Source organism: Clostridium magnum DSM 2767 (assembly GCF_001623875.1).
GTDB classification, from domain to species: domain Bacteria; phylum Bacillota; class Clostridia; order Clostridiales; family Clostridiaceae; genus Clostridium_AM; species Clostridium_AM magnum.
The window spans coordinates 287,010-344,680 of the sequence record NZ_LWAE01000002.1; the positions used below are offsets into that span (position 1 = coordinate 287,010).

Below are 57,671 nucleotides of genomic sequence, written 5' to 3' on the forward strand. Positions count from 1 at the left end.
TTGCAAGAAATTTACCTCTAAGCAAAATATGCAGACCGGAATGGGATACAAAAGAACTGCTTAGTATTGGTTTTAAAAAGATAATGATAGAAATGGAAATAGGAAATAGGGTATGGGATGAAGTTGAAAGAGTTAACTATGGTTCTACACCTATGTTTATGATTGCGGGAGAAAAATAATTCTATATGCAAATGAGAAATTTTAATTTTAACAAATTAATGGAGAGGATGATAAAGACAAGTTGCGAGAATACATAATAGAAAGATTAATACATTTAATTCCTGTTTTATTTGGAATTACTTTTTTAACTTTTGCACTGACATATTTTTCGCCAGGGGATCCAGCGGTGATAATGCTTAGTGCCACTGGTATAACCCCTTCTCCGGAACTTGTACAACAAGTTAGGGAAGATTTAGGGTTAAATAAGCCCTTTTTGATTCAGTATTTACATTGGCTAACAGGTGTCTTTAGAGGTGATTTCGGTATTTCCTATAAATACAGCAAACCTGTATTGGAGTTAATAGTATCAAGTCTGCCAGCCACTTTTAAGCTGGCAGGAGCATCACTGTTTATGATGATGGTTATAGCACTACCTTTGAGTATTATATCTGCACTACATAGAAATAAGGCATTAGATTATATAATCAGAGTTATTTCATTTTTTGGAATATCTATGCCGGGATTTTGGGTTGGATTATTATTAATTTATATATTCTCAATCAAATTAAAAATCTTACCGGTTATGGGGGATACAGGGTGGACAAGTATTATAATGCCTGCAGCTACTTTAACTATTGCAATGGCATCTAAATATACAAGACAGCTAAGGGCGTCCATACTAGAGGAAATATCTCAGGACTATGTAATTGGTGCTAAGGCTAGAGGAGTTAAAGAGAGAGTAATACTGTTAAAACATGTTCTGCAGAGTTCGCTTTTATCCATTGTAACCTTATTAGGACTATCTTTGGGATCATTACTTGGAGGAACAGCTATAGTTGAAACTATTTTTTCTTGGCCAGGAGTTGGAAAGTTGGCTATAGAAGCTATATTTAGCAGGGATTACCCATTAATACAAGGGTATGTGGTATGGATGACAGTGATTTATGTGCTCATTAACATGGTGGTAGATATTTCATATTATTTTCTAGATCCAAGGATCCGTTTAGAAAAGAGGGCTTGATATGGAGAGTATTATATTAGTAGCGAAAAAGAATAGACTATTTATATTTCTATGTATATTAGTATTAATTTTAGTTTCAATAACTTTATGTGCACCCTATATAGCTCCTCATGATCCACTTAAAACAAGTATGGCTAATTCACTTCAAGGCAGAAGCAGTGAGTTTCTATTAGGTACAGATAATCTTGGAAGATGTCTGCTGTCAAGACTATTATATGGTGCATTGACTTCTTTAAAAATGACCTTTTGTCTAGTTGTAATAGTATTTATAGTTGGAACAACAGTAGGTACATTAGCAGCATACTTTGGAGGAATAGCTGACACAATTATAATGAGATTTTCTGATATTTTTCTGGCTTTTCCAGGAATTATTTTTGCTATTGCTATTGCGGGCGTTCTTGGGCCTAGTTCCATGAATACTGTTATAGCTTTAGCGGTAGTGGATTGGGTTAAATATGCAAGGGTAAGTAGAAGTTTAGTACTGTCTATAAGAAAAAAAGAGTATATAAAAGCAGCTAAGATGGGAGGTGCTAAAGAACATGAAATAATTTTTAAATACATATTGCCCAACATAATACCGTCCCTTATTGTAATGGCTACTATGGATATAGGTACTATGATGCTTGAAATATCATCTCTTTCATTTTTAGGCCTTGGTGCTCAGCCGCCTACTCCTGAGTGGGGGTATATGCTTAATGAAGGAAGAAACTATATGCAGACTGTACCAGCACTAATGATATATCCAGGTATTGCAATATTTGTAACTGTGATGATATTTAATTTACTAGGGGATAGTATAAGGGATATATTAGATCCGAATAAAGAATATTAAAACGAAGAATATTAAGGGGATATTAAAGGAATGAAAGTTAAATTAAAAAGAAAATTAGCATTATTATTTACAACAGTTTTATTGTGTACAAGCCTTGCTGCTTGTAAAGGAAGCAGCTCTTCTGAGAAGAGCAGTAGCGAAAAGCCAAAAAGTATTACCTTTGGTTTTAACCAATTTCCAACTAATATGGATCCAGCTCTTGAATTTAATGGTTGGTATACCTCAAGATTTGGTGTAGGTGAAACTTTAGTTAAATTAAACGCAGAAATGAAGATAGAACCAATTCTTGCTGATTCATGGAAAAGAGTAGATGCTTTAACATGGCAATTTCACATTAGAGAAGGAGTTAAGTTCCATAGTGGTAAAGCAGTTACTGCTGAAGCAGCAAAAGCATCTCTTGAAAGAGCATTAAAACTAAATAAGAGAGCAGGTGAAGTATTGCTTGTTGATACTATAAGTGCAAATGGACAGGAACTTACAATAAAAACTAAAAAGCCACATGAAGCACTTTTAGGGAATATTGCAGACCCTCTTACTACAATAGTAGATACTACTGCAGCAGAAGATACCTTTGCTAAAGCTCCAATTTGTACTGGACCTTTTAAAGTTAAATCTTATACTGCAAATTCAACAGTAGTAGTAGAAAAGAATAAAGATTATTGGGAAGATAAGGCTAAGCTAGATGAAGCAACCTTTAAATATATTAAAGATGATAATACCCGTGCAATGGCCTTGCAGTCTGGGGAAATTGATGCTGCAACTAGTATTCCAAGTAACAATATGTCATTATTTGAGGATAAGTCTAAATACAATACAGACAAAATTTCAAGTTTAAGAATAATTTTGTCCTATGAAAATTTAAATAATGAGTTCTTAAAAGATCCAGCAGTACGTAAAGCTATTTCTGTAGGAATTGATAGAGAAACTTATGGTAAAACACTTCTTAAGGGTAGTGCAGTAGCTGCAGTTGGACCATTCCCAGGATCACTACCTTTTGGAAATAAGAATCTTACAGGTTATAAATACGATAAGGCAGAAGCAGCTAAGCTTTTAAGTGATGCAGGCTATAAAGACACAGATGGTGATGGTATATTAGATAAGAATGGTAAAAAATTAGAATTAAATTTAGCCTTCTATACAACCCGTTCAGAGTTACCTATACTTTCAGAAGCAATGCAGGCTCAGCTTAAAGAGATAGGTATAAGTACTAAGCTTCAATCATATGAATCCGTTGCTAAAGTTTTAAAGAGTAAGGAATTTGATCTTTGCTTATTAAGTGTAAATACAGCAGTAACAGGTGATCCTCAGTCATTTTTACAGACATACTTTAAAACTGGAGGAAGTGAGAATTGTGGAGGTTATAGTAATCCAGAAGTTGATGATCTAATCGATAAATTAGCAACAGAACAAAATACTGAAGCAAGATATGATATCGCTACAAAGATACAGCAGAAATTAATAGATGACAATGCAGATTTATTCCTTGTTTCACCAATGCTTAATATAATTAGTAAAAACACCGTTAGTGGATTAAAAATGTATCCTCTTGACTATTATATTTTAGATAATAAGGTAAGTGTAAAATAGTAGAAACAGATCAATGTGAATTCTGGTATCCATAAGATACAAACAACTAATCACTGCTTATGATACAACAAATTCATAAGTAGTGATTTTTAACTTCATTATATATTATTGCATAATAAGGTGGTGAAAATGATTAGTATGAAAATATTAGATATTAATAACTTATCCGTAAGATATGGGAAACAAGAACCTACTGTAAAGAATATAAATATGTCAGTTAACAGTAAAGAAATAATTGGAATAGTAGGTGAAAGTGGAAGTGGAAAATCAACACTTATACGTGCTGTACTAGGTCTTTTACCTAAAGGGACTTCTATTTGTTCCGGAGATATAGTTTTTAAAGATAAAAATCTGCTTAAATACTCTAAGAAAGAATGGCAAGAACTGCGTGGAAACAGAATGGCAATGATATTTCAAAATGCAGGAGGGGCATTAACTCCTATTAGAAAGATTGGTGACCAATTTATTGAAAGCATAAGAAGTCATTTTAATATGTCAAAAGGAGATGCATATACTGAAGCTGTCCAGATGCTTGAAAAGCTGAGATTACCTGATGCAAAGCGCATAATGAATTCCTATCCTTTTGAATTGAGCGGAGGCATGAAGCAAAGAGTTGGTATAGCCATGGCAATGACTATGGAACCAGAAATATTATTAGCTGATGAGCCAACTAGTGCCCTTGATGCAACAGTACAAGCACAGGTAGTTAGACAGATGATGGAGCTTAGAAATAATTTCAATACAAGCATAATAATAGTCACTCACAATATAGGAGTAGCAGCCTATATGTGTGACAAAATAGGAGTTATGCAGCAAGGGGAATTAGTTGAGTGGGGAAGTAAAGAACAGGTGATAAATAACCCTAAGTGTGAATACACCAAAAAGCTGTTAGCAGCAATACCTGAATTGGAGGGACGTAATCTTGCTTCAAGAGAAAGTGCCGATATTGAAGATAAAGAATGTAACAAAGCAGTTTAATATACAAGATGGTAAAAAGTTAACTGCACTTGATAATGTAAGTTTAGAACTATACTCTGGAGAATGTTTGGGAATAGTTGGAGAAAGCGGCTGTGGTAAAAGTACTTTAGCAAATATAATTGCCAATTTGGAAACTTTGACCTCAGGAAGTATTATTTACAAAAATGAAGATATTTCTAATTTAAGTGGGGAAAAGCTTAGACAAAACCGAAGAAAATTACAGATGATATTTCAAGATCCATCTGAATACTTTAATCCACGTATGAAGATTGGAGAACTTGTTAGGGAACCTCTTTTAAACTTTAGGCTCATGAATAGATCAGAAGCTAGCTTAGAGACAAAAAAACTCTTACAAATGGTTGGGGTAAACGAAGAGTTTATCAGTAGATATCCTCATCAATTAAGTGGAGGGCAGAAGCAAAGAGTTGCAATAGCAAGAGCTCTATCTTTATCACCTGAAATTGTAATATGTGATGAAGCTACTTCTGCTCTGGATGTTTCTATACAGGAACAGATACTTAAACTTCTTATTGATTTACAAAAAGAAAAGGGATTATCCTATATTTTTATTGGTCATGACTTAGCAGTAGCTAGAAATATCAGTCACAGAATTGTAGTAATGTATCTTGGACGAATTGTTGAAGTGATAGAGAGTGATAAGCTTATGGAAGCAGCAGTTCATCCATATACAAAGGCATTGCTAGCATCGATATTCTCTGTTAAAGGGAGTAGCAATACTGAAATAGAAATAATAGACGGTGATCCACCAAGCTCTTCTGATATACAGCCAGGCTGCGGTTTTAATTCTAGATGTAAAAAATGTATAGATAAATGTTTTAAGGAAAAACCTGAGTTAAAAGAAATAGGAAAAAATCATCTAGTGGCTTGTTATTTATCCGATGACTACCCGCTCTAATACTCCCATCTTCTTCAAAGTGTGAGTAAAGAGCGGCTACGTCACTGAATTCGTTCAACTAAAAATCAGGTGGGGTTTGAAACGCCATCTGATTCAAGTTTTCACTTCATACTAGCTAAGTATATACGTGCTAAAGGAGAATGGAGGTATTAATAGATGCAAACAGTAAAAGTAGGAAATATGTCCGCTAAAACTGGAGATAAAGTATCAGGATATGTACAAGTTAAGGGGACGGAGATAGAGATTCCAGTTACCATTATTTGTGGAGAGAAGGAAGGGGAAACAGTATTTATTTCTGGAGGAGTACATAATGCAGAATATGTAGGAATTCAGACAGGTATTGAAATAGCTAATGAGATTTCACCATCTCAATTGACGGGAAATCTTATTATATTACCCTTAATGAATCGGACAGGCTTTGAACATCGAACTATGAGTATGGTAAAAATCTAAACAGGGAGTTTCCTGGAAACCCACAAGGAACAGAAGCAGATAAAATCTGTCATACCGTTGTAACAGAATTCCAAAATAATGCAGACTATTATATTGATCTTCACTGTGGAGATAGATATGAAGAGCTAACACCTTATGTATATTGTGTAGGAGCAGCAGCGACAGAGGTTGTTGAAAAATCAAGAGCTATGGCTGAAGTGGCTTACGGAGAATATCCAAATCATTAATAGAGTGTCAATCTAAATATTTTTCTTTAACTTACGGAGAAATCATTTGTGTGATTTCTCCATTTATAGCATGTTTAAATAAAACGTATAAGTTGAATAGAGAAATGATTAAAGAAACCATAAAAGAATGGAAGTAGTTAGAATGAGTAATTTAAAAAAGAATATGAATTTAACGGAAGGCATTATATGGAAGAAGTTGTTGTTTTTTGCACTGCCGCTGCTGGCATCTAGTCTGATTCAACAATTATATAATACAGTTGATTTGATTTTTGTTGGGAATTATCTTGGCAAAGAAGCGGCGGCAGCAGTTGGAGCTAGTTCCTTGATCATTACTTGTTTGGTAGGATTTTTTACGGGGATGTCAGTAGGAGCAAGTGTTATCATTGCTAATATTTTTGGTTCAGGGAAAAAAGAAAAACTAAAAAATGCAATACATACAGCAATTGGATTGAGTTTTCTCGGAGGAATAGTACTTTTTATTATTGGGTATGTAGGTGCATCATATTTTTTAAAGTGGATGAATGTTCCACAAGAAATACTGAAACCGGCTGTTTCTTATATAAGAATTTATTTTTTAAGCCTCATTTCCGTTATTACCTATAACATGGGTTCTGGTATTATGCGTGCCATGGGTGATTCGAAAACACCAATGTATATACAACTTGCTGGTGGGATTATTCATGTATTAATGGATGCACTGTTTATAGTTATGTTTGAAAATGGTGTTAATGGGGTTGCATGGGCAACGCTTCTATCTCAGACTATCAGTGCTGTATTGATATTATATTATTTGACAAATTCAGAGAGAGAATATAGATTACAATTTAAAAAAATGCGAATACATAAAGAGATACTGTTGACTATTCTTAAGATTGGAATACCGTCTGGACTTCAAAGTATTGTAATAACATTGTCTAATGTTTTTGCACAATACCATATTAATAGCTTAGGAGTAGAAGCAATTGTTGCATTTACAGTATATTTTAAAGTGGAATTGCCTCTATATCTTCCAATTGTGGCTTTTGGACAAGCAATCACAACATTTTGCGGGCAGAATATGGGTGCAGGAAATGTTGAACGAGTAAAAAAAGGAGCTAAGGTATGTATACTTATGGGAATAGGTCTGACTATGGTGTCAAGTATGCTTTTACTTATTTATGGCCATCAAGTTTTTGGGATATTTAATCAGGATAGTGTGGTAATTGATTACGGTATGAGAATAATCTTCACGTCATTCCCGTTCTATTGGATTTATGTTATTTTGGAAGTATTGGGCGATACCATCAGAGGTGCAGGAAAAGCCATTCCTCCAATGGTAATTATATTATCTAATATATGTATACTTAGAGTTGTATTGCTCTTTATTATAATGTCTTCCTATCATAACGTTCGAGGAGTAGCAATTACATATCCCATAACCTGGGCTACAACAGCGTTATGTATGTTTGTTTATTATTTAAAGGGTAATTGGGCAAAGAAGATTAACTGTTAAGTTATTATAAACAATTGATAAGTGGTAATAATATATATATAATGAAATTATATATTGTATAATGTTAGGAGATGAGAAAATGGAACCTTTTAGAAATGTATTTATTACACCAAAACAATTTGAGGAAATTCAAAGCAAATATGATGGGGTTTGTGAATATCTAAATGGAGAGATATTATTCAGTTCCAGGACATCTCAAAGGCATAATAGAGTAGTAAGAAGAATCTTATCGAAGTTAGATGAATATTTTGATGGAAGTAAATGTGAACCTTTTTCAGAACAAATAGAGGTTATATTTAAAAATGAAAATGAACAGTATAATTTATTACCTGATATTTTTGTTATGTGTGAAGATGCCAAAACTTTAGGTGAAAGTTTTATTTCATCACCAGAGATAATATTTGAAGTGGTGTCTGAAAAATATTCAGATAATGATTATTTTATTAAAGCTCGTATATATCAAAAATTTAGTGTTTTAGAATATAATATAGTTGAACCCAGTGGTTCTATAACGCAATATAAGCTAGTTAATGGAAGCTATGGAACTCCAACAGTATTTTCCTCTAAAGATATCTATGTAAGTACAGTTTATGAGGATTTAAGAATTGAACTTGAAAAGATATTTAGATAACCTATGAGTCTATGATATTAGTGCTATAATATTTCTAAAATGAGAAAAAGTTTCAAATTGATACTAAAATTGTATCGATTTGAAACTTTTTTTCTAGTCTAGACTCTCTACATAATATGCAGGGCATTTGAAAAAGTTTTAGTAATAAGGCAGAAAAAGAGCTTATTTTGTTTAATTTTAGATATTCAAAATTTAATATATATGTTTGATATCAAAATTACTACTTTATATAAAGTAAATAACACTATATGTGATACTTTTTATTATTATGTTATGAAAGGAGATATATAATGGATTTACAAAATATGGTGAAAGATAACTGGAGTAAAGCCGCAGAAAAATATATCAATAATATACAAAAGGAGATTAATAGTTTCAAAAGAAATGCGCAGGAATCAGGAGTTAATCCGAATTTTCATGTTATGGATAGTCATAGTCTAGATTTTGAAGATGAAAGCTTTGATTTGATTATTAGTAGAAATGTAGATTGGAATCTAAAAGAACTTAAGAAAGTTTATAAAAATTGGTTTAATCTTTTGAAAAAAGATGGAAGAGTGGTTATTTTTGGTGAGGATTGCTTTTTAAAAGTATTAATAGAATGTGGATTTCAAAAAATAATTGTGAAAAAGGATATTTTAAACAGTATATATACAGATAAAAAAAGTAGTTTATAGGAGGAAGAATATGTTTAGCATTTGTGCTTATAAATCATACAATATTATCAAAATGAAATTAATTTAGAATGGTTTATCAATATGAAACTAATAATATTATTAAAATGATAAAATTTACAAATTTTAATACAAATATCAGAGGTTATAGCATTGGCATATAAATTGCTTGATAAGATAAATATAGTTTGAAATAAACTTTAGATCCTCAACCTTTAATCCTAAAATAAAAAGTACTTAAAAACAGCTATCCTATACTTAAGTACTTTTTATTTATATTTTTAGTTTCAAAATGATACGTAACTTATCATTTTGAAACTAAAAGTATATCATTTTGAGAAAGTATTAAGTGAAATTTGAATTGGATGGTGTTTCATAGGAGTTTTATCACGCTTGTAATATTGGCATATAAATTGCTATAAATAAAATTAGAATATTTATATTATTATAAAAAAACAACAAATCATAAAAAGTTTGCAATAGGAGGGAATTTAAATGGAGTTAAGGATTGAAAATTATTGGAACAATAGAGCCAATACCTATAGTGAAATGATAAATGAAGATATGAATAGTTTCAAAAAAGAAGTTTGGTCTAAAATTATAAATGATAAGGTGAAAGATAAAAATAGAGTAAAGGTATTAGATGTAGGCACTGGTCCTGGTTTTTTTGCAATTATTATGGCGCAAATGGGATACGAGGTAACTGCTATTGATTCCTCCTGTACTATGCTTGAAGAAGCTAGAGGAAATGCAGAATTAGCAGGAGTAAAGGTCAACTTTATAAAAACTGATGGAGAGGAACTGCAATTCCAAAAGAAAAGCTTTGATTTAATTATTAGCAGAAATGTGACCTGGACACTAAAAGAGCCTGAAAAAGCTTATAAGAATTGGTTTGAGCTTCTGAAAGAAGATGGAAGACTAGTTATCTTTGATGCTAATTGGTATTTAAGATTGGCAAACAGAGAATTTCAAGAAGAGTATGAAAAGAATATGGAATTAGCTCAAAGCATGGGATATGATTGTAAAATTAATAAAAGACAAAGTGAGGAATCTGAAATAATAGCAAAAAATCTTCCTATGACCTATAAATTACGCCCAGAATGGGACAAGGATCTGTTAAAAGAAAGTGGGTTTAAAAAAATAATAGTTGAAAAAGATATTTCAGGTTATATATACACAGAGGAAGAAAAAATAGCTTATAAAACAACACCTATGTTTAGCATATGTGCCTATAAATAGGATATAAGGAATCTTTAATTTGGTGTTTTCTTTAACATGACTAACAACAAAAGGGAAAACTTACATCATTACTGGATATATCCTTTGTGGACTATTTGGTTTTGTGGTTAAAAGAAAAAATATAAAGAGATGAGGGATATTTATGATTTACAATGAAAAAAATGAATACAAATATCATCATGGACATGATCATGTGAATGAAGTATTAATAGAATGTGATTGCAAATTAAATCTATGTAAAGATGAGGAAACTTTAAAAATTTTATTGGATCATTGGGTTGAACATAATGAGTCCCATGAAGAAGGATTTAAAGAGTGGGTTCAAAAAGCAAAATCAATGGGGAAATTAGAAACTGCAGAATTTATACTAAAAGCTATAGAATTTATGCAAGAGGCAGATGAAATGCTTAGAGATGCAAAGAAAAATATGTAGCATGATAAATAATGACCCACAAAATACCTATTTGTGGGTCATTTATATTAATGGAGGGATTATTTATGGGGAATAAATCAGTGAGGGAGATTGTATTATCAGGTCTATTTATCGGTTTGGGTCTTGTTTTGCCAATGGTTTTTCATGTATTTGGGGCAGGTTCAACATTTTTACCTATGCACATACCTGTTTTAATTGCAGGATTTGTAGTTAGTATGCCCTTTGCAATTGCAGTAGGTGCGATTACTCCAATTTTGAGTTCTATACTTACAGGTATGCCGCCGATGTTTCCAGTTTTACCATATATGATGTTTGAATTAGCTGTATATGGAGGTGTAACAAGTTTTCTTTATAGGAGATTAAATCTTAATGTGTATGTATCTCTTATTTGCAGTATGATTGCAGGCAGGATTATGGCTTCTATTGTTGTTTGGGTACTTGCTACTTTCTTTGTAACAAAGCTCCCTGGACCTATTGTCTTTATAACAGGGGCTATTGCGCAAGGTATTCCAGGTATAATCATACAAATTATATTTATTCCAGCTATTATTTTTTCATTAAACAAAAGTAGATTAATTCTGAGAGAAGGTAATTATTAATGGAACAAAAAGAATTTTTTAACTCTATGGCATATGAGTGGGATACATATTGTAAGCATGATACTGAAAAGATTAAGTTGATTTTAAAGTTGTTAGGTATTAAGGAAGGGTCAAAAGTACTTGATGTTGGTACTGGTACAGGAGTTTTAGTGCCCTATCTTTTCACTTATGTAGGTGTGAATGGTAAAGTTACAGCAATTGATGCTGCTGAAAAAATGATTGAAGTAGCACAAAGTAAATATAATTTTGACAATGTTTCATTTATATGTGGGGATGTTTTAAAGGAGGATTTACCAAAAGAGACTTTTGATTATACTATATGTTATTCTGTTTTTCCACATTTTCAAGACAAGCTAGAGATAATTGATACTATAAGTAAACTTTTAAAAAGTGGAGGTAAGTTGATCATATGCCATTCTCAAAGCAGGGATGCAATAAATAACATGCATAAGAAAGCTTCTGAAGTAGTAGCAGAAGACAATTTACCAGATATGGAAACTATAAAGAGTTACTTTCAACAGGTTGGGATAAGGACAACCCATCAAATTGATAATGATGAGATGTTTGTTATTATTGGAGAAAAATAAGTAAATAAAAATTTAAGGAGGAAATATTGTGAATAAAGAATTATGGGAAAAATGTGTGGAGTTTCACGGACATGAATGTCCAGGGTTAGCAATAGGTTTTAAGGCTAGCGAAGCAGCTAGAGAAAAGATGGGATTATCCTTTTCAAAGGATGAAGAAATTGTTTGTGTAACTGAAAACGATGCCTGTGGTGTTGATGCAGTACAGGTTATAACAGGCTGTTCTATGGGTAAAGGTAATTTAATATACAAAGATGCTGGCAAGATCGCTTTTTCGTTTTTTTATAGAAAAAATGGTGAAGCTTTAAGAATAGTTTTAAAATCATGGAATAGAACAGGTGATAAACAAAAGGATATGGAATATATGCTTGATACATCTTATGAGGAATTATTTGATTTTAAAAAACCAAACTTTACTGTGCCTGAGAATGCTAGATTGTTTAATGATATAACATGCGAAGCTTGTGGAGAAAGTACAGCAGAATGTAAGATTAGAATAATGGATGGCAAAAAGGTCTGTGGAGATTGTTTTAAGGAATATTCAAGGGGATTCTAATTATAGATATGGAGTATTTTTCAAAACAATGGAGCAATTCAAAAAAATATTACACTATGGAAGAAAAATTTTGGAATGAAAGAGCTGAAGAATTTAATAGAAAGGATATAGAGCAAAGAGAAAGTGAAAATTTTTTCTCTATATTAGATTTTATTGAAGTAGGACAAGATAGGAAGTTTGGAAATGTATTAGATATAGGATGCGGAACTGGATTTTATTCTATACAATTTTCTGAAATATCTGAGTATGTTATGGCTACAGATATTTCAGAAAATATGCTGCTTTATGCTGAAAATAATGCAAAAGTAAGAAATAAAAGTAACATAGTTTTTGTAAAAAACCTTGGTCAGAATTGAATTTAGATGAATTTAATTGCAAAGAAAAGTTTGATTTAGTGTTTGCTTCGATGACTCCAGCTATAGATAGTTACGAGGATCTTATCAAAATGATAGGTTGTGGGAAAAACTTGTATTTTTTAAGTGGCTTTGTAGAAAGAAGAGATACTTTAAAAGATCAGCTTTCGGAAATAATTTTAGATTCACATAGTAACAATCCTCATGGAAATAAAATATATAATGCTTTTAATATATTATGGAATATGGGTTACTATCCAAAGATAAGCTATAAACATTCAAATTGGGAGAGATGCAAGTCTGTAGATAAATTTTATGAAGAATTTTTGATTTACTTTGGAAGAATGAAAATTCTAGCTGAAGATGATAAAGTTGCTATTAAAAATTATTTGGAAAATAAGGCTGTAAATGGTATGGTAAAGGAAAAAATAACTTCTAAAGTTGCATGGCTTTGCTGGAAAAAATAGCGTGATATGAAGCAATACTTAAATCTAATGGGGTTGTTATAGCTAGATTTAAGTATTAGCTCAGTAGTTACTACATAAAACAAGTAAAGGAATTGATGAAAATTGAACTTAGAGATAAATCAAAGTTAAAAATGGAGAATTATATTCACAAATGCCATATAATTTTTATACTACCAATATTGAAACTGCCATAGCAGATGCTTATTATCTTGGAAAAGTTCTTTATCCTGAAAAATTCAAAGATGTTGAGCCAGAGAAAAAAGCTGATGAAATTTATAAAGCTTTTCTTGGAAAAGAGCGGTACTCAGAAATGGCAAAAAACTTTGGGGGATTTAAAAAGATAACACTGAAATAATTGTTAAATGAAAAAACAGCTATAGGATAATAAATGCTATCCTACAGCTGATTTTTAATTCCAATATATTTTTCTTACACAAAGCTCTTACGTAACAATTGTTTTGTTGTTTTCTTACATTCATAATTTGTTGAATTTAGTGTATAGACCATACTTTCGATTAATTCTGCAGGTATAGGCTTATTAAATAATACATGTAGATAAAAAGTAAAAAACATTATATGTAATATTTTTGAATGTTTTGACTGTTTGTGAAGTAAATGGTAAAATAATCTAGTAATTGGCATTATAAAAAATATATTTTTAACTTTAGAAAGGAATAATAATATGAAAAAGATAAGTACAAAAATCATAATGACCATTATAATTTGTTGTATCACATTATCTTCAATCTTGGGAGCTATTTCAATAATTGTAGGAAAAACACTTATTAATAAAGAAGCTATGGATAAACTATCATATATGTCTCAAAGTACAGGAGGAGATCTAAATAAAAAACTTGAGATTCCTCAAAATAAAGTGGAATATTTATCTTATGATGTAATAAACACTTTTGATATTCAACAGTTAAAATCAGATCCTCAATATATAGAAAGATATAAAGACTCATTAGCCTCAGATATAAAGAATTATTCAGAAGGCTCTAAATCTTATTCATCTATGTATTTCTTTTTTAATTCAGATTTAACTGGTGGAGTGGGTGATGTGTATCTTGCTGATACTAAAGGTACTGGTGATTTTGAAAGACAGTCAGAGCTAACAAAGGAAAAATATGATTCTAATAATAAAAGTATGCAGTGGTATTATGAAGCTATAAAACAAGAAAACGGCAAGTGGTCTATTCCCTATACTTCCTCCGTTATTAATTCGGATGTAATTACATATTCAAAACCTGTATTCAAGGATAATACGCTTATAGGGGTAGCTGCTGTAGATTTAAAGTTTAGTGATATTAAAAATTTGATAAATGGTATTAAAGTATACAGTACTGGATATGCTACACTATACAATGATAAATATGATTATTTAGTGCATCCTGACTTTACATATAAGGACAACTTAGCTACAGTTAAAGATGGGGTCTATAAAGATATTTATGAACAAATGAAAGCAAATCAAGCTGGTGTTATTAAGTATAAAAGCAAGAATGGACAAAACAAACTACTGGCTTACTCAAAACTTTCAAATGGTTGGGTTTTAACTGTTGCACCGCCTATAGATGAGGTGCTTAGTGCTATAAATAGGTTAACAATAGTAATTTCTACTATTATTATAATAGGAATAGTTTTATCCGTAATTGCAGCACTATATCTGGGTAAGAAAATTTCGGAACCAATTAAAGTAGCTACTGAGCTTATAAATACTATATCCAAAGGTGATCTCTCTTCAAGTCTAGATAAAAAGTCAGAAAAGTTTTCTAATCATAATGATGAACTCGGTATTATGATTAAGGCTTTGTTTGATTTAAAGATAAATCTAATTGATGTAGTTGATAATTTACGAGATAGTTCTAATAATATTTTTCAGTATTCCAAAAGTTTATCTACAAATACTAACGAAACACTAATATGCATTAATAATGTTTCTAATACTATATCAGAATTAGCAAGTGATGCAACAGAACATGCTGTATTTTCTCAGAATGGTTTGGAGAATATTAGGGATTTATCTAGGGATATCGAGATTGCACTACAAAGCTCTGATATGGTAAAAGAAACTTCTAATATTGCCAAGGAAATGAGCAGTAAAGGTTCTGAATCTCTGGATATTCTTACAGAAAAGTTTAAGATAAATAGCGATGTAATAAGTAAAATTTCTATCATTGTTGATAACCTAGATAATAAATCGGGCTCTATAGATAATATAGTACACACTATTAATAGTGTTGCGGAGCAGACAAACCTATTGGCACTTAACGCAGCCATTGAAGCAGCTCGAGCAGGTGAATATGGTAAAGGTTTTTCTGTAGTAGCTGAAGAAATACGTCATTTAGCAGAACAAAGTACAGATTATACAAAGGAAATAGCTATTATTATAAGTGAAATACAACAGGAAATAAGTCTTGCAAAGAATACTATGGATACTGGTATAGATGCTGTAAATCAAGCCAATACCGCGATAGTAGAAACAGAAAAATCTTTTAATCTAATTGAGAATTCTATTGAAAATAGCCTAAATCATATAGACAGTTTATCACGAAATCTTACAAATGTGGCTGCAAATAAAGAAAAGGCTATAGTATCTATTGAAAGAATATCTACTATATCAGAGGAATCAGCAGGTGCTGCTGAAGAGGTAGCTGCAGCAGTCAAAGAACAGACCGATGCAATGAATTCCATTTCAGGCACAGCCGAAAAACTTAATGAAGTAGCTGGTAGAATGGGTGAAACAGTTGGAATGTTTAAATTAGATTCTCTATCATAGCTTTACAAACATTAAATAAGTTATTAACCAAAATGAATCATGTGGCTTATGAAGTAAATAAATTTATAGGACTTGCCTTCAGGTAAGTCCTATTTTTCTAATGTAAAATCATTCTTCCTCAATTATATAAGGTATGGTGACTATAGCTATATTTCTTTCTTTTAACAACATTCCCTTTACAAATAGTGCAGTGTGATTGTGGAGAATGTTACACCACCACTTCTCAACTACAAATTGAGGTATTACAACAGTTACTATATCTTTATGATCTGCGGCATATTCTTCTGATTTTATGAAACTAACCAAAGGACCTACTAAATTTCTATAAGGTGATTTTTTAATTACTATAGGTATACCCACATTATATGCATTCCACTTTTTTAGCAGCTTTTCTGTAGCTTCGTCATCAACAGATACGTGGAAAACTATAATGTTGTCTGATATAGTTCTTGCATAGTTCAGCGCTTTTAAAAAAGACTTATTAAGGGTATCTATAGGTACAATAGCATACCTTTTTTGATTAGCAAAATCAATTTCCTTTGGTTTTATATTAATCTTTAGTTTTAGCTGGGTGGCAACTGAGATATAATGTTTTTTTATTCTAAGCATAATAATAACTAGAGAAGGTATTATTATGCCCACAATCCATGCACCGTGAAAGAATTTGGTTGCACCTATAATTATTACAGTTATAATAGTTACAATAGCACCTAAGCCATTTATAAAAGCCTTACGTTTCCAGGAAGGACCTTTTTCTCTTATCCATTTTATAAACATTCCACATTGTGATAAGGTAAAGGAAATAAATACACCAACGGCGTATAGAGGAAGCAAAAGGTGAGTTTCACTTTTAAATATTAAAACAAGTAAACAGGCAGCTGCTGATAATAATAATATTCCATTAGAAAAGCCTAATCTCTTTCCACGTTTAGTAAACTGTCTTGGGGCGAAGCCGTCTTTAGATATAAGTGCTAGCAATAGAGGATAACCTGCAAAAGCTGTATTAGCAGCCATTATTAAAATAATAGCTGTAGTTATTTGAATTATAAAGTACATAATATTTTGCCCAAAAATTTGTGAGGCAATTTGAGATATAACTGTTTCACTAGAATTTGGCACTGCATGATACAAAGTTGATACATAAGATAATCCGCCAAATATTAATAGGACAACAGTTGCAAGTAGTCCCAGTACTATTTTTGCATTTTTTTGAGAAGGTTCCCTAAAGTTAGGAATACCATTACTCACAGCTTCGATTCCTGTAAGAGCTGTACAACCAGATGCAAAAGCTTTCAAAAATAAAAATATTCCAATATCACCTGTGGCTTCTGGTATTTTATATATAGGATGAGGATTGTATCCAAGGACATAAATTTTTACTATTCCTGTAACTATCATAATTCCTACAGAAATTATAAATAAATAAGTTGGAATTCCAAATATTCTTGAAGATTCTCTAATACCTCTTAAATTGCCCAGGGTCATAAGGATTATAAGTGAAGCTGTAATCAATACTTTATATTTTAATAAAGAGGGTACTGCAGAGGTTATAGCTGCGGTACCTGCAGAAGTACTTACTGCAACAGTTAAAATATAATCAATAGATAGAGCTGCCCCAGCGGTGAGTCCAGGTATTACTCCGAGATTGTCCTTTGCAACTATATATGATCCACCGCCATTAGGATAACTATCTATGGTTTGTCTATAAGAAAAGAAAAGTAAAAACATCAAAAATACTATGCAAATAGCAGCATAAAACATATATTTATATGACATTAAACCTAGAATAGGAACAAGAACCCATAAAATTTCCTCACCAGCATAGGCAACAGATGATATTGCATCACTAGATAAGATAGGTAGACCCCAAAAAATGTTGAATTTCTCATTTTTTAAATCTTCGGTTTTTAGAGACTTACCAAAAAGTAACTTGCCTAATTTCAGAACCCTAAGTTTTAATTCCATAGAAATACACCTCGAAATAATAATTTCTTTTATCCGATGACTACCCTCTCTAATACTCCCTACGCACGGTGTGAAAGCGATTTGCACCAAATCAGAGATTTGGGTTCTCTGCTTTTCCCAAAGAGTACGTTGCGAGCGGGTACGTCCCTGGATTCGTTCAACTAAGAATCATATGGGGTTTCAAACTCCATATGATTCAAGTTTTCACTTCATGGTATAGAATGATTATATAACAACCAAATTTTAATGCATAATCCCTATTAAGGATTAATAATGCTATTTAAGCTTAAATTGTCTGATTCTACATAAATAATTTGGCATTATTGTTTATTATTTCAAATTTAGTCTTGTTATCTCGTTTGTTAAATTCTAACTGCCAGCTAAAAACTATATAATAAATTAAAAAAGTATTGTATTATATATCTATCAATTTAACCTGGCTTACTTGGCGTTGAACTCCCACTTCTTCAAGTGGGAGTTCAACGCCAAGTAAGCCATGCATTCGCAGCTCTAAAATTCAGATGGGGTAAAAGAATCCTCATCTGAATTAAGATCTTGCTTCAAAGAACTAGGGGGGATGAGTATATGTTAGAGTTAGCACAAAAAATCGATGTTAATATATTAAAATTAATTCAGAATAACTTACAAAATTATATATTTGATAAGATAATGCCTTTTATAACGTCTCTAGGAGATTTAGGATTAGTGTGGATTATTATATCAATAATTTTAATTTTCAGTAAAAGGTATAGAACTATAGGATTGTTGTGTATTTCAGCAATGATATTTAATACTATAATTGGAGAAGGAATATTAAAAAACTTGATTCAAAGACCAAGACCTTTTGTTAATATGGCAACAGTTGATTTATTAATAGACAAGCCTACGTCCTTTTCTTTTCCATCTGGACATACATCTGCATCCTTTGCTGCAGTAGGGATTATCTGTAGTCAGTTAAAGAAATACAGAATATATATAGTTTTATTGGCTTCCTTAATTGCTTTTTCAAGGTTGTATTTATTTGTTCATTATCCATTTGATATATTAGCAGGTATTATTCAAGGTTTAGTTTGTGCAAAGATAGTATTAAAGGTGTATCCTATAGTCATGAAAAAAAGCTCAGCAAATGTTCAAGCGTAAAATATTTTCTAAATGACATATTAAATAGAAGATTTAGTATTGAAGCTAATTTTATTTTCAATACTAAGTCCTCTATTTTTATTTAGTAGAAATCCAAAGTTTTATAATTATTTTGGTATAATGACAAGAATATTCATAATGAGGATTAATAATAATATTTTTGGAAAACAGTGTAACTTTTCAGTTTTATATGACAATTAAAGAAAAAATATGTTATAATATTCGATGGAACATTAAATACTAAAGATTTATGTTATTATAAACTAATGAAAGATTAGATAGATATATATAATATAGGAGTGATTAATATTGGATAAAAAAATAAAAAGTATGTTAGTAGCATTAACATGTGTTTTAACGATAAATAGTACGGTTTTTGCAACGCCTTCATCAAGTACAGCTAATAAAATTCATGAAATGGAAGCGAAGATAGAGAGTTTGGATCATCAAATAGAAACTGTAATGAGTAAGATAAATAGTAATAAAAAAGAAATAGCAAAGACACAAAATGACATAAAAGGTGCAGAAAGCGATTTGAAAAATGCTCAAGATGACATAAAAAAAGGTAAGGTCTTACTTGGTCAAAGAATGAGAGCTATGTACATAAGTGGTTCTAATGGATATTTAAGCGTATTATTAGATTCAAATGGTTTGGAAGACTTTATATCAAGAATTGATATGGTTAAAGCAGTTATAAGCTATGATAATAAGGTTATAGCAGATTATAAGTCAAAAGCAGATGATATTAGTAAGAAAAGGGACAAGCTAACTGCAGAAAATAAGAGATTGTTAACTTTAAAATCAGATAATGAAAAAAAATTAAATCAACTTAATTCTGATAAAGATAACCAAAAAAAGTTAATAGCGCAAGCTAAGGAACAACAAAGGTTATATGCTGCAGCTGAAGCAGCATCGGTAAGTGGTGCTGCTAAGCAGGTAGCTAATATAAGAAAATCAGCACCTAGTATAAGTCAGTCTAGAGGAGTAGCAGCTGCTAGTGCAAACAATGTCATAGCATTTGCCTCTAATTATATGGGTACTCCTTATGTATGGGGAGGTTCTTCTCCAAATCCAGGATTTGATTGTTCTGGATTTACTCAATACGTTTATGGTCATTTTGGTGTATCTATAGGAAGAACTACATATGATCAAATAAATGATGGAGTTCCAGTTTCAAGAGGTCAATTACAGCCAGGTGACTTAGTTTTATTTGGTTCATCAAGTAATCCTCATCATGTAGGAATTTATGTTGGTGATGGAGCTTATATTCATGCACCTCGTACAGGGGATTCTGTTAAGATTTCATCTCTTGATAGTAGAGGAGATTTTGTAACAGGTAGAAGAGTTAATTAGACCTTGATAATTATTAATTGGATTGAAAAATATAAGACACCTTTAAAGAAATAACCAGTCAGTGGCTAATATATTTATTTGACTTGTTATTTCTTTGGAGATGTCTAAAGTGAGCTCTAGTTTTAACTAGAGCTCTTGTAGTGTTTAGTAATAAACCAGGCACCATATTTCGCTTAAGATGTAGAGGTTAAGATACTAACAATACAGTTGAAGTTTAACCTTAATCTGTAGTTTTATTCATTAATTTGAATTTGATTTATATACAAGTGGTAAAATGCTGAGCTATAGAATGGACATATGGAACCAGATAAGTTATTTGTTATTTGGTTCTTTTTTATACATTTTGTAACACATTTAACTTAATTGACATATATTATTTATACGAGTATACTATAAGTGAACATATGAACAAATATTCATGTGTATTAAGGAGAGATTAAGATATGTATAAAGAAGGAAAGATTGAAATTTGTAATTGTAGTGTAATACATGAAGATGTGTTGCTTGATGTGAAGAAGAATATGCCAGAAGAAGAAAAGTTATATGATTTGGCAGAATTGTTTAAAGCTTTAGGTGATAATACCAGAGTTAAAATACTATATGCTTTGTTAAATTCAGAAATGTGTGTTTGTGATATAGCTGCGCTCCTAGGAATGACGCAGTCTGCAATATCGCATCAGCTTAGAGTTTTAAAGCAATCAAGGCTTGTAAAGTATAGGAGAGAGGGTAAAATAGTGTATTATTCTTTAGATGATGAGCATGTTAAGCATATATTTGACCAGGGATTGATTCATATAAGTGAATAATAATTATGAATTTTAACGAAATATAAGATGAAGTTAATCTTATTTCACTGTAAAGATTATTTAAGGGGGAGATAAAATGGATACTAAGGCAAAAGAAAAGAGTATATCTAGTATTAAGGTTAAAGGAAAGATTATATCTAATGCTAAGGTAAAAGAAAAGAACTCATCCGTTGTTAAAAGTAGACAAATAGATCCGAAAAAACAAGGGGATATCACGAAAGAGATTATATTGGAAGGACTATGCTGCGCAAATTGTGCTGCTAAAATTGAAAGAGAATCTGCAAATATAGCAGGTGTACAAGCTGCTAGTATTAATTTTATATTGAAAAAGCTTATTTTAGAGATAGAGGACAAAAATAGGCTTAAGGAGATTATAGAAGAAGTTAAAAAAATAGTAAAAAGAATAGAGCCAGATGTAAAGGTAATTATAGAAGGACATCATAAAAAAGATGGTTCGGAAAATCATGCTCATGTTCTTGTCAATGAAGATCATCATGAGCATCACCATGCTCATGAACATGGTGAGTTAGATAAAGACGATTTTGTAAAACTTGCTTTGGGAATAGTTGCATTTGGAATTGTCACTGTTTTGAAATTTACTCCAGGGGTAGAGTTTGTTTTGTATTTAGTTAGTTATCTATTAATAGGTGGAGATGTGCTATTAAAGGCAATTAAAAATATAGGAAAAGGTCAAATCTTTGATGAGAATTTCTTAATGTGTATTGCTACTGTTGGGGCATTTTCTATTAAACAGTTTCCAGAAGCTGTAGCAGTTATGTTATTTTATCAGATAGGAGAGTTTTTTCAAGACTTAGCGGTGGATCGTTCAAGGAAATCTATAGCAGATCTTATGAATATTAGACCAGATTTTGCCAATATTAAAGCTGGGCAAAGTATAAAAAAAGTGTCGCCAGAAGAAGTGAAGGTAGGGGATTTTATTATAGTTAAGCCTGGGGAAAAGATTCCTTTAGATGGTAAGGTTACTGATGGTAAATCTGTTTTGGATACATCGGCCTTAACTGGTGAAGCTGCTCCTAGAGAAGTGAGTGCAGGACATCCTGTATTAAGTGGATTTATAAATAAAAATGGACTTTTAACTATAAAAGTAACCAAAGAATTTGGAGAGTCTACAGTAGCTAAAATTTTAGATCTAGTGGAAAATGCAAGTAGTAAAAAGGCGCCTACAGAGAATTTTATAACAAGATTTGCTAGATATTATACTCCTGTAGTTGTTATTTTATCAGCAGCTCTAGCATTTTTGCCACCAATATTTATAAGTGGAGCTACTTTTTCTGAATGGTTATATAGGGCATTGGTTTTTCTAGTTGTTTCATGTCCTTGTGCTTTAGTAGTTTCGATACCACTAGGCTTCTTTGGTGGAATAGGTGGAGCATCTAAAAATGGTGTTTTAGTAAAGGGTGGAAATTATTTAGAGGCTTTAAATAATGTAGAGGTAGTTGTATTTGACAAAACAGGTACTCTGACAAAGGCAGTTTTTAAGGTTACAGAAATAAACCCTAAGGAAAATATTACAAAAGCTGAATTGCTAGAATACGCAGCTTTTGCAGAAAGTTATTCTAACCATCCTATTGCTACTTCAATAATAACTGCATATGGAAAGAGTATAAACAAGAATGAGGTAGAAGGTTACAATGAAATCTCTGGACAGGGGTTAAAAATTAGGGTAAGAGGAAAAGAAGTACTTGCTGGAAATACTAAATTAATGATAGATTCAAATATTCCTTATGAAGATGTTGAATCTACAGGAACTATAGTGCACGTAGCTGTAAATAAAAAATACTTAGGATATATTGTTATATCTGATGAAATAAAAGAGGATTCTGCAAAAACGATACAAGCATTAAAGTCCATTGGAGTTAAGAAAACTATAATGCTAACTGGTGATAATAAGACTGTAGGGGATAATGTAGCTAAACAGTTAGGACTAGACGAAGTATACTCAGAGTTATTACCTCACCAAAAGGTTGAGAAGTTAGAAGAGATAGATCAGAAAAAATCACGGAGCGGCAAGCTGATTTTTGTAGGAGATGGAATTAATGATGCACCTGTACTTGCAAGAGCAGATATAGGAATAGCTATGGGAGGCATAGGATCAGATGCAGCAATAGAAGCGGCGGATGTAGTAATTATGACAGATGAACCATCTAAAGTAGCTGCTGCAATCAAGATAGCTAAAAGAACTAAAAGTATAGTTTGGCAGAATATAGTATTTGCTTTAGGGGTTAAAGCTGTAATTTTAGTCTTGGGTGCTTTGGGAGTTGCTACTATGTGGGAAGCAGTATTTGGAGATGTAGGAGTTGCGCTAATTGCAGTACTAAATGCGATGAGAGCAATGAAAACTGAAAGGTGATGTAACATTTAGCCTAGAATTTTATTAAGTTAAAATTCTAGGCTAATTTGTTTTAATCAGTGTAATTTTTATAGATATTTTTTCATAATCATATTAGTATATGTTAGATAATTCACAGCTTTAGGGGAGGTGTATGTGGAGGATGATTGGAGATGCTTTTTATCAGTTTCCGATAGATTATGTGCGAGAACAGTTTCCTGCCTTGAAACGGATTTATAATAACAGATCTGTAATTTATTTAGATGGACCAGAAGGATCTCAGATGGTTCGTGGGTCAATTGAAGCGATGTCAAGTTATATGTCTAAGGGTTGTGCAAATCTTTATGGTCAATTTCCAAGTAGTAAAGAAACGAAGGATATGGTATTAGAAGCAAAGAAATCGGTAGCAGAGATGTTGGGTGCTAAAGAGAAAGAGATTGTATTTGGTGCGAATGTTACAACCTTAGAGTTTGCAATTTCAAGGCTTATAGCAAAGGATTTAAAGCCGGGAGATGAGATAGTTCTTTCTGAAATGGATCATAGGGCAAATGTAGAACCGTGGTTATCAATTGCTAAAGATAAAGGTCTTATTGTACGATGGTTTAAAGCTAATATAAGTAATCTTACTCTTGATTTAAGTGAGATGTACTCAGTTATTACAGAAAAAACTCGAATAGTTGCTATTGGACTTGCTTCAAATGCTATAGGCACTGTTAATGAAGTTGAAATAATAGCAGATCGAGCAAAGGCGGTTGGTGCTATTGTTATAGTAGATGCAGCTCATGCGGCTCCACACTTTTTTATTGAATATAATAAACTTGGCGCAGATATACTTTTCTGTTCTGCCTATAAGTTTTTCGGACCACATGTAGGTATTGCTATAATCAAAGAAAGTATATCTAAAAGGTGGGTAGGGGCATCCCCTAATCATATTGTACATCAACCGGAAACAGGTACTCTAAATTATGAAGGTATCGCTGGGATTAAGGCAGCAATTGATTTTATTGCTTCGCTAGGTAGAGGAGAAACAGAGAAAGAAAAAATAATGTCAGGGTTTAAACAGATTGAAGCTTATGAAAATAGATTGGCTAGTAAAATTCGTAAGAGGCTTAGCAAGATGTCAAAGATAATAATGTATCAGGCACCAGAATGGTCTAGAAAGACCCCGACTATTACTTTTAGAATTGATGGTATGACTTCACAGCAGGTGTGCAGGTGGATGGCTGAAGAAAATTCAGTTTTTATTACAAATGGTGACTTCTATACAGCTGTTTTAGCTGATAAACTAGGTATTCATAAAGATGATGGATGGATTCGAGTAGGAATTGCTCCTTATAATACTGAAGAAGAAGTAGAATTTTTTATTAGTACAATTAAGAAACTAGTTAATGTATGAGAAATGTAGAAATAATGGCTATTTGTTAAGAATATTTATCTTAACAAATAGCCATTATTTATTGTTAAATAGACTTATTATTTGCAAAATTAGACGGTATCTAAGATATAGTAGTACATGTATTAGACAAAATTCGCTAATATGGGAGGTGTTTTTTTTTGAAAGGCATAGAAAGAAGAAGTATTAATACAGGAAAAACATCTGTATCAATTTAATTGCTAAATTTGACTGAAATCAACGAAAATAAATATTGATACAGAGAAGAAAACAGTATATAATAGAGACATAAGATGATGAAAGATAAATAACAAACAATAATTCAATTAAAAGATATGTAAAAAATAAAGTAATAATGACAAATATTGATGAAAATAAGGAGTGTATAGATTATGGAACAATGGAATGGCTTTAAACAAGGAAGATGGACTGAAGAGATCAATGTTAGAGACTTTATACAAAAAAATTACACTGTATATGAAGGCGACAAAAACTTTTTAGCAGCTCCAACAGAAAAAACTAAGAAAGTATGGAGTGAAGCAGAAGCTCTTATAATAGAAGAAATCAAAAAAGGTGTTATGGATGTTGAAACTAAAGCATTCTCTGGTATAAACAATTTTAAAGCAGGATATTTAGATAAAGAAAACGAAGTTATCGTAGGATTCCAAACAGATGCCCCATTAAAGAGAATAATGAACCCATTTGGTGGAATGAGAATGGTTGAACAATCTCTTGAAGCATATGGTTTCGAAATGGATGAAGAATTAAATAAGAACTTCAAGCAATACAGAAAAACTCACAACGAAGGTGTTTTTGATGCTTATACAGAAGCAACAAGAAAAGCTAGAACAGTAGGTCTTTTAACTGGACTACCTGATGCTTATGGAAGAGGAAGAATAATAGGTGACTACAGAAGAATAGCTCTTTACGGAATGGACTTCTTAGTGGCACAAAAGAAGAAAGACCTAAAAGAATTAAAAGGATCATGTGACGAAACTATAAGACTTAGAGAAGAAGTATCAATGCAGATCCGTGCTATGCAAGAAATCAAGGATATGGCTTTATCATACGGAATAGATATATCAAAGCCAGCTTCAAATGCTGTAGAAGCAGTTCAATTCTTATACTTTGGATACTTAGCTGGAGTAAAAGAAAATAACGGAGCAGCAATGTCACTTGGAAGAAATACTACTTTCTTAGATATATTCATAGAAAGAGATATTCAAAATGGATTATTAACAGAAGAGTTAGCTCAAGAAATAATCGATCAGTTTGTTATAAAATTAAGAATGGTAAGACACTTAAGAACTCCTGAGTACAATGACTTATTTGCAGGAGATCCTAACTGGATAACTGAATCAATCGGAGGGGTTGGAGTTAACGGTAAGCCACTTGTTACTAAAACAGCTTACAGATTCCTACACACACTAACTAACTTAACACCAGCACCAGAACCAAATATGACAGTTTTATGGTCACAAAACTTACCAGAAAACTTCAAAAAGTATTGTGCTGAAATGTCAATAAAGACAGATGCTATCCAATACGAAAATGATGATATAATGAGACCAATATATGGAGACGACTATGCTATAGCTTGCTGTGTATCTGCTATGGAAGTTGGTAAGAGAATGCAGTTCTTCGGAGCTAGAACAAACCTTGCTAAAGCATTACTTTACGCTATAAACGGTGGAGTAGATGAAAAGAAAATGGCTAAGGATGGCAGCTTAATAGAAGTTGTACCTGGAATAGAAAGAATAACTGATGAAGTTCTTGATTTCGACAAAGTAATGAAAAACTACATCAAAGTTATGGAATATGTAGCCGAGCTATATGTTGATACAATGAATACAATACACTACATGCACGACAAATATGCTTATGAAGCAGGACAAATGGCTCTTCACGATACAAAAGTTAAGAGATTCATGGCATTCGGTGTAGCTGGATTATCAGTTGTTGCAGACTCATTAAGTGCTATAAAATTTGCTAAAGTTAAGCCAGTAAGAAACGAAAAAGGTATTGCTGTTGACTTCGAAATCGAAGGAGACTTCCCTAAATACGGAAATGACGATGATAGAGTTGACGATTTAGCAGTAGATATAACAAAGAGATTCTCAAATGAACTTAAGAAACACAAAACTTACAGAAATGCAGACCATTCACTATCAGTTTTAACTATAACATCAAACGTAGTTTATGGTAAGAAAACAGGATCAACTCCTGACGGAAGAAAAGCTGGAGAAGCTTTTGCACCAGGAGCAAATCCAATGCACGGAAGAGATGAAAATGGAGCTCTTGCTTCACTTAACTCAGTAGCTAAAATACCATATAGAGAATACTGCCAAGACGGTGTTTCAAATACATTCTCAATAATACCAGATGCTCTTGGAAAAGATGAAGAAAGCAGAATCAGCAATCTTGCTAATCTAATGGATGGATATTTTGGACAAAGTGCATTCCACTTAAACGTAAATGTATTTAGAAGAGAGACATTAATAGATGCTATGGAAAATCCAGAAAAATATCCAACTTTAACTATCAGAGTTTCAGGATATGCTGTTCACTTCAATAGATTAACTAAAGAACAACAAAAAGAAGTTATAAGCAGAACTTTCCACGATGCAATATAATGCAAAATAACTTGTAAAGTTTTGTTCATTGAGATAGAATGTTTGTAATTTAATAAATGTAATGATATTGCCCGTTGTTTTTTAACAACGGGCAATGTTCATAATTGGAGGAGATAAAAATGATTGTAGGAAGAATTCACTCTTTTGAGAGTATGGGATTAGTAGATGGACCGGGAATTAGATCTATTGTATTTTTGCAGGGCTGCGCTCTTAGATGTGCATATTGTCACAATCCAGATACATGGGCATTTAGCGGCGGAAAAGAAATGACACCAGAAGAAGTAGTAAAAAAGGTGAGTAGATTTAAACCTTATTTTAAAGACAATGGTGGAGTTACTTTTTCTGGCGGAGACCCTTTAATGCAGCCAGAGTTTTTAATAGAGACTTTAAAACTTTGTAAAGAGGCAGGTATTCATACAACTATTGATACATCAGGCTATGGTAAAGGAAAATATGAAGAAATATTGAAGTATACTGATTTAGTACTTCTTGATATAAAACATGTAGATGATGCAGGGTATAGGAGTTTAGTTGAGGCTCCTAAAAAAGGTTTCGATCAGTTTTTAGAAGCTGTTCAAAAGGCAGGTACTAAGCTTTGGATAAGACACGTTGTAGTTCCTGGAATAACAGATTCTGAAGAACATATAAAAAAATTAGCTCAAATAATTAGGGAAATAAAAAACGTAGAAAAAATTGAACTTCTTCCATATCACACTTTAGGAGCTCAAAAATATGAAAAGATGGAATTGGATTATAAACTAGAAGGTGTAGAATCCATGGATAAAGAAGACTTAGCTAAATTAGAAAAAGTTTTAAAAGATGAGCTAGAGAAAAATTAAGTAATTCCTACGTTATATAGGGTTCCAGGGTGGAACCCTATATAAGATTATCATAAAAATTGTGCTATATATCTGAAATATCAAAAGATTTAATCTTTATCACAAGGTATAAAATAAATGTTTATGGTTCCGATAATATGGTAGTAATAATAAAATATACTACAATTAGGAAAGGACAGAAGATATGGAAAGAAAAGTTTCTATGAAAGAAAAATCTATAAAATTCAAAATTCTCACAGTGCCCTTAATTATTATATTTATCGTTGCATCTTTGATATCTGTTATAGCTATTAAAATAGCACAAGCTACGGTAATGAATCAGCTCAAAGGAGATGGAACTAATTTAGCAAATGGAGTTGCTAAACAGGTTGGTAATAATGCTATCTCGCTTGGTACCCTAAACGAGTCTATAGAATCTAGAATTAAAACCCTTGGAAAATTCATTGTAGGAAATGTAGATAAGGTAAATAATGATTATTTATCAGAGCTAGCAAGTCAGTTTGAGGTAGATGAAATAAATGTTACAGACCCAAATGGAATAATAATTTACTCTAATTTACAATCAAGTATAAATGCAGTTTTCGATAGTAATCATATTTCATATCCTGTTTTAAAGGGCGAAAAAACAGAATTTATGGAGAACATCAGAAAGAGTAGAGAAAATAATAACTACTATAAATATGGATATATACGAAAAAATGATGGCGGAATAGTGCAAATAGGTATACTTGCTAATAAGGTGCAAAAGTTAAGTGCCAGTCTTGAAGTGCAAAAATTAGTTGAAGATATGGTAAAGGACAATAGTAGTATAGTTTATGCACTATTTATAGATAAAAATTTAAAAGCAACAGCACATAGTGAAAAGGATAGGATAGGAATAGCTCTTGATGACATAGGAAGTAAGACTGCAGCAGTAGATGGCAAACTTTATTCCTCCACTTTTTTACACAAAAACAAAATAGAAGTTTATGATATATTAGTTCCAGTATATAGTAATGGTGTACATATAGGTGCAATCGATATAGGATTTTCATTAGATAATGAGACTAAAACTATTCATCATATAATATCATACATATTAATTATTGCAGTGTTAGCTATAGCTATTTCATCATTTATACTGATTAAGATAGAAAAAAGTATAGTAAGCCCTCTAGAAAATTTGGTACAAGTATCTAAAAAGATATCCAATGGAGAGTTTGATAGTGAGGTTGTAGTATATAATAATGATGAAATTGGAATTTTAGCATCAAGCTTTAAACAAATGTCAGATAGCTTAAAGGGTACTATAGGAACGATAAAGAGAGAGACTGCAAGGGTAAGTTCTATGGCTTATGATCTAAATTCAAATGCAGAACAAATGAATAGTTCTGTTGATCAGGTAGCTCATGCAGTTGAAAATGTAACTACGGGAGCAACACAACAAGCAAGTGACCTAATGGAAGTAGTGAACCATATGTCTAGTTTAGAAGATGAACTTAAAAATATCGAGAATAAGCTAAGTCGTGTTAGAGAAAGTTCAGACATGACAGCAAATAAAGCAATGGTGGGAAAAGATCAAATTGATCTTCTTTTAAAATCAATTGAAGATATTAAAAATTCATTTAAAACAGTAGCTGAAAAAGTTAATAGTCTAAATTCCAGTGTATCACAGGTTGGGAACATAACAGATGTTATAAACGATATATCTGAACAGACTAATTTACTAGCTCTTAATGCCGCTATAGAAGCAGCAAGAGCAGGAGAAGCAGGAAAAGGCTTCTCGGTAGTTGCAGAAGAGGTAAGAAACCTTGCTGAGCAGTCTAAGGAATCAACTGAGCAGATACAGAAGCTAATTTACTCAATAAGCAGTGAAACTGCAAATGTAATGACTACAGCTGATGAAGTTAGAGAACTTGTTAATAAGCAAGTAAATACAGTACAAACTACAATATCATCCTTTAATGATATGATTGAGGCTATTACCGGTATACCACCTTTGGTAGATGATACTTATGGATCTCTTGAAAATACAATAAAATCTAAAGATATAGTTTTAACTAAAGTTGAAGGCGTTACTTCTGTATCCCAGGAAACATCTGCTGCTTCTGAAGAAATTTCAGCATCTTCTCAAGAAATGTTTGCTAGCACTGAAGAGGTTGCCAAATTTGCTTTAGAATTAAGTGAAGTTGCCAAACAGCTTGATAAAGAAACAGATAACTTTAAATTGTAGTAGGAATCCAAGGTTCATATGGGACTTGAACCCTAAGCTGATTCAAAAATTTCTTTTTAGTAGAAACTAAAATTAAGAATAACCCTTATGTTTTTTAGCATAGGGGTTAATTTTTTACTTAAAGTATTATATAATAGTATTGAATTTCCCTAAATATGGAATTGTTATCGGGAATTGTATAAACAGATGGGTCTAATTTTTTTTAATGTTAATAGCTTAAAAGTATAGGTTTATGAAAATAGAAAGATAGATTACTATACTGTAAATAAATTGAAATAAATTAGGTTTTATGATTAAAACAAAAATTGTCTTAATAGGCACATATATGCTATACTAATTGTATACTAATTGTATGATGATCAACATATTGTATACTGATTAACATACAGTGTGATACTTATTGCATAATTAGTAAAAAACAGTATATCATTAATCTTAAATTGCATTAATATTTTTAAAGGAGACAAACTAAGATGATTTTCTATGATGAAAATAATTTGGATATAATAGAAAAAGATTTAAGATATCTTCAATTGTTGGCTAAACAGTATCCTTCAATCTCAATTGCCAGCACAGAAATAATTAATCTTCAAGCGATTCTAAATTTACCTAAGGGTACAGAACATTTTATAACAGATGTTCACGGAGAAAATGAATCCTTTACTCACATGCGAAGAAATGCATCGGGAGTTATAAAAAGAAAAATTGATGATGTATTTGGGAATTCCTTGAGAGAACAGCAAAAATCAAAACTTGCAACTCTAATTTATTATCCTGAACAAAAATTAGAATTAATTAAACAAACTGAAAATAATCTTGAAGACTGGTATAAAATAACTCTTTATCAGCTTATTCAGCTATGTAAAAATATATGCTCTAAATACACCCGCTCTAAAGTTAGAAAAGCGCTTCCTCAAGATTTTGCATATATAATAGAGGAGTTACTTCATGAGCAGGATGACAGAGTGGATAAGCAGGCTTATTATAATGGAATCATCAAAACTATAATTGATATAGATCGTGCAGGTGAATTTATTATAACAATATCTAATGTAATACAGAGATTGGTAGTGGACAGACTTCATATTATAGGGGATATTTATGATAGAGGGCCTGGAGCAGATATTATTATGGAAGCTTTAATGAATCATCATTCAGTAGATATTCAATGGGGTAACCATGATATTTTATGGATGGGAGCTGCGGCAGGATGTGAAGCTTGTATCTGTAATGTTCTTAGAATATCCTTAAGATATGCTAATCTTAGAACTATTGAAGATGGATATGGAATTAATTTATTACCTTTAGCTACTTTTGCAATGGAGTTTTATGGGGAAGACCTATGTGAAGGTTTTACGCCTAAAACTTTAGATAAAAATATAAGTGAAAATGAGCTAGCTCTTCTTGCCCAAATGCATAAAGCTATTTCAATTCTACAGTTTAAAATTGAAGGACAAATAATAAAAAGACATACTGAGTTCCAAATGGATGATAGATTGCTCCTAGATAAAATTGATATAGAAAAAGGAGAGATAGAACTAGGGGAAGAAAAGTATAAATTAAATGATACAAGCTTCCCAACGGTGGACTGGAATGATCCACATAAGCTATCTGAAAGAGAAGAAGATCTAATAGAGAAAATAACCCGTTCCTTTGTTAACAGTGAAAAGCTTCAGAGACATATTAAGTTTCTATATAGCAAAGGAAGTATGTATTTAAGATATAATTCTAATCTTTTGTTCCATGGATGTATTCCATTAAATGAAGATGGAAGCTTTAAAGAAGTGAAGATTGGAAATATAAAGTATAGTGGTAAAGCTTTGTTAGATAGAGTTGACCGTGCAGCAAGGGATTCCTATTTCTTTAAGAATGGTACTCAACTTAAGGAATATGGCATGGACCTTATGTGGTTTTTGTGGTGTGGTCCAGACTCGCCGGTCTTTGGTAAAGATAGAATGACAACCTTTGAAAGATACTTCATAGATGATAAAAGCACTCATTATGAGAATAAAAATTACTATTATAAATATAGAGATAATGAAAAAATCATTGAAAATATCCTAGAAGAATTTAACCTTGATCCTAATACTTCCCATATGATTAATGGGCATATTCCTGTAAAAACAAAAGAAGGGGAGAGTCCTATTAAAGCAAATGGAAAACTTCTTGTAATTGATGGTGGCTTCTGTAAAGCCTATCAACCGCAAACAGGAATTGCAGGTTATACTTTGATTTATAATTCCTATGGGCTTCTATTAACATCTCATGGTCCTTTTTCGGCCATTAAAAATGCTGTTAAAGAAGACAGTGATATTCTTTCCTCAACTATAATTTTGGAGCACGTTGTTAAAAGAAAAAGAGTGGCAGATACTGATATGGGTATAGAATTAAGAAAGCAGATAGCGGATTTAGAAAAGCTTCTTATAGCTTATAGAAAAGGGTTAATCAAAGAAGAAATCGGAGAAATAAAAAAATAGTCCAATTATATAGGGGTTCGAAAGTTAGCATACTATCTTATGTAAGCTAACTTTCTGCCTTGCAACTTTACAGCAGGGAAGAAAACATTCTGCAAAAGGCTTCTAGGGCCTTTGTGAAAGGTGACAGATTATTAAAATAATCTTCAGTTATTCTAGTGCTATTCTTTAAGTCCTGAAAAAACAAATTTTCTAATTCTTCTGTAGTTTCTTCATCGTAAATTACAGCATTGATTTCATAGTTTAATACATAACTTCGTATATCCATGTTAGCAGTTCCAATAGTGGACACTTTCCCATCTATTGAAGTAGTCTTTGCGTGAATAAAACTGTTTTTGTTATAAAAATAAACCTTCACTCCATTTCGAGCAAGTTCAGCTAAATAAGTTCTTGAAGCATAATGTACTAGAATATGATCGTATCTTGCAGGAAATATTATGTGAACGCTTACACCGCTTAAGACTGCTATTTTTAGTGCATTAAGTATACTTTCACTTGGTATGAAATAGGGAGTAGTTATATAAATGTGATCCTTTGCCAGGTTTATCATTTTTAGAACTGCCTGTTCAATAGCTGGAAATTCAGAGTCAGGGCCACTCTTTACAAGCTGCATTAATGTGCCACCGCCGCCATCAGTTTCCGGGAAAAATTCTTCAAAGTTGTCATCATAAAAGAAAAATTCTTTATTTGCTTCTTTGATTGTGGCAAAATCATCTAAAAAAACTGCTTGCAAACCGTATACAAAGTCCCCTTTAACCATAATGTGAGTATCTCTCCAATATCCATACTTACTTTTTCCTATATACTCGTCACCGATATTTATGCCACCTACAAATCCAACCTTACCATCAATCACTGCAATTTTTCTATGGTTCCGATAGTTTATTTGAGTATTAATATGTCTGAGCAATGGGGCTAGAAAGTAAGAATACTGAACAACATCTATACCAGCTTCCCTAAGTTCTCTAATATAACTTCTTTTTAGTCTTATACATCCAACTCTATCAAGTATCAATCTTACCTTAACACCATTAAGTGATTTAGCTATAAGTATATCCTTGATTTCATTACCAATACTGTCATTTTTTAATATATAGTATTCCAAATGAATATGATTTTCGGCCTTTTTTAATTCCTCTTTCAAATATTTAAACTTTTCATTACCGTCCTTAAATAGTTTTACTCTATTATTTTTAAAAAGAGGGGATTCACTGTTTTTGGAAAGTAGTTCAATTAAAGAGCCATAACTATTATCCTTTACATTTTTCATAACTGCATAGATCAATTCATCGATATTTATACTTGTTTCATTATGGAGTTTGTGTTTTTTCCAATTTCTTCCTAGAAATATATACATAAATAATCCAATGGGAGGAAACAAAATAAAAACTAATAGCCACGCAATGGTTTTTTCTGGGTTTTTCCTTTCAAGTACAATTACGATTATAGATACTATAGCATTTATGAAAAATATCCAATATAAAGGAGTTCTCATGTTAATTCACCTCCTATAATATTAGGTAATATTCAAAAGATAAATATTACATATAATGGGTTATAAGTGAAATATGTATTTAATTATATCATATTTGTTTAATCATATATATGTACCTGCAAAATGAAAATTATCCTAGATTAATTATTATTTATAGAATATACTTATAATAATTAATCTAAACCTAGATTTGTTGAAAGGATGAGTTTTATGGATTATGGGAAAATAATTTACTATTCAGCAGCACCTATATTTACATTGTTACTGATTTTTATATTATATGCATTTTTAAAGAATTTTAAAAATTTTAAATAATACAAGAAATTTTAATTTCAGTGAAGCTTGTGCAGAATTAATTCTTAATGATTCTATGCAAGTTTTATTAATTTATATATCTTAACTAAAGTGTTATATTTAAAGCATAATTTGATTTAATATTCTAAATTAGGCAAATTTAATAGTTATTTACAAGTGTAATAATATAAAAGCTGTGATATAATTTAGATATAAATTAATACATTTAAAAATTAGGAGGAGAAAAATTGCTTAGATGTGAAATCTGTGGTAAGCAAGCGGATAAACATCATATAGTTTATAGATGCCAAGGAGGCGTTGATTTTCCGCTAAACTTTAGATATCTTTGTTCAGAACATCATAGGGGTAAGAATGGACCTCATAAAAGTAGAAAACTAGATTTAGAGTATAAGTTAGAAATGCAGAAAAGTTTGGAAAATTTATTGTATAAGGATTATTATAATTTAGATGAACTTGTAGGTTTACTTGAAATAAATAAAGGTATGCTAAAAAGACTTCTAAAAGAATACAAGCTGTATAAAGAAGGATATAGAAGTTCCGATATAGTATATAGGCTTATGGGCAAAAAAAGATACACAGAGGACATGCTTGAAGAATATTATGATTTTATAGTAAATTTTTAATCATATATTCCATTAAAATAGAAAAATATGGATATAAAGTGACAAGTGACAGTATTATATTAAATCACTTGTCTTTAAGGTTAATAAAATTTGCATTTAGGATATACTTCGGAAAAATTTTCAAAATATTAAGTTAAATGCAAAATCATAACATAGATCATAACTTTTAATAATTGACTAACTAAGTTCATCATTATTATGAAATAAATATAAAGGTATAATTTTCAATGTTCTAATCATAACTTTTATAAAACACAATAAAAAGGGGGGCTTCTAAAATGCAAGAAAATATATTAATGCTTTTAAAACTAGATGAAATCAAGAATATTACAAAAGGCTTAAAGGTTGCTCTGGATGCTATTAATAAAAGTGAAAATTCAGATGATGGAAATTTGAAAGAAAATATAGAGGATGTATTGGTAAAACTATTAAATATAGAATATGAATGCTATAAAAATATAGAATAGAGATTTTATATAATAATTCATGTAAAAATACTATATTAAGTTTATACATTATTTTTAGCTATATGGATAACCTATAAATGAAAAGTAGATACAAGGAGGCTTTAAATAATGGATAGATTTGAGTTAGAAGATATAAAAGAGATTCATGTAGGTGATCTACCATCAGCTAAAAAAGGTATAATAGACAGTCTTACAGGAAAAGATACTTACAAGGATGAAATACCTTTTGAACATATGTCATCATATAAAAAAGGTCATGAGATTGGAACACAGGTAGAAAACTTGTTGAAGGGTGATCAAAGAGATTATTAAAAATTTAGATAAAATATTTTTAGCTCCTACTTGAAAAAGTAGGAGTTTTAGATTTGACCTTAAAATACATGCACGTATGGGAAACTGTGATAAAATAAAAACATATAATTCTAGGAGGGTCTAACTATGAATCTGCTAAGATTAAATAAATTACTAAAGGAAATGGAAATAAACAACATACCTCAGATGCTAATTTCTGATCCAGCAGCTATTTTTTATTTGACAGGAAAATGGATTCATCCTGGTGAGAGAATGTTGGCATTATATATAAATTTAAAGGGAATTAATAAGTTGTTTGTCAATGAATTATTCACAGTAACAGAAGATTTAGGTGTTGAAAAAGTATGGTTCAATGACACTGAAGATGGAGTAGAAATAGTTTCAAAATATGTAGATAAAGAAAAAACAATGGGTGTCGATAAGAACTGGCCAGCCCGTTTTTTATTAAGGCTTATGGAATTAAAGGGGGGAAGCACTTTTGTTAATGGATCTTCAATTCTAGATACAATTAGGATGTGTAAGGATGAAAATGAAAAGGATTTGATGAGAGAAGCCTCAAGAATAAATGATTTAGCAGTGGAGAGAATTATTAAACTTGTGCCAGAAATGCATACAGAGAAAAAGATGTCACAGCTTTTATTAGGTATATACGAAGAACTGGGAGCTGATGGATTTTCATTTGATCCAATTATAGCCTATGGTGTAAATGCCGCAGATCCACATCATGGTTGTGGAAACACAATGGTAAAACCAGGGGATAGCATAATAATCGATATTGGATGTGTTAAGGATTCATACTGTTCAGATATGACTAGAACTGTGTTCTATAAATATGCATCAGATAAAGCTAAAGAAGTATTTAATATAGTTTTAGAAGCTAATAAGAAAGCTATAGATATGGTTAAGGCTGGTGTAAGATTTTGTGATATAGATGCTGCAGCCAGAAATCATATTGATGCTCATGGATATGGCAAGTATTTCACCCATAGAACAGGTCATTCAATAGGTATTGACGTTCATGATTTGGGTGATGTTTCTTCAGTAAATACTGATAAAGTTGAACCAGGAATGATATTTTCTATTGAACCAGGTATATACTTACCTAGAGAAGTTGGAGTAAGGATAGAAGACCTAGTATTAGTTACTGAAGATGGCTGTGAAGTTCTTAATAAATATGATAAAGGATTAGTTATAGTTGAATAATTAACAGAATAATTATGTTTAAGTTATATATTTACGTAATTTAAAATAAAATAATAATAAGACATCCTTATATGATTTTGACTAATACAAATAGAAAACTTATAATTATCTTGAATGAAGTGTAAACTTGAATCAGATGGGGTTTCGTCTACGACCCGGGTCTTTGCCCGTTAAATGTCATTTAGGCATTTAAACCCCATCTGATTCTTAGTTGAACGAATCCAGGGACGTAGCCGCTCTTTACTCCCACTTTGGAAAAGATGAGAGTATTAGAGCGGGTAGTCATCGGATAAAAACATTGTAAAGAGGATGGAAGATTTATGAATATAGCATTTTTTCTTACGCCAAAAAAGGACTTAGTATGTGCGACAGTTAATTCTACAATGAGACAAGCTTTGGAAAGAATGGAGCGTTATAGGTTTACAGCGATACCAATTATAGATGAAAAAGGTAGGTATGTAGGAACCTTAACGGAAGGAGATCTACTTTGGAAATTAAAAAATACTGAAGAATTGAGTTTTAAGGATACTGACAAAATATTGTTAAAGGATGTACCAAGACGTGTGAATAATAAGCCGGTATATATAGATTCAGATATTGAGGATTTAGTATCCCTGGCAGTAAATCAGAATTTTGTTCCTGTAGTTGATGATAATAGGGTATTTATCGGCATTATTAAAAGAAGTGATATAATAGATTACTGCTACAAAAACTTATTTAATAATAAAACAGTTACTTAAGTATTAAAAGGGATTTTCCTAAAAATAAAGTGGAAAAAAATCACTATGAATTTCAATGATATTCATAGTGATTTTACTATATTAAATACAAAGGATTAGGATTATTCTAAACATGCTGTATCATTTGTGCATCTTGAGACAGACTCTTGTAGATGTATATACTAAACATAGACTGCTGATAAGGTAGATAAGAATTTCAATTTAGATTATAAATGAGATCCGTTATCGTTGTTGGATAAAACCCTTTGCTTTTGAGCGATACCTGCAGGATTTCCACGCTGCATATAGCCATTGTCAGCTTCTCTACTTGCATTATCTTCAGCATCCATGGATTGAAGTTTTCGATTTATTAGTATATCCGATTTCTTATTTGCCATAAATTTATCCCACCTTTATTTTATTATAATAGTCATCTTCCTGAGTATTTACCGGATGTTCCGGCTGATTCTTTCTCAAATCTGCCTTCTTCGTCTTTAGATGATGTAAATTTACGTTTTTTATCTGGTGTTAGCATTTTAACTTTTTTCCTAGTCATCTATAACAACACTCCTTTCGAGATTTAGTTTTTCCTTTAAGTAATGTTTTATTCTTAATAAAGAAATTCCCCTCTAGTAAATTAAAGAAAAACATTTACTGAGATAATCTTAGTAAAATGGTATAAAAACCATAAAATGGCGTAAATTTAAAGAGATATGAGGAATAGTGGAGTTGAATATTTATACATTACAGATTACAATTGGAATTACAGGATTAATAAAACAATACAAAAGTAATGATGGAGAGAGTAATTATGTGAATTCTTCAGAGAGCTAATGGGTGCTGTGAATTAGCGATGAAACATAATGAAACTAGGTCCTAAACTGCAGGTTGAACTTAAGTAGGCTGAGCCGTAAAACCTACGTTACAGGTAAAAGTGGATTTATTCTATGTAATTCATCTAAATAAATTATTTTAGAATTATGGATTATATAGATATTTCAATAAGGGTGGTACCGCGTAATAATCGTCTCTTTCATTTAAGAGGCGTTTTTTTATTTAGTTATAATTATTTATAGGATTTTCGCGAAAGTTCCTGAAATTATTTATGAAGTAAAACTTGAATTAATATTCTGAAAATTTTGAATAATAAAGGGGGCTAAAATTATGAATATTTCTTTTTTAGTAGTTGTTGGGTACATTATTATATTATTTTGCATTAGTTTCTATGCGAGAAAAAAGGCTTCAACAGGTACTACCGAGGGCTATACATTAGCAGGAAGAGGATTAAACACTTCACTTATTACAGTTTCAATGGTTGGACTTGCTATAGGGGGAGCTGCAACTATAGGAGTAGCAGAGCAAGCAAATAAAGTTGGTTTGTCAGCAGGTTGGTATACGGTAGCCTGGGGTGTAGGCTCCATACTTATGGGGTTAGTTGGGGCTAAAAGATACAGAGAATTAAATGTCTCTACAGTACCAGAAATGTTTGAAAAGTTTTATGATAGAAAAGGAAGAATTGTAGGAGTAATAGGTCAATTAATAATTCAGCTTATGGCCACATCCATTCAATACACAGCAGGAGGAGCAATACTATCTTCCTTACTACCTTCTGTATTTACTTTAAAATCAGGTATGATTGTCAGTGCTTGTGTATTTATAGGAATAACCTTTATTGGGGGGATGTGGTCTACAGGGCTTTGTAATTTCTTTAATGTACCTTTAAAGTATACAGGGATTATAGTTGTTACATTGTTAGCATTGAGTGCTAATGGAGGAATACATAATATTGCATTAAACCTTCCAGATGCTGCAACCTATTTCCATCCTACAAAAGGATTAGGATTGCCTACAATAATTGTGTGGTTTATAGTAATGATTACTGAATGTTTTTCACTTCAAGGAGCAGTACAGATAGCATTTTGTGCAAAGGATGGAGATGCTGCAAGGAAAGGATTTATAATAGGTGGGCTTTTAATGATACCTATAGGTTTTCTGGCTGCATTGCTTGGAATAGTTGCCAAAGCATCTTATCCAGAGGTTGCTGCAACTATGGCACTTCCACAAGTAATTACTTCTTTAAATCCACTACTTGCAGGGTTAACTTTAGCTGCTTTATGGGCAGCAGATGTCTCTACAGCTTGTAATTTGCTTTTAGGTTCAGCTACTTTAGTTTCTCAAGATATATATAAAAGATTTATAAATCCTAACATAGAAGAAAAGAAACTTATGTTAATGACTAAAGGCTTTGTAATAATTCTCGGAATAATAACTTTTATGATAGCGTTAAAAGCTAGTGGAATATTAAAAATGGTAATGTTAGCATTAAGTCTTACTACAGCCTTCTCTATAGTTTTTGTACTTACTCTATTTGCACCATCAATTTGTAGAAAAAATTCAGCTTTTAATACTGGATTAGCAGGCATAATTGTACTAATATTGTGGCAAGCAGTGCCAGCTGTTAGAGTGGTTCCTCATGTAATATATGCGGAGTGGATTGTTTGTTTGGCAGTATTTTTAATAACACCATTATTTGATAGTACAAGTATCAAGTCTGGCATAGAAGAGAATGCAGCATAGTGAAGTGAAACTTGAATCAGATTGGGTTAAAATCCTATCTGATTCTTAGAAATATTAGAGCGGGTGGTCATCGGAAAATTAAAATATTTTTTAGAAAATTTCTAATTGACAAACAGAGATTGACATGATATTATATACACAAGCTATAAAAAATAATCCTTTGACGAGGAAGAGTATCTAATTAATTTAGATAAAGAGAGCCGGGGATGGTGGAATCCTGGTACGATAATTATTAGTGAATGGACCTTCGAGGAGTAACCCCGAAATTTAAAGATATGCTTTAAATAGTAGTAGTTACCGTTAGCCATACGTTACAATGGATAGAACATGTTAGTGTTCGAAGTATTAAGGGGTATTTAATTTTTTAGATACAATTTAGGTGGTACCGCGGATATGATCTCCGTCCTAATTATTTAGGACGGAGTTTTTTATTATCTAAAAACTCTTTAAGGACTTTTAAAATAAATTTTAAGGAGGTATTAGAATATGTTGTGAAAGAAACTTTACACAAAACATAATTCAGATTATTATGAAGATTTAGCTATAAACAATATTTATAAAAAGAGGAGAGATTTGTTATGAGTATAAAAAAGATTATTATAAATTCACTATTTTTAGGTATAGGAGCTGTACTTCACCAAATTACACCACCAATATTATTAGGAATGAAGCCTGATTTTTCTTTAGCAATGTTATTTATTATAATGGTATTAAATGAAGATTATAAAACATGTTTAACATCAGGTATTGTAGCAGGGATATTAGCAGCAGCTACTACAACTTTCCCAGGAGGTCAGTTAGCTAATATAGTAGATAAGCTTATAACTACAAATATAATGTTTTTGGTATTAATGCCTTTAAGAAGTGCTTTCAACAATCAGATAAAAGTAATAATAGCATCTGTTTTTGGAACTTTAGTAAGTGGAACAGCATTTTTAACAGTTGCACTAATAACAGTGGGATTACCTGCAAACTTCCGTGTACTATTTTTATCTGTAGTTCTTCCAGCTTGCTTAATAAACGGTATAGCAGGAACTGTTCTCTTTAATGCTTTAAATGTAGCTTTAAAGAGAGGCGCTATTAAAGGAATATAGATAAGAGATTATAAAAAAACTTGAATCAGATTGGGAAATATCTGATTCAAGTTTTTTTTACGGGTAAGCTATAAGCTTACATTTGATTAGTGGAATGCTTATAGTAGTTTATCGGCTGATTTTCAGATTTATTTACTGGAAATGTTTGGATTTTAAAGCTGTATATCTATAGCTTTAGAAAACTATTAGTTATACTTTTTAAGGATACCTTCTAGTATTCTGGCATGACGGCCTTCATCCTTAGAAGCTATATTAAAAAATTCTCTAGCAGATTCAATTTTAAGACTATTAGCTTTTAATGCATCAGTTTTTTTAGCGTTATTAGCAAAAATTTCTCCTTCTAACATTTGTCTTATGTCCTGAAAACAATCATCCGTTATCATTCCGTTAAGTTCAGCACAAGTTGCAGCATGATCTATTTCTTCTAATGCCAAAACTTTTAGAATTTCTGCAATATCACCATAGCCTTGTCTCTGGGCTTGACGAGCGATAGCCATATAAAGTCCTGCTTCTTTTGTCTCTCCGGTAAAAGTTTGTTTTACGGACCTTTCAAGTTCAGTACCCTTAGTTTCTCCTAAGGCAGTTTCAAAAGTTAATTCAATTTTATCCATAATTGTAAATCCCCCTTAAATAAATATTGTTTGTTAAATAGGAATTAAATACTACCTTCTAGTATTTTTATAAGCTTCAAATATCTTAGTAGAAAGTTCTGTGTTATATTGTTTTACATCATCTATATATAAGAGAACGCTTCCGTTATAATCTAAAGGATTCCCAAATAAAATTACCTCACAAGCACTTCTAAGCATATTTATAATACATTCTTCATCATGATAAGCATTGCAGTTTTTACATTCATTAAGAATAAGCCCGATAGTGTCTACTATAGATTTTTCATCGAAAACTTTTGTATCAAACAAAGGTATGTTATCTATTTCACCATCAATAAATTGCTCCCCAGTTTTTAAACAGGTAAGAAGATTTTTTTTACAATAGCCAACTAAACAATTCTCCTTAGAGCATGTACCACAATCCTGTTCACTTAAGCAACATTTTCCTACAGCGGTAATAAGAGAATTGAAATTTATATCTGTTTCCATACGCCCCACTCCTTAAATTAATCTATAATCAATATTATATAGTATTGATTATAGATTATCAAATAAAATTTGGAATTAGAGGGTATAAAAAGCAGCTAATCTAGTGTTAAAAACTAGAATTAGCTGCTTTGCTAAAAAATATTACTCATGTTCCATTTGATGAATACTCATTTCTCTATTTTTTTGTTTTTCTTCCACGGATGATAAAGTTTTTTCATCTAATCTTGAACCAAAATGCTCTAAATATTCCTTTGTATCATCATAGTTTTCCTTTAAGTTTTCAAGTGGGTGATCGTCATATTCAGCACCATATACGATGTTATTCTTTATGTGCTGAATTTCTGCTTTTCTCTCAGCCTGTATATCTCTAGCATGTGCTCTATTTTTAGGATCCCCTATATCTGAATACTGTTCTAAGTGTCTTTCAGTTCTTGTGTAATTTTCTACAGTATCAATTAATTGGTCTAAACGATGTTCGTTTTGTTCCTGGAGTCTTCTTTTTTCTACTTCTCTATCGTGTTCTCTATCATTTGTCATATTGTAATTCCTCCTCACTTCAATCGAATGATACAATGTTATTTTGAGTTTTCTCGTGAGGTTTGATACTATAAAATGTTTTCTAAATTTACAATTATTTTATCAAATATAAGACATCTTCAAAAATAACTTAGGTTTTTCATGCTTAAATCCAAAGCTTTAAAGGAATGATTTAATGCTCCAGTAGAAATATAGTCTACACCAGTTTTTGCTATAGCCTGTATAGTATCTAAGGTAACATTTCCAGAGGCTTCAGTTTCTGCTTTTCCATCTATTATTCTTACAGAGGCTTTTAAAGTTTCTATATCCATATTATCAAGCATTATAATATCAGCTTTAGCTTCTAGAGCTTCTTGAAGCTGATCTAAATTTTCTACTTCGACTTCTATCTTTCTTACAAAGGGAGCATTTTTTCTTACTGCTTCAATAGCATTTTTTATTCCTCCAGCTGCATCTATATGGTTGTCTTTTATGAGAATTCCATCATTAAGTCCAAATCTATGATTGACTCCGCCGCCTATTTTTACTGCATATTTTTCAAATAATCTCATGTTAGGTGTAGTTTTTCTTGTATCTAGAAGCTTAACATTAGTTCCTGCTAATTTTTCTACGAACTTTCCTGTAAGAGTAGCTATACCGCTCATTCTTTGAAGAAAATTTAAAGCAACTCGTTCACCACTTAATAATGTTCTTGTGTCTCCATATATTTCTCCGATTTTTTCCCCCTTATGCACTAAAGTTCCATCTTGAACATAGAGTTTTACCTCAGCATTGCCTAAAATAACAAAAACTCTTTTGAAGATTTCAAGGCCGGCTATAACACCATCTTCTTTACATATCAAATCAACAGCAGCATTCTTACCTTCTTCAACTATAGCATTTGTAGTTATATCACCGTAGGACAAGTCTTCATTAAGAGCTCTTTTTATAATATCATCAGCAAGTAACCAATTCATCTTTTAAATCTCCTCTAAACTTCATTATATTGTTTATCAAAACTTTTTTATTTATATTTTCATAGTATTCTATATTATATTTAAGTTTTGGAGCTTCTACATCTATTAGGGATAAATCATCGATTGTATTATTTATAGATAATGCTCCTCGCTTTGAGAAAACCAAGCCTTCTAAAAGAGAATTACTAGCTAATCTATTAGCACCGTGAATTCCAGTGCAGCTTACTTCTCCAAAAGCATATAAATTTTTCATTGATGTTTTTCCATGTGAATCTACATCTATGCCACCCATAAAATAATGTTGGGCTGGAGAAACAGGTATAGCTTCTTTTGTTATATCAACGCCATTCTCCAGACATTTTTCATATATAGTAGGAAATCTTTTAATTATAAAATTTTTAGGCATAAAGCTAATATCAAGATAAACATTTTTTGATTTAGTTTTATGTTCTTCTTCATATATGTGTCTTGTGACTACATCTCTCGGCAATAGCTCATTTACAAAGCTTGCTCCGTTGCAGTTAATAAGCTTACCGCCTTCGCCTCTCACAGATTCGGAAATTAAGAATTTTCTTTCTGAAGATTTTTCAGTAAAAAAAGCAGTAGGGTGAAATTGTATATAATTTAGATTTTTAATCTTAATTATATTCTTTAAGGCAATAGCTATTCCATCACCAGTTATTATTCTTTGATTTGTAGAGTTCTTAAATATACCACCAATACCGCCTGTTGCCATTATAGTAATCTTAGCATGTATATTAAATTGTTTATTACCCTTGATACATATTCCTCCAGCGCAGGTATTATATTTTTTTAGTATATCTATTAAGTGGCAATCTTCATATATCACTATATTATTTTTTGATTTGACATTGTTTAGTAGGACTTCTTCTAATCTTTTCCCGGTTATATCCTTATAGTGCACGATTCTATTAATACTATGAGCAGCCTCACGGGTATAGCATAGACCTTCCCTATCCTTATCGAAGTCTACCCCTATATTAGTAAGATTGTTTATATTCTCAATGGATTCTTCTGCTAAAATTTTAACTGCATTAACATCATTCTCATATTGGCCAGCTTTTAAAGTATCTTCAATAAAAGAATCTATGTCGGTAGAACCTCTTGCTACAGAGATACCACCCTGTGCTAGATTAGTATTACATTCATCTAATTTGCCCTTTGAGATCATAGTTATTTTTAAATCATTTTTTAGGTTAAGAGCAGAGTAAAGTCCAGCAACACCTGTACCAATAATTAAAACATCAGTGAAAATATCCATTTTTTACCTCCTGAGCTCGTGCATATTAATGAGAGCTCCATAAGCATTTAAACGTATTTCCTCATCAATTTTTATATCGTATTCCATATTTAAAAGACTATTGTAAACATCCTTCAAATAAGTTTTTTTCATGTTAACACAGCTCATGCCACCGCCAGGAATGTAAAATTTCTTTTCGGGATTTTTAGACTTAATTTGATGAAGGACACCTTCCTCAGTAACAATTAAGAATTTTTCATTTGAGTTATTATTTACAAAGTTTATAATTTCTCCTGTACTACCTATGAAGTCAGCAGCATCTCTTACAGGCTTTTCGCATTCAGGGTGGGCGGCTATTAAAATACCATTGTGAAGCTTTTTAGCGATTTCTAATTCTTCAACCTTTACTTTTTTGTGTGTTATACAGAAGCCATTCCAAATAATAAATTTTTTCTCTGGAACTTGCTCCTGGATGTATCCACCTAAGTTTTTATCGGGTAAAAATATTATTTCCTCTTCTTTTATATTTTTTATTATTTTTAAGGCATTAGATGAAGTGCAGCATACATCGGATAAAGCTTTTACTTCAGCAGAAGAATTTATATAACAAACAATCTTTGCATTTGGATGCTTCTCCTTTAACTCTTTAACTCCTTCAGCATCAGCCATGTCGGCCATAGGACATCCAGCGTCTATTGCAGGCAGAAGTACAGTCTTTTCAGGTGAAAGTATTTTAGCGCTTTCAGCCATAAATTTAACGCCACAAAAGACTATTACTTTTTCATCACAATCTTTTGCAACCTTGCTTAAATAATAAGAATCACCAACAGCATCTGCTATATCCTGAATTTCAGGTCTTTGATAATAATGAGCTAGAATTATAGCACCTTTTTCTTTTTTTAATCTTAATATCTCTTCTTTTAAATTAATTTCCATATTTATGCCTCCAAACAATATACAATATAGAATTACATGTGTATATACACTTGTATATAATAAAATATTATCACTAAAATGTATGAATATCAACTAGGATAGACATAAAAAATAATAAGTTACTTTAATGATACTATAATACTAAAAAGTGCATTATTGATATTTACTCTGTAATAAAATAAAATGAGAATAATTAAAAGAGAGGAGTGATATTAATGCCAGTTGTTAAAATTGGGATGTCAAAGCTTACTAAAGAAAAGAAAAAAGAGGTAATAGAAAAAGTTTCTGAAACATTAAGCGAAATAACAAATGTACCAAAGCAGGCTTTTGTTGTACTTATTGATGAGTATGACACTGATAACATAGGCGTAGGTGGCGTACAGCTGTCTGAACGTAAATAATGCAAAAACTTCCCTAGAATATTCTAGCGGAAGTTTTTGTGTTATTTAATCTATTTTTTTAAGATAACATCATGTAGTAGAGCGTAACCTTTATATATTTTTATTTTAGCTAAGTAATTCCAAGTCATTTCACTTTCATATTTAAATTCATGAGTTGGTGTTAAACCTTCTTTTTCAGATGAAAAATATTTATCTAAATTATAATTTACATATACTCTTGGATCGATCTTATCATTTGGTTCTTCTTCTTGGTAAAGAGTAAAAAAGCATTTTAAATACAAACCTGAAGTGGGTTTTTTTAAGGTAATATAATCTACATCATAAAAGTTACCATTCTTTTTTAAAACAGCATATCCATTCATAGGATTATAGTTTTTATATTCTTTATTTAATATTTCAGTAATGAATTTTGATCTATCCAAATGATTTATACTATATTCAATAGATAAATTTTTACCTCTGAAGGAATCGGAAGAACTATAAGCATTGGCCTTTATATATACTTCAGTTCCCTTATATAGAGTTAGTAGAGGAGTAATTGTCATAGAGAGGAGAATAACTACTGGAATGAGCATACATAACAAAAGTTTAGTTTTAAAGCTAATTTTCAACCTTTTCTCCTCCTTTTCGTCTAAATCTTTCAAAATAATAGCCAAAGCCTAATAGAATTAATCCACCTATTATAAAGAAAAGAGACTTAGGTATAAAGTCATATAAAGTATCAAAATAAAATCTCATTATTATAAAAAATATAAAAAGAAGTGAAATTATGTTCTTTTTATTAGTTTGAAGTAATAAGAAAATCAAAAAACATATAGAAAATATTACGCTTATAATTTTGCTGTTTTGAACAGTAAAAAACTTTATGGCCTGCCAATTATCGGGGAAGGTAAGCATCAATCCGGTTACTCCGTATATAATATTTCCTTGAAGGTTAAAGATATATTTATGGTAACCTAAGTAACCAAAATACATGATTAATCCGATTATAAAGAATGTGAAAGTGCTGATAGTATAATTATTAATGTATTTTTCTAAGGTGAAGGCTATAGTATAAAGTACTACTAAATTATTAAAAAATGTTATTATAGGATTAAAGAATAAACGTATGTTACAGTAATATATAAGTGGAATTGCACCAAGGATTGCAATAGGAAAAGTACCTAATGAAAAATGATCAACTATATATATGATTAAAAAAATATCACAGATTATAAATAGTATTTTATCTTTAACAAACAAACTATAAGGAAATATACCTATAGCCCATAGTAGAAAAGCTGTGGAAAAATTGCCACCATAATTAAACATTTGACCAATTAAGAAAATACCAGAACCAAAGGTTAGTAAGCCAATATAAATAGAACTTATACTGGTTTTAGGGTAAGTTTCATAAAGCTTATAATAGATAAAGTTACAAATAAAAAATATCATCATTATGATGGAGAATTTATAAGATTTACCTATAACCCTCCAGTTACTAGCTATAAAGCTTAGTATACCTAGTCCTAGCAGCAGAGAACCAACTAGTAATAATATAGTTACAAAGTTTAATCCGGATTTTAGGGAATACTGGTTAAGTATATTACTGTGTTGTTCCTCCGATATCAAATTATTTTCTTTATAAAAAGAAAGTTCTTTATCTAGAAATTTAAAATTCTTTTTGGAAACACTTCTTTTATCCATATCGACTACCTCCTTTTATATATTTTATCCAGCCACTACCTGTTCTAATACTTCCATTTTATTAAAAAATTAAAATAAAGGCAGCTAAGTTTGGATTTGTTAGACTAAGGATCTTATTTATATTTTATCATTTATAGGGCTCAATTAATATATTTTTAGGAATCAGTAAATAATAGATGATGAAAATCATTGTATTTAAAGGAGATATGTTTATATGGCAAAAGATAGTCAACCAGATAATAAACAAGCAAGATTGGAAAAAAGCAATTTTGATACACCAATAACAAGAGAAACAGCTAAAAATCATAATAGAACTGATAAAAAACAGTCCAATAGATAAAAAACTTAACCTAGGGGAGGTATTTCTAGGAATATATCCGTAGAAATACCTCCCCTAGGTTAAGTTAAGTGTTTCATATATTTTTCTAAGTTAACTTAGCTTTTTTGGCATATATATACCCCTACGATTATAAGGAACGTAGTAAATAGTTTTATGAGTGTAGCTGTTTCTCCTAAGATGAGAACAGAAAGAATTATTGAAAAAACAGGAACTAAGTTTATAAAAATCGAAGTTTTAGAGGGGCCAATTTCTTTAATGGCCATTTGCTGAACTAAATACCCTATAACTGATGGAAATATGCTCATATATATTACAGCTACATATGAATAATAAGGCACTTTGCTCATAAACTTAATTGGATTTTCGTAAGCAACAAAAGGGATTAAAAATATAGAGCAAAATACAAAGCTGTAAAAGGTTAAAGTAATCGGTGAGTAGTTTGTCATGACTTTTTTACTATAAACAGAATAAGCTGCCCAAAATAAAACTGCTATGAGCATTAGTAAGTCACCTTTGTTAAAACCAATATTACTGATAGCAGATAAATTTGCATTAGTAATAGTCAAAAAAACTCCAATAAAAGAAAGTATTATTCCTAAAAACCTTTTGTATGTAATTTTATCTCTTAAAAACATAATACATAGAATCGTTGTTATTATAGGGTTTGATGCGCCTATAATTGATGAATTTATGGCTGTTGTATATTTTACAGCAGTAAAAAATAAAACATGGTATCCAAACATACCAATTATACCTGTAAATAAAAATACTGGAATATCCTTTTTCTTAAGCTTGTATACTTGTTTTTCTTTATAAATAATTACAAAATACAATATTATAGAAGCTATAGAAAATCTTAAAAATGTTAATGTAAAAGCAGGTATAAAGGTTATAGAAAGTTTAGCGGCAATAAAAGCACCTGCCCAAAATATAGTAGTTAAAATCATTAAAAAGTAAATTTTTCCTTCTGACATAATAATCCCCCTCCATATAAGCTACTCTATTTATACATTTATAGATAAAATTTGTCAACATTCTAATAGGTAATATGTACAAGTATAATAAGTTTTGTAACAGGACACTATAAATAATATATAGGATTTATAATAGAATATATATGCTAAAGGCCGAAACTTAACTTACACTCCGGGATATGTTACCAAACTTCGGCACTATAAAAACTTTTAATCATTCTAAAGCTTAGTATTCTGAAAATCTAAGAATCTTTGATAAACTCGTACCTCAAACATATCAAAGATTCTAAGATTTTCTAAAATACTTCGCTAAGAATGATAAAAAAGTTTTTACATGTGTCTTCAGTTTTGGCAACACATCCCTGCGCATAAGCTAAGCTTCTGATTTTGAATCCTATATACAAAATTGTAAACTTATAAGTTAGCTTAATCTATGAAAGGTACTAACGTTGAAAATTGAAGTTCTATATAAAATGGAATTTAACTTAAAAATCGTGAATTAGCTTTCTTATCTGTGATTGTACTAATTTTTACGGAGGTGTTATCTGGTTATGAAAATAGGCGATAAAAGAAACTATAAACAAAAAGGATTTAGAAGCCAAGGACAATTCGCAAAAAATCAAATAAAACAGACGATACAAAAGGGAGCATATAACGAAAGTGGTTACAATAATAAAGATGGAGAACAGTTTGAGTAATAATTAAATTCAAGAAATTTATTGGTGAAAATAATAAGCCTTCAATAAATCTTAGATTATACTAAGTTGTGTAAAAGAAGACTATTATGGCATATGTTGACAAATTGTAATAGGATGGTAAAATAAGATTATATGATAGAATCTATTACAAATTCGTATGTTTTGGACGATACTGGAATATCCGATTTGTAAATCAGTTACTATTTATAACTAGTTGTCGAATAAATGTGTTTAAGTAGGACCTAACAGAAAAGAGCCATCTGATCTGAAGGGAATTGGAGTATCACTCAATTATAGTTAATTCTATAAATTTGCGTAGCAATCTAACTTTCCCTAAGAAAATTATTTTTAGGGAAAGTTTTTTATTTGATTAAGAAAGCTTCAAAGAGGAGAGATAAATGAAAAAATTAAAAGGACTTGTTATACCGATATTAATTATTATCATTTGGTGGATAGGTTCAGCATTACATATATTTAATGATTATATAATACCAAGTCCATTAAGTATACTAAGTGCTGCGTATACATTGCTTAAAGGTGGAGTTTTAATAAAACATATATCAGTAAGTTTTTGTAGAGTTTTAGTTGGTTTTTTGATAACATTTGCAATAGCTTTTCCTCTTGCTGTTTTAGCGGGGATGAACAAAAAGCTAATGTTATACCTAGAACCTTTTCTAGAATTTAATAGACATATTCCTCCTATTGCTGTTATTCCTATTTTAATATTATGGTTTGGCATAGGAGAAGTATCAAAATTAGCAGTTATTTTTCTTGCAACATTCTTTCCTGTATTTTCAAGTACTTTGACGGGAGTTACTAATTATGATGAAAAACTCTTGGAGGTTGGAGCGGTTTTTAATTTCAGTAATAAGGACAAGTTTTTTAAGATAATATTGCCTCAAGCAATTCCATCTATAATAACTGGTATACAGTTAGGACTTGGATATAGCTGGAGATCCCTAATGGGGGCAGAACTGGTTGCGGCTTCCTCAGGTATAGGATACATGATAATGGATGCAGAACAATTATCTAGACCAGATATCATTATTGTAGGGATTTTCTCAATAGGTATATTAGGATATGCTATTGACTATATATTTCTCAGTTTAACCAATAAATTTATGCATTACCACGGAAAAGAGGTGGAGTATGGCAGGGCTTATAATAAGGAATCTGTACAAGACTTTTAATATAAATAATAAAGAAGTAAATGCTCTTAGCAACATAAATTTAACTATAGAGGATGGAAGTTTTGTTACCATAGTTGGCAAAAGTGGATGTGGTAAGACCACCTTACTTAGAGCAATATGTGGACTAGAGAAAGTAACAAAAGGTAATATGGAATTTACTAAAGGAAGCAATGAGAAAAATATATCTAAAAGAGTTGGTATAGTATTTCAGGAACCTAGACTTATGCCCTGGTTAACTGTAGAACAAAATATGGCATTTCCACTTTTAAAAAGTGATGATAAAGAAGCTGTTCATGATATAGTTCATAAATATTTGGAGATGTTAGGCTTAGAAAATTTTAAGGATGCATATCCAAATCAGATTTCAGGGGGAATGGCTCAAAGGGTGGCTTTAGGAAGAACCCTTTGTTATGATCCTGAAATAATTTTAATGGACGAGCCGTTAGGGGCCTTAGATGCCTTTAATAGAAGAAAACTTCAAAATGAGTTTATAAATATATTTACGGAAAATAAGAAAACAATAATATTTGTAACCCATGATGTAGAAGAGGCCATCTACTTAGGTCAGAAAATAGTAGTATTTGATAAAGGAAGTGTTAGAAGTGAAATACCAGTATCATTAGACTATTATAGAGATACTACTAGCTTGGAGTTTTTAAAGTTGAGAGAAGAAATACTTGGATTACTGCTTGCTTAAAAAGGCTTTAATATAGAGCTTAGTAATTAAAAATTATAGTCTTATTAGTTAAATATTGAAGCAAGATCTTAATTCAGATGGGGATTATTTACCTAATCTGAATTTTAGAGCTGCGAATGCATGGCTTACTTGGCGTTTAACTCCCACTTGAAGAAGTGGGAGTTAAACGCCAAGTTAGTCAGGTTAAAGATAATTAAGTCTAGAATCACAATTATCAATTCAAATAATTTTAGGGGGAAACAAAATGAAAATTTTAAAAAAAGTAGGTATTATATGCAGTTGTATGGTTTTGATCACTACATCACTAATTGGATGTGGGTCAACTCAAACTTCAAAGGATGCAAATAATAAGCAGGAAGCGGTAGAGAATGTTAAAAACATAAACATCTCTTATGTAAAAGCTCCATTGAATGTGCCTTCTATAGTTGAGAAGAAGAAAAATTTATTCGAAGATGAATTTTCAAAGGATAGTATAAAGGTTACTTTTCCAGAGATTACAGAGGGAGGTAAAATGACAGAGGCTGTTGCAGCTGGTTCATTAGATTTTTGTAATGCAATAGGGGCAACTTCAGTTATTTTGGCTGCTGCAAATGGAGTAAATATTAAAATTATAGGTATGTATAGCAGAGCGCCAAAGGCCTTTACTATTATGGCTAAAGATCCATCAATAAAGACTGTAGCAGATTTAAAAGGTAAAAAAATAGTTGGACCCAAAGGAACAATACTACACCAATTACTTTTAGGTGCTCTAAAGAATGGTAATATGAAAATAGAAGATGTTCAGTTTATAAATATGGGAATTCCGCAGGGAGTGTCAGCGATGATGTCTGGTAGCGCAGATGTGGCTTTAGTTGCTGGAGCAACAGTACCTCAAGCAATAGAAAAAGGTGCACATGTAATTACTACCGGTGAAGGAATATTAGATGCTACTATAGTAATTGCTGCTAGTGGTAACTTCTTAGACAAGCACCCTGATATAGCAAAGAGATATATGGCAGTTCATAACAAAAGCTTAGAATTTATGAAAAGTAACCAAGAGGAAACATATAAGTTAGCTTCAGAAGAAACAGGAATTTCCATAGATAAAGTTAAGGAGATGTATACTTGGTATGACTTTAATCCACAGATTACAGATAAGGATATGAAAGAGTTAGAGAAAACACAAGCCTTCTTAAAGGAAAATGCAATGTTGAACAAAACCATAGATATAAAAGGGTTAATAAAGGATATTACAAAGTAGTATTACTATTTAGTATATATCCAAAATATATACTAAATACCATATTGCTATAATTCATTGTGATATGATATACTTACTTATAAGTAATGAAAATTTAAGATTTCAATTAATAATAATGATATTTAAAAATAAGGGCATATAGTGTATATAACTTATCCAGGGTTTAACAGACCTATGTACATCTAGAACTCTAGCGGATTAAAGCTAAAGAGTTCTAGTATACACATCATAAAAGTTCTCTAGTTAAAACTACAGAGCTGTAATAACTCTTCGCTCCTATAGAGTGAGAGGGGTTATTTGTGATTGGTACCATCGGATAAACTAAATACGCTATATGCCTTTGGTATTTCTAAATATAATAAAGGTTATTTGTAGAGGGGGAGATTGATTATAACTGTCAACGGATTATTAAAACTAAATATAGAATTAACCTTAATGCTGAGGAGTGAGAATTGATGTTTCTTATGATTGACAACTATGATTCCTTTGTATATAACTTAGTAAGATATCTAGAAGAACTCGAGGAAGATGTTAAAGTTTGCAGAAATGACAAGTTAACCTTAGAGGACATAGAAAAAATGCAGCCGGAAGGGATTATAATATCTCCAGGTCCTAAATCACCTGAACAATCAGGGATTTGTGTAGATGTGATCCGAAAGTTCAGTGGTAAAATTCCTATTTTAGGAATATGCTTAGGACATCAAAGCATAGGACATGCCTTTGGTGCAAATATAATAAAGGGAAGAGAACCTGTCCATGGAAAAGTTTTTGAAGTATATCATAAAAGCACCGGTGTGTTTAAAAGAATTAAAAATCCAGTAAAGGTTACAAGATACCATTCATTAATAATAGAGAAAGAAACTTTTCCAGAATGTCTTACTGTAACCAGTGAAACCTCTGATGGAGTTATAATGGGAGTTAAACATAAAGAATATCTTGTTGAAGGAGTACAGTTTCATCCTGAAGCTGAGCTGACAGAGTGTGGACATGAGATGCTTAAGAATTTTTTAGAGGAAGCGAAGGAATATAATAGAGCTAAAGCTTAAAGCTGGAGTTATAAAGTTTGGGGGGAGCTGCATGGAGCTTTTGATTGAAGAAATTAAAACAGAATTAGATGCCTTTGATATCTACTCACTATTTAAGGAGGATAAAACAGTTACTATTTTAGATAGCGGTATGGGTGCTGAAAATCTAGGCAGATATTCTTTTATAGGGTTAAATTCCTTTACTACTTTTAAGTACGAAGATGGTATTTGCACTATAAATGAAAAGGAGTTTAATGGTGAGCCTTTTGAAGAACTCAATAAACTTATTGATAGATATAAAATTGAAAATAGAACAGAGCTTCCATATGTGGCAGGAGCTATGGGTTATTTTTCCTACGACTTAGGAAGAACTATAGAGGAACTTCCTGTAATAGCTAAAGAAGAAGTAAAAATACCGGATTGTTACTTTTATTTTTATGATAATGCAGTAATAGTGGATAATCTAAAAAAGAGAACTTATATTACTGCTCTTGGTATATTAAAGTCAGGAGAAGATAGTATAGATGAAATAAAGCATAGAATATTAAGAGGGAATAAGGTTCAGTATAATGAAATAGATAAAAGTAATACAGAGTTTATTTCAAATTTTGGTAAAGATGAATATATAGAAACTGTGGAAAAGTTTAGACAGTTTATAAGAAGTGGAGATATTTATATAGCTAACTTAACCCAAAGATTCTGCTGTGAAACAGAAAAAGACCCGTATGATGTGTACAGGAATCTAAGACATATAAATCCAGCACCATTTGCTGCATTTATGAATGTTGAAGATTTTAGCATAGTATGCTCATCTCCGGAAAGGTTTTTGGAAGTAAGAAATAATATAGTCCAAACAAGACCAATAAAGGGTACACGACCTAGAGGAAAGAATAGAGAAGAAGATTTGAAAAATAGGCAAGAGCTAATAGATAGTGAAAAAGACAAATCAGAGCTTCTCATGATAGTAGATTTAGAGAGAAATGATTTGAGCAAAGTTTGTAAGCCTTATTCTGTAAAGGTGACAGAGCTCTTTAAGCTGGAAGAGTATAGTACAGTATTTCATTTAGTATCTACTGTAATAGGAGAATTAAAGGATGAATACACAGCAGTAGATTGTGTGAAAGCTTGTTTCCCTGGTGGATCTATAACAGGTGCACCTAAGGTTAGATCAATGGAAGTAATTGAGCAGTTAGAGCCTACTAGAAGAAATATATATACAGGATGCATAGGATATTTAGGCTTTGATGGAAATGCAGATTTAAATATAGTTATAAGAACTATACTGATGAAAGATGGAAATGCCTACTTAGGTGTAGGTGGAGGAATTACCTGGGAGTCTATAAAGGAAGATGAGTATGTAGAGACTCTAGATAAGGCTAGGGCGCTTATGAGGGTATTATAGGAGAAAGGTGGTATTTTAATTATGATACTTTTAAATGGTGAACTACAGGATTCAGAAAAAATCCATCTTGACAGTGGTTTTTACTTTGGCAGAGGACTTTTTGAAACTATGCTCGTTAAAAGAAAGCCAGTATTTCTAACAGAACATTTAAATAGAATAAATAGTGGTCTTAAAATTATAGGAGTTAATAAAAAAATAACTGAAGAGGATGTTTTAGAGGCGGTATCAAAATTAAAATGTGAAGACTGTGTTTTAAAGCTTGTAGTTACAGATAAAAATGTAATCTATACTACAAGAAAGAATAACTACACAGAAGAACAGTATAAAAAAGGCTTCAGCATTAAAATAAGTACTGTTAAGAGAAATCCTTATTCAAAAATTACTTATTTGAAATCACTAAATTATCTAGAAAATATATTAGAACATGAGGAGTGTATAGAAGAAGGCTACAATGAAGTGATATTTTTTAATACAAGTGGAAAATTAGCGGAAGGTAGTGTGTCTAATGTGTTTTTCATAAAGAATAAAAAGATATATACGCCCTCTACCGATTGTGGACTACTTAATGGTACTGTGAGAAAATTTGTAGTTAATAATTATGATGTTATTGAAGGAGAATTTTATGAACAAGATTTGATTAATTCAGATGAGATTTTTCTAACAAATAGCATAATGGGGGTTATGAAGGTTTCAAAGCTTTCTAATAAATATATTAAAAGTAGTGGTATCACAGAAACTATAAGAAAAAAATATGAAGAATATATTAAATAAGAATATTGAAGGAGGGGAAGGTTAGTTTATAGCTAAAAGTTTACAGCTATAAACTAGGAACGCTATGATAAAAGTAATGAAGATAGGAAAGAAAGGTTTTGAAATTGGAAAGAGAACTTATATAATGGGGATACTTAATGTTACTCCAGACTCATTTTCAGATGGTGGAAAATTTAATAATTTAGAGATAGCTATTAAGCATGCTAAAGAGATGATTGCCGAAGGAGCAGATATAATAGATATAGGTGGAGAATCTACAAGACCTAATCACACGGCAGTATCAGCAGAGGAAGAGTTAGAAAGAGTTGTACCTATAATACAAGCTTTATCAAAGGAAATAGATGTACCGATTTCTATAGATACATATAAAGGGGTTGTGGCAGAAGCGGCAATAAAGGCAGGTGCTGTATTAATAAACGATGTATGGGGATTTAAAAAAGATCCGTACATAGCAGAAGTAGCAGCAAAATATAATGTTGCCTGCTGTTTAATGCATAACAGAGAAAATAC

59 protein-coding genes and 2 other annotated features (2 of these 61 cut by a window edge) are annotated in these 57,671 nt (G+C 31.3%); of the genes, 46 read left to right on the forward strand and 13 right to left on the reverse strand.

Annotated features, from left to right (window positions below; translation table 11 throughout):
* The 20 genes from CLMAG_RS08950 to CLMAG_RS09035 all read left to right on the forward strand — a co-directional run.
* Positions 1 to 179, forward strand: the end of a protein-coding gene (locus CLMAG_RS08950) for a class I SAM-dependent methyltransferase (RefSeq protein ID WP_066621249.1). The gene continues 580 nt to the left of window position 1, outside the view; 179 of the gene's 759 nt are visible here — the last part of the coding sequence; its start codon lies beyond the left edge, outside the window; it ends in the stop codon at positions 177 to 179.
* A 62-nt stretch (positions 180 to 241) separates the two neighbouring features.
* Positions 242 to 1,180: a nickel ABC transporter permease gene (nikB, locus tag CLMAG_RS08955; protein WP_066621251.1), complete on the forward strand. Its 939-nt coding sequence runs from the start codon at positions 242 to 244 to the stop codon at positions 1,178 to 1,180.
* 1 nt (position 1,181) lies between these two features.
* Positions 1,182 to 2,012: a nickel transporter permease gene (nikC, locus tag CLMAG_RS08960; RefSeq protein WP_066621253.1), complete on the forward strand. Its 831-nt coding sequence runs from the start codon at positions 1,182 to 1,184 to the stop codon at positions 2,010 to 2,012.
* 30 nt (positions 2,013 to 2,042) lie between these two features.
* Positions 2,043 to 3,599 (forward strand): ABC transporter substrate-binding protein, encoded by a 1,557-nt coding sequence (locus CLMAG_RS08965; RefSeq protein ID WP_066621255.1) that lies wholly within the window; start codon positions 2,043 to 2,045, stop codon positions 3,597 to 3,599.
* A gap of 129 nt (positions 3,600 to 3,728) precedes the next feature.
* On the forward strand, positions 3,729 to 4,577 hold the full coding sequence (locus CLMAG_RS08970; RefSeq protein ID WP_066621257.1) for an ABC transporter ATP-binding protein: 849 nt from the start codon (positions 3,729 to 3,731) through the stop codon (positions 4,575 to 4,577).
* Positions 4,522 to 5,493, forward strand: a complete 972-nt coding sequence (locus tag CLMAG_RS08975; protein ID WP_066621258.1) for an ABC transporter ATP-binding protein — start codon at positions 4,522 to 4,524, stop codon at positions 5,491 to 5,493. The genes CLMAG_RS08970 and CLMAG_RS08975 overlap by 56 nt, the downstream gene beginning before the upstream one ends.
* 156 nt (positions 5,494 to 5,649) lie before the next feature.
* Positions 5,650 to 5,946, forward strand: a complete 297-nt coding sequence (locus CLMAG_RS34245) for a M14 family metallopeptidase (protein ID WP_278330094.1) — start codon at positions 5,650 to 5,652, stop codon at positions 5,944 to 5,946.
* 44 nt (positions 5,947 to 5,990) lie between these two features.
* Positions 5,991 to 6,173, forward strand: coding sequence for a M14 family metallopeptidase (locus tag CLMAG_RS34250; protein WP_278330518.1), 183 nt, complete (start codon positions 5,991 to 5,993; stop codon positions 6,171 to 6,173).
* A 142-nt stretch (positions 6,174 to 6,315) separates the two neighbouring features.
* On the forward strand, positions 6,316 to 7,665 hold the full coding sequence (locus tag CLMAG_RS08985; RefSeq protein ID WP_066621260.1) for an MATE family efflux transporter: 1,350 nt from the start codon (positions 6,316 to 6,318) through the stop codon (positions 7,663 to 7,665).
* A gap of 79 nt (positions 7,666 to 7,744) precedes the next feature.
* Positions 7,745 to 8,296: a Uma2 family endonuclease gene (locus CLMAG_RS08990; protein WP_066621262.1), complete on the forward strand. Its 552-nt coding sequence runs from the start codon at positions 7,745 to 7,747 to the stop codon at positions 8,294 to 8,296.
* 290 nt (positions 8,297 to 8,586) lie between these two features.
* Positions 8,587 to 8,970 (forward strand): class I SAM-dependent methyltransferase, encoded by a 384-nt coding sequence (locus tag CLMAG_RS08995; RefSeq protein WP_066621264.1) that lies wholly within the window; start codon positions 8,587 to 8,589, stop codon positions 8,968 to 8,970.
* 492 nt (positions 8,971 to 9,462) lie between these two features.
* Positions 9,463 to 10,206 (forward strand): class I SAM-dependent methyltransferase, encoded by a 744-nt coding sequence (locus tag CLMAG_RS09000; RefSeq protein ID WP_066621267.1) that lies wholly within the window; start codon positions 9,463 to 9,465, stop codon positions 10,204 to 10,206.
* A gap of 142 nt (positions 10,207 to 10,348) precedes the next feature.
* Positions 10,349 to 10,639 (forward strand): DUF8180 domain-containing protein, encoded by a 291-nt coding sequence (locus tag CLMAG_RS09005; protein ID WP_066621270.1) that lies wholly within the window; start codon positions 10,349 to 10,351, stop codon positions 10,637 to 10,639.
* Between the two features lie 65 nt (positions 10,640 to 10,704).
* Positions 10,705 to 11,238 (forward strand): ECF transporter S component, encoded by a 534-nt coding sequence (locus CLMAG_RS09010; RefSeq protein WP_066621273.1) that lies wholly within the window; start codon positions 10,705 to 10,707, stop codon positions 11,236 to 11,238.
* Entirely contained in the window at positions 11,238 to 11,825 is a 588-nt protein-coding gene (locus CLMAG_RS09015; protein ID WP_066621276.1) for a class I SAM-dependent methyltransferase, read from the forward strand. The genes CLMAG_RS09010 and CLMAG_RS09015 overlap by 1 nt, the downstream gene beginning before the upstream one ends.
* A gap of 28 nt (positions 11,826 to 11,853) precedes the next feature.
* Entirely contained in the window at positions 11,854 to 12,378 is a 525-nt protein-coding gene (locus CLMAG_RS09020; RefSeq protein ID WP_066621279.1) for an FmdE family protein, read from the forward strand.
* Between the two features lie 56 nt (positions 12,379 to 12,434).
* Positions 12,435 to 12,734, forward strand: a complete 300-nt coding sequence (locus CLMAG_RS33585; RefSeq protein WP_242872980.1) for a class I SAM-dependent methyltransferase — start codon at positions 12,435 to 12,437, stop codon at positions 12,732 to 12,734.
* Entirely contained in the window at positions 12,731 to 13,198 is a 468-nt protein-coding gene (locus tag CLMAG_RS33590) for a hypothetical protein (RefSeq protein ID WP_242872981.1), read from the forward strand. Before CLMAG_RS33585 ends, CLMAG_RS33590 begins: the two co-directional genes overlap by 4 nt.
* A gap of 151 nt (positions 13,199 to 13,349) precedes the next feature.
* Positions 13,350 to 13,553 carry a hypothetical protein gene (locus tag CLMAG_RS09030; RefSeq protein ID WP_066621282.1) on the forward strand — a complete coding sequence of 68 codons (204 nt, stop codon included), beginning with the start codon at positions 13,350 to 13,352 and terminating at the stop codon, positions 13,551 to 13,553.
* Between the two features lie 327 nt (positions 13,554 to 13,880).
* Positions 13,881 to 15,977: a methyl-accepting chemotaxis protein gene (locus CLMAG_RS09035; RefSeq protein WP_066621284.1), complete on the forward strand. Its 2,097-nt coding sequence runs from the start codon at positions 13,881 to 13,883 to the stop codon at positions 15,975 to 15,977.
* Positions 15,978 to 16,085: 108 nt separating this feature from the next.
* Here the strand turns inward: CLMAG_RS09035 and CLMAG_RS09040 are convergent, their stop codons facing one another.
* A complete protein-coding gene (locus tag CLMAG_RS09040) occupies positions 16,086 to 17,942 on the reverse strand; it encodes an APC family permease (RefSeq protein WP_066621287.1) in 1,857 nt (618 codons plus the stop codon).
* Between the two features lie 585 nt (positions 17,943 to 18,527).
* Between CLMAG_RS09040 and CLMAG_RS09045 the strand changes: the two genes are divergently transcribed.
* The 9 genes from CLMAG_RS09045 to CLMAG_RS09085 all read left to right on the forward strand — a co-directional run bounded on the left by CLMAG_RS09045 (position 18,528) and on the right by CLMAG_RS09085 (position 33,145).
* Positions 18,528 to 19,082: a phosphatase PAP2 family protein gene (locus CLMAG_RS09045; RefSeq protein WP_066621290.1), complete on the forward strand. Its 555-nt coding sequence runs from the start codon at positions 18,528 to 18,530 to the stop codon at positions 19,080 to 19,082.
* Between the two features lie 309 nt (positions 19,083 to 19,391).
* Positions 19,392 to 20,435, forward strand: coding sequence for a C40 family peptidase (locus CLMAG_RS09050; RefSeq protein ID WP_066621292.1), 1,044 nt, complete (start codon positions 19,392 to 19,394; stop codon positions 20,433 to 20,435).
* A gap of 443 nt (positions 20,436 to 20,878) precedes the next feature.
* On the forward strand, positions 20,879 to 21,241 hold the full coding sequence (locus CLMAG_RS09055; protein ID WP_066621295.1) for an ArsR/SmtB family transcription factor: 363 nt from the start codon (positions 20,879 to 20,881) through the stop codon (positions 21,239 to 21,241).
* Between the two features lie 76 nt (positions 21,242 to 21,317).
* Positions 21,318 to 23,612, forward strand: coding sequence for a heavy metal translocating P-type ATPase (locus CLMAG_RS09060; protein ID WP_066621298.1), 2,295 nt, complete (start codon positions 21,318 to 21,320; stop codon positions 23,610 to 23,612).
* Between the two features lie 133 nt (positions 23,613 to 23,745).
* Complete coding sequence (locus CLMAG_RS09065; protein WP_201787645.1) at positions 23,746 to 24,987, forward strand: cysteine desulfurase-like protein; 1,242 nt, start codon at positions 23,746 to 23,748, stop codon at positions 24,985 to 24,987.
* A gap of 386 nt (positions 24,988 to 25,373) precedes the next feature.
* Positions 25,374 to 27,617 (forward strand): formate C-acetyltransferase, encoded by a 2,244-nt coding sequence (gene pflB, locus CLMAG_RS09070; protein ID WP_066621304.1) that lies wholly within the window; start codon positions 25,374 to 25,376, stop codon positions 27,615 to 27,617.
* Positions 27,618 to 27,736: 119 nt separating this feature from the next.
* Positions 27,737 to 28,456 carry a pyruvate formate-lyase-activating protein gene (pflA, locus tag CLMAG_RS09075; RefSeq protein ID WP_066621306.1) on the forward strand — a complete coding sequence of 240 codons (720 nt, stop codon included), beginning with the start codon at positions 27,737 to 27,739 and terminating at the stop codon, positions 28,454 to 28,456.
* 184 nt (positions 28,457 to 28,640) lie between these two features.
* On the forward strand, positions 28,641 to 30,668 hold the full coding sequence (locus tag CLMAG_RS09080; RefSeq protein WP_242872982.1) for a methyl-accepting chemotaxis protein: 2,028 nt from the start codon (positions 28,641 to 28,643) through the stop codon (positions 30,666 to 30,668).
* A gap of 473 nt (positions 30,669 to 31,141) precedes the next feature.
* On the forward strand, positions 31,142 to 33,145 hold the full coding sequence (locus CLMAG_RS09085; protein WP_066621309.1) for a fructose-1,6-bisphosphatase: 2,004 nt from the start codon (positions 31,142 to 31,144) through the stop codon (positions 33,143 to 33,145).
* A 67-nt stretch (positions 33,146 to 33,212) separates the two neighbouring features.
* On the opposite strand, the gene cls is transcribed toward CLMAG_RS09085, so the two are convergent.
* A complete protein-coding gene (gene cls / locus CLMAG_RS09090) occupies positions 33,213 to 34,637 on the reverse strand; it encodes a cardiolipin synthase (protein ID WP_066621312.1) in 1,425 nt (474 codons plus the stop codon).
* Between the two features lie 542 nt (positions 34,638 to 35,179).
* Here cls and CLMAG_RS09095 point away from each other — a divergent pair.
* From CLMAG_RS09095 to CLMAG_RS09115, 5 genes are all read left to right on the forward strand, one after another.
* Positions 35,180 to 35,575, forward strand: coding sequence for an HNH endonuclease (locus CLMAG_RS09095; RefSeq protein ID WP_066621315.1), 396 nt, complete (start codon positions 35,180 to 35,182; stop codon positions 35,573 to 35,575).
* Between the two features lie 278 nt (positions 35,576 to 35,853).
* Entirely contained in the window at positions 35,854 to 36,042 is a 189-nt protein-coding gene (locus CLMAG_RS09100) for a hypothetical protein (RefSeq protein ID WP_066621318.1), read from the forward strand.
* A gap of 108 nt (positions 36,043 to 36,150) precedes the next feature.
* The gene (locus tag CLMAG_RS09105) at positions 36,151 to 36,354 is read left to right on the forward strand and encodes a hypothetical protein (RefSeq protein WP_066621321.1); all 204 of its coding nucleotides are present in this window, start codon (positions 36,151 to 36,153) and stop codon (positions 36,352 to 36,354) included.
* Positions 36,355 to 36,480: 126 nt separating this feature from the next.
* On the forward strand, positions 36,481 to 37,557 hold the full coding sequence (locus tag CLMAG_RS09110) for a M24 family metallopeptidase (RefSeq protein ID WP_066621330.1): 1,077 nt from the start codon (positions 36,481 to 36,483) through the stop codon (positions 37,555 to 37,557).
* A gap of 320 nt (positions 37,558 to 37,877) precedes the next feature.
* Positions 37,878 to 38,297: a CBS domain-containing protein gene (locus CLMAG_RS09115; protein ID WP_066621336.1), complete on the forward strand. Its 420-nt coding sequence runs from the start codon at positions 37,878 to 37,880 to the stop codon at positions 38,295 to 38,297.
* Positions 38,298 to 38,503: 206 nt separating this feature from the next.
* Here CLMAG_RS09115 and CLMAG_RS32950 read toward each other — a convergent pair whose 3' ends face one another.
* A complete protein-coding gene (locus CLMAG_RS32950) occupies positions 38,504 to 38,674 on the reverse strand; it encodes a hypothetical protein (protein ID WP_169809798.1) in 171 nt (56 codons plus the stop codon).
* Between the two features lie 32 nt (positions 38,675 to 38,706).
* Positions 38,707 to 38,832 (reverse strand): hypothetical protein, encoded by a 126-nt coding sequence (locus CLMAG_RS34255; protein ID WP_278330111.1) that lies wholly within the window; start codon positions 38,830 to 38,832, stop codon positions 38,707 to 38,709.
* A gap of 228 nt (positions 38,833 to 39,060) precedes the next feature.
* Positions 39,061 to 39,311 (forward strand) — a binding site (T-box leader).
* Between the two features lie 129 nt (positions 39,312 to 39,440).
* On the opposite strand from CLMAG_RS34255, the gene CLMAG_RS09120 reads away from it, so the two are divergent.
* Together CLMAG_RS09120 and CLMAG_RS09125 are read left to right on the forward strand one after the other, a co-directional pair.
* Positions 39,441 to 40,853: a sodium:solute symporter family protein gene (locus tag CLMAG_RS09120; protein ID WP_066621338.1), complete on the forward strand. Its 1,413-nt coding sequence runs from the start codon at positions 39,441 to 39,443 to the stop codon at positions 40,851 to 40,853.
* A 151-nt stretch (positions 40,854 to 41,004) separates the two neighbouring features.
* Positions 41,005 to 41,264: a binding site (T-box leader), on the forward strand.
* A gap of 167 nt (positions 41,265 to 41,431) precedes the next feature.
* A complete protein-coding gene (locus tag CLMAG_RS09125) occupies positions 41,432 to 41,947 on the forward strand; it encodes a tryptophan transporter (protein WP_066621339.1) in 516 nt (171 codons plus the stop codon).
* Between the two features lie 185 nt (positions 41,948 to 42,132).
* Here the strand turns inward: CLMAG_RS09125 and CLMAG_RS09130 are convergent, their stop codons facing one another.
* The 6 genes from CLMAG_RS09130 to nadA all read right to left on the reverse strand — a co-directional run bounded on the left by CLMAG_RS09130 (position 42,133) and on the right by nadA (position 46,737).
* On the reverse strand, positions 42,133 to 42,558 hold the full coding sequence (locus CLMAG_RS09130; protein ID WP_066621343.1) for a ferritin family protein: 426 nt from the start codon (positions 42,556 to 42,558) through the stop codon (positions 42,133 to 42,135).
* Between the two features lie 51 nt (positions 42,559 to 42,609).
* Complete coding sequence (locus CLMAG_RS09135) at positions 42,610 to 43,047, reverse strand: hypothetical protein (RefSeq protein WP_066621346.1); 438 nt, start codon at positions 43,045 to 43,047, stop codon at positions 42,610 to 42,612.
* A 141-nt stretch (positions 43,048 to 43,188) separates the two neighbouring features.
* The gene (locus CLMAG_RS09140; RefSeq protein ID WP_066621348.1) at positions 43,189 to 43,584 is read right to left on the reverse strand and encodes a hypothetical protein; all 396 of its coding nucleotides are present in this window, start codon (positions 43,582 to 43,584) and stop codon (positions 43,189 to 43,191) included.
* Between the two features lie 119 nt (positions 43,585 to 43,703).
* Positions 43,704 to 44,540, reverse strand: a complete 837-nt coding sequence (gene nadC, locus CLMAG_RS09145) for a carboxylating nicotinate-nucleotide diphosphorylase (protein ID WP_066621350.1) — start codon at positions 44,538 to 44,540, stop codon at positions 43,704 to 43,706.
* Entirely contained in the window at positions 44,521 to 45,822 is a 1,302-nt protein-coding gene (locus CLMAG_RS09150) for an L-aspartate oxidase (protein ID WP_066621353.1), read from the reverse strand. Before CLMAG_RS09150 ends, nadC begins: the two co-directional genes overlap by 20 nt.
* A gap of 3 nt (positions 45,823 to 45,825) precedes the next feature.
* The gene (nadA, locus tag CLMAG_RS09155; protein ID WP_066621356.1) at positions 45,826 to 46,737 is read right to left on the reverse strand and encodes a quinolinate synthase NadA; all 912 of its coding nucleotides are present in this window, start codon (positions 46,735 to 46,737) and stop codon (positions 45,826 to 45,828) included.
* Positions 46,738 to 46,952: 215 nt separating this feature from the next.
* Between nadA and dmpI the strand changes: the two genes are divergently transcribed.
* The gene (gene dmpI, locus CLMAG_RS09160; RefSeq protein ID WP_066621358.1) at positions 46,953 to 47,138 is read left to right on the forward strand and encodes a 4-oxalocrotonate tautomerase DmpI; all 186 of its coding nucleotides are present in this window, start codon (positions 46,953 to 46,955) and stop codon (positions 47,136 to 47,138) included.
* Positions 47,139 to 47,188: 50 nt separating this feature from the next.
* On the opposite strand, the gene CLMAG_RS09165 is transcribed toward dmpI, so the two are convergent.
* Both CLMAG_RS09165 and CLMAG_RS09170 read right to left on the reverse strand, forming a co-directional pair.
* Entirely contained in the window at positions 47,189 to 47,749 is a 561-nt protein-coding gene (locus CLMAG_RS09165) for a GDYXXLXY domain-containing protein (RefSeq protein WP_066621359.1), read from the reverse strand.
* Complete coding sequence (locus CLMAG_RS09170; protein ID WP_066621360.1) at positions 47,739 to 48,824, reverse strand: DUF2157 domain-containing protein; 1,086 nt, start codon at positions 48,822 to 48,824, stop codon at positions 47,739 to 47,741. The genes CLMAG_RS09165 and CLMAG_RS09170 overlap by 11 nt, the downstream gene beginning before the upstream one ends.
* 214 nt (positions 48,825 to 49,038) lie before the next feature.
* On the opposite strand from CLMAG_RS09170, the gene CLMAG_RS34260 reads away from it, so the two are divergent.
* Complete coding sequence (locus CLMAG_RS34260) at positions 49,039 to 49,164, forward strand: hypothetical protein (RefSeq protein ID WP_278330117.1); 126 nt, start codon at positions 49,039 to 49,041, stop codon at positions 49,162 to 49,164.
* Between the two features lie 95 nt (positions 49,165 to 49,259).
* Here CLMAG_RS34260 and CLMAG_RS09175 read toward each other — a convergent pair whose 3' ends face one another.
* Positions 49,260 to 50,138 carry a DMT family transporter gene (locus CLMAG_RS09175; RefSeq protein ID WP_066621361.1) on the reverse strand — a complete coding sequence of 293 codons (879 nt, stop codon included), beginning with the start codon at positions 50,136 to 50,138 and terminating at the stop codon, positions 49,260 to 49,262.
* Between the two features lie 551 nt (positions 50,139 to 50,689).
* Between CLMAG_RS09175 and CLMAG_RS32955 the strand changes: the two genes are divergently transcribed.
* The 8 genes from CLMAG_RS32955 to folP form a co-directional block, all read left to right on the forward strand.
* On the forward strand, positions 50,690 to 50,836 hold the full coding sequence (locus CLMAG_RS32955) for a hypothetical protein (protein ID WP_169809799.1): 147 nt from the start codon (positions 50,690 to 50,692) through the stop codon (positions 50,834 to 50,836).
* Positions 50,837 to 51,234: 398 nt separating this feature from the next.
* Complete coding sequence (locus CLMAG_RS09180; RefSeq protein WP_066621363.1) at positions 51,235 to 52,026, forward strand: ABC transporter permease; 792 nt, start codon at positions 51,235 to 51,237, stop codon at positions 52,024 to 52,026.
* A complete protein-coding gene (locus tag CLMAG_RS09185; RefSeq protein ID WP_066621364.1) occupies positions 51,986 to 52,723 on the forward strand; it encodes an ABC transporter ATP-binding protein in 738 nt (245 codons plus the stop codon). The genes CLMAG_RS09180 and CLMAG_RS09185 overlap by 41 nt, the downstream gene beginning before the upstream one ends.
* A gap of 244 nt (positions 52,724 to 52,967) precedes the next feature.
* Complete coding sequence (locus CLMAG_RS09190; RefSeq protein WP_066621366.1) at positions 52,968 to 53,963, forward strand: NrtA/SsuA/CpmA family ABC transporter substrate-binding protein; 996 nt, start codon at positions 52,968 to 52,970, stop codon at positions 53,961 to 53,963.
* A 455-nt stretch (positions 53,964 to 54,418) separates the two neighbouring features.
* The gene (locus tag CLMAG_RS09195) at positions 54,419 to 55,009 is read left to right on the forward strand and encodes an anthranilate synthase component II (protein ID WP_066621368.1); all 591 of its coding nucleotides are present in this window, start codon (positions 54,419 to 54,421) and stop codon (positions 55,007 to 55,009) included.
* Between the two features lie 31 nt (positions 55,010 to 55,040).
* The gene (pabB, locus tag CLMAG_RS09200) at positions 55,041 to 56,390 is read left to right on the forward strand and encodes an aminodeoxychorismate synthase component I (protein WP_066621370.1); all 1,350 of its coding nucleotides are present in this window, start codon (positions 55,041 to 55,043) and stop codon (positions 56,388 to 56,390) included.
* 21 nt (positions 56,391 to 56,411) lie between these two features.
* Positions 56,412 to 57,161, forward strand: a complete 750-nt coding sequence (locus CLMAG_RS09205) for an aminotransferase class IV (protein WP_066621371.1) — start codon at positions 56,412 to 56,414, stop codon at positions 57,159 to 57,161.
* 76 nt (positions 57,162 to 57,237) lie between these two features.
* Positions 57,238 to 57,671, forward strand: the 5' portion of a protein-coding gene (gene folP, locus CLMAG_RS09210; RefSeq protein WP_066622983.1) for a dihydropteroate synthase. It continues 373 nt past the right edge of the window; the window shows 434 of its 807 coding nt (coding positions 1-434); it begins with the start codon at positions 57,238 to 57,240; its stop codon lies beyond the right edge, outside the window.

Excerpts from the sequence above, each read along its gene's own strand:
- CLMAG_RS34260 (WP_278330117.1), top strand. The coding sequence starts at position 49,039 with ATGGCAAAAGATAGTCAACCAGATAATAAACAAGCAAGATTGGAAAAA.
- CLMAG_RS09195 (WP_066621368.1), top strand. The coding sequence starts at position 54,419 with ATGTTTCTTATGATTGACAACTATGATTCCTTTGTATATAACTTAGTA.
- CLMAG_RS09085 (WP_066621309.1), top strand. The coding sequence starts at position 31,142 with ATGATTTTCTATGATGAAAATAATTTGGATATAATAGAAAAAGATTTA.
- CLMAG_RS09015 (WP_066621276.1), top strand. The coding sequence starts at position 11,238 with ATGGAACAAAAAGAATTTTTTAACTCTATGGCATATGAGTGGGATACA.
- CLMAG_RS09120 (WP_066621338.1), top strand. The coding sequence starts at position 39,441 with ATGAATATTTCTTTTTTAGTAGTTGTTGGGTACATTATTATATTATTT.
- CLMAG_RS09080 (WP_242872982.1), top strand. The coding sequence starts at position 28,641 with ATGGAAAGAAAAGTTTCTATGAAAGAAAAATCTATAAAATTCAAAATT.
- cls (WP_066621312.1), bottom strand. The coding sequence starts at position 34,637 with ATGAGAACTCCTTTATATTGGATATTTTTCATAAATGCTATAGTATCT.
- CLMAG_RS08995 (WP_066621264.1), top strand. The coding sequence starts at position 8,587 with ATGGATTTACAAAATATGGTGAAAGATAACTGGAGTAAAGCCGCAGAA.
- pflA (WP_066621306.1), top strand. The coding sequence starts at position 27,737 with ATGATTGTAGGAAGAATTCACTCTTTTGAGAGTATGGGATTAGTAGAT.
- CLMAG_RS09045 (WP_066621290.1), top strand. The coding sequence starts at position 18,528 with ATGTTAGAGTTAGCACAAAAAATCGATGTTAATATATTAAAATTAATT.
- CLMAG_RS09190 (WP_066621366.1), top strand. The coding sequence starts at position 52,968 with ATGAAAATTTTAAAAAAAGTAGGTATTATATGCAGTTGTATGGTTTTG.
- CLMAG_RS09180 (WP_066621363.1), top strand. The coding sequence starts at position 51,235 with ATGAAAAAATTAAAAGGACTTGTTATACCGATATTAATTATTATCATT.
- pabB (WP_066621370.1), top strand. The coding sequence starts at position 55,041 with ATGGAGCTTTTGATTGAAGAAATTAAAACAGAATTAGATGCCTTTGAT.
- CLMAG_RS33585 (WP_242872980.1), top strand. The coding sequence starts at position 12,435 with ATGGAAGAAAAATTTTGGAATGAAAGAGCTGAAGAATTTAATAGAAAG.
- nadA (WP_066621356.1), bottom strand. The coding sequence starts at position 46,737 with ATGGAAATTAATTTAAAAGAAGAGATATTAAGATTAAAAAAAGAAAAA.
- CLMAG_RS09100 (WP_066621318.1), top strand. The coding sequence starts at position 35,854 with ATGCAAGAAAATATATTAATGCTTTTAAAACTAGATGAAATCAAGAAT.
- CLMAG_RS09005 (WP_066621270.1), top strand. The coding sequence starts at position 10,349 with ATGATTTACAATGAAAAAAATGAATACAAATATCATCATGGACATGAT.
- dmpI (WP_066621358.1), top strand. The coding sequence starts at position 46,953 with ATGCCAGTTGTTAAAATTGGGATGTCAAAGCTTACTAAAGAAAAGAAA.
- CLMAG_RS08985 (WP_066621260.1), top strand. The coding sequence starts at position 6,316 with ATGAGTAATTTAAAAAAGAATATGAATTTAACGGAAGGCATTATATGG.
- CLMAG_RS09175 (WP_066621361.1), bottom strand. The coding sequence starts at position 50,138 with ATGTCAGAAGGAAAAATTTACTTTTTAATGATTTTAACTACTATATTT.
- CLMAG_RS09105 (WP_066621321.1), top strand. The coding sequence starts at position 36,151 with ATGGATAGATTTGAGTTAGAAGATATAAAAGAGATTCATGTAGGTGAT.
- CLMAG_RS09030 (WP_066621282.1), top strand. The coding sequence starts at position 13,350 with ATGCCATATAATTTTTATACTACCAATATTGAAACTGCCATAGCAGAT.
- CLMAG_RS09170 (WP_066621360.1), bottom strand. The coding sequence starts at position 48,824 with ATGGATAAAAGAAGTGTTTCCAAAAAGAATTTTAAATTTCTAGATAAA.
- CLMAG_RS08970 (WP_066621257.1), top strand. The coding sequence starts at position 3,729 with ATGATTAGTATGAAAATATTAGATATTAATAACTTATCCGTAAGATAT.
- CLMAG_RS09130 (WP_066621343.1), bottom strand. The coding sequence starts at position 42,558 with ATGGATAAAATTGAATTAACTTTTGAAACTGCCTTAGGAGAAACTAAG.
- CLMAG_RS08965 (WP_066621255.1), top strand. The coding sequence starts at position 2,043 with ATGAAAGTTAAATTAAAAAGAAAATTAGCATTATTATTTACAACAGTT.
- CLMAG_RS09060 (WP_066621298.1), top strand. The coding sequence starts at position 21,318 with ATGGATACTAAGGCAAAAGAAAAGAGTATATCTAGTATTAAGGTTAAA.
- CLMAG_RS32950 (WP_169809798.1), bottom strand. The coding sequence starts at position 38,674 with ATGGCAAATAAGAAATCGGATATACTAATAAATCGAAAACTTCAATCC.
- CLMAG_RS34255 (WP_278330111.1), bottom strand. The coding sequence starts at position 38,832 with ATGACTAGGAAAAAAGTTAAAATGCTAACACCAGATAAAAAACGTAAA.
- CLMAG_RS09140 (WP_066621348.1), bottom strand. The coding sequence starts at position 43,584 with ATGACAAATGATAGAGAACACGATAGAGAAGTAGAAAAAAGAAGACTC.
- CLMAG_RS09115 (WP_066621336.1), top strand. The coding sequence starts at position 37,878 with ATGAATATAGCATTTTTTCTTACGCCAAAAAAGGACTTAGTATGTGCG.
- CLMAG_RS09000 (WP_066621267.1), top strand. The coding sequence starts at position 9,463 with ATGGAGTTAAGGATTGAAAATTATTGGAACAATAGAGCCAATACCTAT.
- CLMAG_RS34245 (WP_278330094.1), top strand. The coding sequence starts at position 5,650 with ATGCAAACAGTAAAAGTAGGAAATATGTCCGCTAAAACTGGAGATAAA.
- CLMAG_RS09150 (WP_066621353.1), bottom strand. The coding sequence starts at position 45,822 with ATGGATATTTTCACTGATGTTTTAATTATTGGTACAGGTGTTGCTGGA.
- CLMAG_RS09010 (WP_066621273.1), top strand. The coding sequence starts at position 10,705 with ATGGGGAATAAATCAGTGAGGGAGATTGTATTATCAGGTCTATTTATC.
- nadC (WP_066621350.1), bottom strand. The coding sequence starts at position 44,540 with ATGAATTGGTTACTTGCTGATGATATTATAAAAAGAGCTCTTAATGAA.
- CLMAG_RS09055 (WP_066621295.1), top strand. The coding sequence starts at position 20,879 with ATGTATAAAGAAGGAAAGATTGAAATTTGTAATTGTAGTGTAATACAT.
- CLMAG_RS32955 (WP_169809799.1), top strand. The coding sequence starts at position 50,690 with ATGAAAATAGGCGATAAAAGAAACTATAAACAAAAAGGATTTAGAAGC.
- CLMAG_RS09185 (WP_066621364.1), top strand. The coding sequence starts at position 51,986 with ATGGCAGGGCTTATAATAAGGAATCTGTACAAGACTTTTAATATAAAT.
- CLMAG_RS09040 (WP_066621287.1), bottom strand. The coding sequence starts at position 17,942 with ATGGAATTAAAACTTAGGGTTCTGAAATTAGGCAAGTTACTTTTTGGT.
- CLMAG_RS09065 (WP_201787645.1), top strand. The coding sequence starts at position 23,746 with ATGTGGAGGATGATTGGAGATGCTTTTTATCAGTTTCCGATAGATTAT.
- CLMAG_RS09205 (WP_066621371.1), top strand. The coding sequence starts at position 56,412 with ATGATACTTTTAAATGGTGAACTACAGGATTCAGAAAAAATCCATCTT.
- CLMAG_RS09110 (WP_066621330.1), top strand. The coding sequence starts at position 36,481 with ATGAATCTGCTAAGATTAAATAAATTACTAAAGGAAATGGAAATAAAC.
- CLMAG_RS09135 (WP_066621346.1), bottom strand. The coding sequence starts at position 43,047 with ATGGAAACAGATATAAATTTCAATTCTCTTATTACCGCTGTAGGAAAA.
- CLMAG_RS09125 (WP_066621339.1), top strand. The coding sequence starts at position 41,432 with ATGAGTATAAAAAAGATTATTATAAATTCACTATTTTTAGGTATAGGA.
- nikC (WP_066621253.1), top strand. The coding sequence starts at position 1,182 with ATGGAGAGTATTATATTAGTAGCGAAAAAGAATAGACTATTTATATTT.
- CLMAG_RS09035 (WP_066621284.1), top strand. The coding sequence starts at position 13,881 with ATGAAAAAGATAAGTACAAAAATCATAATGACCATTATAATTTGTTGT.
- CLMAG_RS08990 (WP_066621262.1), top strand. The coding sequence starts at position 7,745 with ATGGAACCTTTTAGAAATGTATTTATTACACCAAAACAATTTGAGGAA.